Raw genomic sequence first — 56113 nt, 5'->3', positions numbered from 1 at the left:
GGTGGGCGTGGCGCTCTGCTTGATGCGCCAGTTGCGGCGCTTGGGCGTGAAGGTGGCGCTGATCGGGCTGCCCTGCCAGGCGTGGGTGGAGCTGTCGTAGGGATCGTAGGACGAGCCGGCCCCGACCGACACGGGCCCCGCCGAGGCGCCCGATTCACCCGAGACGGCCGAGCTCCAGGCATCGTTGAGCTCGGTTTCGTGCTGGCGCAGATTGTCGTGGATGGTGGTCTCGACATTGCGCGCCGCGCTCTCGAAGTCGGTCTTCATGGTGCGCAGCGCATCGAGTTCGATCTCGCGCGACACCTCCGCCTTCACGTCGTTGATATAGCGCTGGGCGCGCCCGAACAGCGCGCCGGCGGTGCGGGCCACGCGCGGCAGGCGCTCGGGACCGAGCACCACCAGCGCGACGACGCCGATCAGCGCCATCTTGGAAAGACCGAGATCGAGCATCGCGGCGTCCTGTCAGCGCGAGGCGATCACGCCTTGTTCGAATCGGAGGAACGCGTCGCTTCCTTCGCGTCGACGTTCACCGAGCCCGTGCGCGGCAGTTGCTGCTGCGCGTCGGCCGGCGTTTCGTCTTCCTGCTTCATGCCGTCCTTGAAACCCTTGACCGCGCCGCCGAGGTCGCTGCCGAGATTGCGCAGCTTCTTGGTGCCAAACACCATCACGACGATCACCAAAACGATCAGCCAGTGCCAAATACTCAATCCGCCCATGATGCCACTCTCCTCAACCTCGCCGCCGCGGCGGCGCTAACTGCCGGCGGCGCCGGCATCCGTTACGTTTCCCTTGCGCGGCACGGCGACATGCGACGCATGCCGCGCACCCCGTTCAACCCATCCGCTTCCACGGGCGCGGCCCGGCAAGCAGGTGCGCGTGCAGGTGGTAGACCTCCTGCCCGCCGCCCGGGCCCGTGTTCAGCACGGTCCGGAATCCCGTTTCGCCACCCGTGTAGGCGCAACCGAGCTGTTCGGCCAGGCGCGCGACGAGGACCAGCATTCTACCAAGCAGCGGCGCGTCTTCCGCGCCCGCCGAGGACAGCGTCGGCAGGTGCCGGCGCGGGATCACCAGCACGTGCGTCTCGGCCGCCGGGTTGATGTCGCGGAACGCGACGAACTCCTCGTCCTCGTGCACCTTGCTGCTCGGGATCTCGCCCGAGGCGATCCTGCAGAACAGGCAGTTCGGATCGTGACTCATCTCGCTCCCGGCGCGCCGCCCGCCCTCAGAACCATGCCTGCGGATCGAGCGGCTTGTTGTCGTTCAGGTACAGCCAGCCCTTGATGATACGGTACAGCGTCCAGACCCAGACCACGCCCAGGATGAAAAATCCGACCACCACGAAGATCAGCGCGAAGCCGATCAGGTAGAGGATCAGCGCGCGCCAGAAAGTGCGGATCTGCCACTCGAAATGCGCCTGGTAGCGGGTGCCGACCACGTCCGGGCGCTTCACGTAGTTGATGATGATCGCGATCAGCCCGGTGATGCCGCCCGTCAGCCAGTGGATCGCGTACAAACCGTACAACACGTGGGTGAGCGTGCGCAGCGACTGCTCGCGTTCGCTCGACAGGCCGCCGCCCGGATAATTGGCCGGAACCGCTGCGCCACCGGGCTGGATCGAAGGTTCGTCCATGATGCTACCTCCGTTTGATGACATGACCGACACAGGGCGCGCGAGCGCTCAACCGTCGCCTTCCTCGCGCTCGCGGCGCTTGCGCAGCGCCTTCTCCTCGAGGCCCGACAGGCCCTCGCGGCGTTCGAGCTCGGCCAGCACGTCGGCCGGGCTCAGGTCGTAATGCGACAGCATCACCAGGCAATGGAACCAGAGATCGGCCACTTCGCCGACCAGCGCCGTGGGCGCGCCGCCCTGGCGCACGTCCTTGGCGGCCAGCACCACCTCGGTGGCTTCCTCGCCGATCTTCTTGAGCACCGCGTCGTCGCCCTTGTGGAACAGGCGCGACACGTAGGACTGCTCGGGATCGCCGCCCTTGCGGCTGTCGATCACGGCCGCCAGGCGCAGCAGGGTGTCGTGGGTGGTCTGCGTCATTTGTAGATGTGCTCGGGATCTTTCAGCACCGGCTCGACCGCGACCCAGTCGCCGCCTTCCACGGTGCCCTCGAATTTCTGGAAAAAGCAGGAATGCCGGCCGGTATGGCAGGCGATACCCGATATCTGCTCGATCTTGAGCAGCACGACGTCCTCGTCACAATCGAGCCGGACCTCGTGCACATGCTGCACATGCCCCGATTCCTCGCCCTTGAACCACAGGCGCTGACGCGAACGCGAATAATAAACGGCCCGGCCGGTTTCGACAGTCTTGCTCAGAGCCTCGCGATTCATCCAGGCGAACATCAGCACGTCGTTGCTGCCGAGCTCCTGCGCGATCACCGGCACCAGGCCGTCATCGTCCCAGCGGACCTTGTCGAGCCAGGCCGGCTGCGGCGCCGCCTGGGTGCTTTGCGTGGTCATCAGAGCCTCACCGGAATGCCGCGACCGGCCATGAAGCGCTTCGCCTCGCCGACCGTGTGTTCGCCGTAGTGGAAGATGCTCGCGGCCAGCACCGCGTCGGCGCGGCCGTCGACGATGCCGTCGGCCAGGTGCTGTAGCGAGCCGACGCCGCCCGAGGCGATCACCGGCACCGGCACCGCGTCGGACACGCCGCGCGTGAGCGCCAGGTCGAAGCCGGACTTGGTGCCGTCGCGATCCATGCTGGTCAGCAGGATCTCGCCCGCGCCGAGCTCGGCCATCTTGCGGGCCCATTCGATCGCGTCGAGCCCGGTGCCCTTGCGCCCGCCGTGGGTGAAGACTTCCCAGCGCGGCGCCTCGCCCTCGCCCGACACGCGCTTGGCGTCGATCGCCACCACGATGCACTGCGAGCCGTACTTGCCGGCCGCGTCGGCCACCAGTTGCGGGTTGGCGACCGCCGAGGAGTTCATGCTGACCTTGTCGGCGCCGGCGTTGAGCAGGCGCCGCACGTCCTCGACGGCGCGCACGCCGCCGCCCACCGTCAGCGGGATGAAGACCTGCGAGGCGACCGCCTCGATGATCGGCAGGATCAGGTCGCGCTGGTCGGAGGTGGCGGTGATGTCGAGGAAGGTGAGTTCGTCGGCGCCCTGGTCGTCGTAGCGCCGCGCGATTTCGACGGGGTCGCCCGCGTCGCGCAGTTCGACGAAATTGACGCCCTTCACGACGCGCCCGGCGGTCACGTCGAGACAGGGAATGATGCGTTTAGCTAGAGCCATGATCTTGCACAAGTGCCGCAGGTAAGGCCGCCCGCGTCGGCGGGCGGCTCGGGCGAAGACGCGGGCGGTGATCCGCCGCGAGCGGATCAGGCGTCGTCGAGTTCGCCGTTCAGTTCGTCGGCGCGCCGTTGCGCGACCGAAAAGTCGAGATCGCCGGAGTAGATCGCGCGGCCGCAGATCACGCCCTCGATTCCCTCGCCTTCCACCTCGCAGAGCTGCTCGATGTCGTTGAGGTTCGACAGGCCGCCGCTGGCAATCACCGGAATGCCGACCGCCTGCGCGAGCTTGACGGTCGCCTCGATGTTGATGCCCTGGAGCATGCCGTCGCGGCCGATGTCGGTATAGACGATCGATTCGACGCCGTAGTCCTCGAACTTGCGGGCCAGGTCGATCACCTCGTGACCGGTCAGCTTGCTCCAGCCGTCGGTGGCGACCTTGCCGTCCTTCGCGTCGAGGCCGACGATGATGCTGCCGGCGAAGGCGGTGCAGGCATCCTGCAGGAAGCCCGGGTCCTTCACGGCGGCAGTGCCGATGATCACGTAGGACAGGCCCGCGTCGAGATACTTCTCGATGGTCTCCAGGCTGCGGATGCCGCCGCCCAGTTGCACCGGGATCTCGTCGCCGACCTCCTCGAGGATCGCCTCGATCGCCTCGAGGTTCTTCGGCTTGCCCGCGAACGCGCCGTTCAGGTCGACCAGATGAAGGCGCCGCGCGCCGAGATCGACCCATTTGCGAGCCATCGCCGCCGGGTCCTCGGAGAAAATCGTCGCCTGGTCCATATCGCCCTGTTTGAGGCGCACACATTGACCGTCTTTAAGATCGATGGCCGGAATCAGCAGCATAGCTATCGGAAGTCGTCTGGAAAAAGGAGGGGGGACGCGTCGTTGCCGGCCGAACCGGCACCGCGCCGTTTGCTAGTTTAGTACAAGTCTTTCAGGGTTTTGACGCGCGAGCCCCGCAGCACGGGCATTCTGGGCCCATCCGGCGTGGCGGCCGCGCGACGCTCAGGGCTGCCAGTGCACGAAATTGCGGTACAGCCGCAGCCCGACCTCGGCGCTTTTCTCCGGGTGAAATTGGGTCGCGAAGATATTGTCGCGCGCCACCGCCGACACGAAGGGCTCGCCGTAAGGGGTTTCGCCGGCCGCGTGGGCACGATCGGCGGGCTCCACGTAGTAGCTGTGCACGAAGTAGAAGAAGGCCTCGTCGGGCACGCCGTCCCACAACGGGTGGGCCAGGGTCTGGCGCACGCGGTTCCAGCCCATCTGGGGCACCTTGTAGCGCGAGCCGTCGTCCTGCAGCCGGCCTTCCAGGTCGAAGCGCAGCACCTTGCCCGGCAGCAGGCCCAGGCCCGGCGTATCGCCCTCGGCGCTCCAGTCGAACAGCATCTGCTCGCCCACGCACACGCCCAGCAGCGGCTTGCTGCGCGAGGCCTCGATCACCGCCTCCTGCAGCCCCGACTCGCCCAGGCAGCGCATGCAGTCGGGCATCGCGCCCTGGCCCGGCAGCACCACGCGGTCGGCCGCGCGGATCTGCTCGGGGCGATCGACGATCGCCACCTCGGCTTCCGGCCCCGCCTTCCTCAGCGCCTGGGCCACCGAACGCAGGTTGCCCATTCCATAATCCACAATCGCAATCGAAGTTTTCATTTCAGTGCAGGCAGTAACGCCTTCAGTCCGTCGACGATGAACTCCACCGCCAGCGCCGACAACATCAATCCCATCAGCCGCGTCGCAATATTAATGCCGGTGCGGCCGATCCAGTGCGCGATCGGCTCGGCCAGCCGCATCGCGACGAAACAGAGGCCCGCGATCACCGCGCCGATCGCGATCAGGCCCAGCCGGTCGTACCAGTGCGCGGCATTGGCCGAATAGACGATCACCGTGCTGATCGAGCCGGGGCCGGTCAGGAGCGGGATCGCGAGCGGCACCACCGCCACGCTGTTCTTCGACTCGGCCTCGTCGCGCTCCTCGGGCGTGGAGCGCGCGTTGCCCATCTGCGCGTTGAGCATGTTGATCGCCATCAGCAGCATGATGATGCCGCCGCCCACCTCCAGCGAGCCCACCGAGATCCCGAAGAAGCGGATGATCTGCTGGCCCAGCAGGGTCGTCACGACGATCACGAAGAACACCGAGACCGCCGCGATGCGCACCGTGCGGCGCCGCTCCTCGTCGCCCTGCGAGGCCGTCAGGCTCAGGAAGAACGGCACCGCGCCGAGCGGGTTGATCAGCGCGAGCAGCGAGATGAACGATTTGAGCAGGTCCATGGACGGGCCGCATGGCGAACGGGCGAATCGGAAGCCCGGCGAGGCCGTCTGCCGGCCCGCCGGGCGCGCATTCGATCAGAGGCTGCCCTTGGTCGACGGGATCTGGCCGGCGGCGCGCTCGTCGAGCTCGACCGCCATGCGCAGCGCGCGGCCGAAGGCCTTGAACACGGTCTCGAGCTGATGATGCGCGTTGATGCCGCGCAGATTGTCGATGTGCAGCGTGACGCCGGCATGGTTCACGAAGCCGCGGAAGAACTCGATCGACAGGTCCACGTCGAAGGTGCCGATCCGCGCGCGCGTGAACGGCACGTGGAATTCCAGGCCGGGACGGCCCGAGAAGTCGATCACCACGCGCGACAGCGCCTCGTCGAGCGGCACGTAGGAATGGCCGTAGCGGCGGATCCCCTTGCGCTCGCCGATCGCCTTCGCGACCGCCTGGCCGAGCGTGATGCCGACGTCCTCCACCGTGTGGTGGTCGTCGATATGGGTATCGCCATGCGCTTCGATGTCGAGATCGATGAGACCATGGCGCGCGATCTGGTCGAGCATATGGTCGAGGAACGGCACGCCGGTGGCCAGCTTCTGCTGGCCCGTGCCGTCGAGATTGATCTTCACACGGATCTGCGTTTCGCTGGTATTGCGAACGACTTCCGCCACACGCATGGTGATTCCTTGAAATGGCTGAGGTAAAGGGGGCGAGATGGTGCCGGCGCCAACCGAACGATGCCAGGCGCGCCGGCCCGGTTCAGTGCAGCACCCGCCGCAGCGCGGCGAGCAGCAGGTCGTTCTCGTCAGGAGAACCGACGGTCAAACGCACGCAATTCGCGAGCAATGGGTGCATTTTACTCACGTTTTTGATCAATACCCGCTCGGACAATAACGACTCGAACAGCGCGCCGGCGTCGGGCACGCGCACCAGCAGGAAATTGCCGGCGCTGGGGAACACCGTGGCACCCGGCAGCGCGGCCAGGGCCTGCGCCAGCCGTCCGCGCTCGGCGCGCAGCTCGGCGGCCTGCGCGTCGAGCACGCCGAGGTGGTCGAGCAGGTAGTCGACCGCCGCCTGGGTCAGCACGTTGACGTTGTAGGGCGGGCGCACCTTGTCGAATTCGGCCAGCCAGGCCGGTGCGCCGGCCAGGTAGCCGAGCCGTACGCCGGCCAGGCCCATCTTCGAGACCGTGCGCATCACCACCACGTTGTCGAACTCGGGCACGCGCGCGAGCCAACTGCGCTCGGCGAAGGGCTGGTAGGCCTCGTCGATCACCACCAGGCTGGTGCCGGCCGCCGCGATGATGCGGGCAACGTCCTCGTCGGCGTAGAGCGTGCCGGTGGGATTGTTCGGGTAGGCCAGGTGGATCAGCGCCGGGCGGTGCTCGGCGATCGCCGCAAGCATCGCCTCGATATCGAGGGACATATCCTCGCGCAGCGGCACGCCGACGAAGTCGAGCCCGGCGAAGCGCGCGTACTGCTCGACCATCACGAAACCCGGCACCGGCATCAGCACGCTCGCGCCGGGCCTGGCGCAGGCGATGCAGAGGATGCTGATCAGTTCGTCCGAACCGTTGCCGAGCATCACATCGAGCTCGGCCGGAATCCCCATCGCCGCGCGCAGCTTGTCGATCAACGCGAGCGGGCGCGGCGGCGGATAGCGGTTCAGCGCGACCTGCGCGAGCCGTTCGCCGAGCCCGGCGGCCAGCGGGGCCGGCAGCGTATACGGGTTCTCCATCGCGTCGAGCTTCACGAAGCCGGTCGCGTCGGGCACCGGGTAGCCCGTCATCGCGAGCACGTCGGGACGGATGATGTCTTGAGGCGTCGTCATGGTGTGCACGGCGTGCTTGGCGCCGTTCCTTGCCGCGGCCGGTCGAGGCGGGCCGCCTGTGGGGTACTGCGGGTCTCGTCGCGTGGGGTGGCGAGGCTTTGGCGCGAGCCGTCTCCTGGCGCGCCACGCTCGCGCCGGCTACACCGGCGCGAGCGTAGTCAGTGGTGGCCGTGGTGGCGCATCCGGTACTCGGCGCTGCGTGCATGCGCCTGCAGGCCTTCGCCGTAGGCCAGCTCGGAGGCGATCTCGCCGAGCGTCTGCGCGCCCTCGGCGCTGACCTCGATCACGCTGGAGCGCTTGATGAAATCGTAGACGCCCAGCGGCGAGGAGAAGCGCGCGGTGCGCGAGGTCGGCAGCACGTGGTTCGGGCCCGCGCAGTAGTCGCCCAGGCTCTCGCTGGTGTAGCGGCCGAGGAAGATCGCGCCGGCGTGGCGGATCTGCTTGCCCCACTGCTGCGGCTCGAGCGCGGAGATCTCCAGGTGCTCGGGCGCGATGTCGTTGGCGATCCGGCAGGCCTCGGCCATGTCGCGCACCTTGACCAGCGCGCCGCGCCCTTCCAGCGAGGCGCGGATCACGGCCTCGCGCGGCATGCTCGGCAGCAGCTCGTCGATCGCCTTCTCGACGCGCTCGATGAAGGCCGCGTCGGGGCACAGCAGGATCGACTGCGCGAGCTCGTCGTGCTCGGCCTGCGAGAACAGGTCCATCGCCACCCAGTGCGGATCGGTGGTGCCGTCGCAGATCACCAGGATCTCGGAAGGCCCGGCGATCATGTCGATGCCGACCGTGCCGAACACGCGGCGCTTGGCCGAGGCCACATAGGCATTGCCCGGGCCGCAGATCTTGTCGACCGCCGGCACGGTTTCGGTGCCGTAGGCGAGCGCGGCCACCGCCTGCGCGCCGCCGATGGTGAACACGCGATCGACGCCGCCCAGGTAGGCCGCGGCCAGCACCAGCTCGTTGCTCACGCCGTCGGGGGTGGGCACCACCATCACGATCTCGCCGACCCCGGCGACCCGCGCCGGAATCGCGTTCATCAGCACCGAGGAGGGATAGGCGGCCTTGCCGCCCGGCACGTAGAGACCGACGCGGTCGAGCGGCGTGACCTTCTGGCCCAGCACCGTGCCATCCGATTCGGTGTACTGCCAGCTATGGCTGCCGCACTCGAGCTTCTGCTTCTCGTGGTAGCCGCGCACGCGCGCGGCGGCCGCCTCCAGCGCCGCGCGGCGCTTGGGCTCGAGCCCTTCCAGGGCGGCTTCCAGCGCGTCCTGGCGCAGTTCCAGCGCGGCCACGCTGGCGGCCTGCAGGCGGTCGAAGCGGTTCGTGTAGTCGAGCACGGCCGCGTCGCCGCGCGCCTTCACGTCGGCCAGGATGGCCGCGACCGAGCGCTCGATCGCGTCGTCCTCGCTCGCCTCGAACGCGAGCACCGCACGCAGGTCGGCCGCGAACCCTTCGCGGCTGGAATCGAGTTTGCGAATCTTGATAGACATGATGCTTCCGTTCCGGTGATGCGCCGGGGCCTCGGGGCGGTCAGGCCCCGCCCTGCTTCGACGCGCGTTCGAACGCGTCGAGGATCGGCTTGAGCGCGGCGCGCTTCAACTTCAGCGCGGCCTGGTTCACGACGAGGCGCGAGGAGATCGGCATGATCTCCTCCACCTCGACCAGATGGTTCGCCTTGAGCGTATTGCCCGAGCTGACCAGGTCGACGATCGCGTCGGCCAGGCCGACCAGCGGCGCCAGCTCCATCGAGCCGTACAGCTTGATCAGGTCGACGTGCACGCCCTTGGCGGCGAAGTGCTCGCGCGCGGTGGCCACGTACTTGGTGGCCACCCGCAGCCGCGCGCCCTGGCGCACCGCGTTGGCGTAGTCGAAGCCGTCCTGCACCGCCACCGACATCCGGCAGCGCGCGATGCCCAGGTCGATCGGCTGGTAGAGCCCGCCGCCGCCGTGCTCGATCAGCACGTCCTTGCCGGCCACGCCGAAATCGGCCGCGCCGTATTCGACATAGGTGGGCACGTCGGTGGCGCGCACGATGATCACGCGCACGTTCGGGTCGTTGGTCGGCAGGATCAGCTTGCGCGACGATTCCGGATCCTCGGCGACCTGGATGCCCGCGGCCGCCAGCAGCGGCACGGTTTCCTCGAAGATACGCCCTTTCGAGAGCGCGAGGGTCAGGGGTGCGGTCATGCGGGACTCCCGGTGAGACGGCGCACGTCGGCGCCTACGGCGTTCAGCTTGGCTTCCATCCGATCATAGCCGCGATCGAGATGGTAAATACGGTCGATGACGGTCTCGCCGTCGGCGCACAGGCCCGCGATCACGAGGCTGGCCGAGGCGCGCAGGTCGGTGGCCATCACCGCGGCGCCCGACAGCCGCGCCACGCCGGTGACCAGCGCGGTATTGCCGTCCACCACGATGTCCGCGCCGAGCCGGTTGAGCTCCTGCACGTGCATGAAGCGGTTCTCGAAGATGGTCTCGACCACGTGCGCGCTGCCCTCGGCCACGGCGTTCAGGGTCATGAACTGCGCCTGCATGTCGGTCGGGAAGGCCGGGTATTCCGAGGTGCGGATCGCCACCGCGGCGGGCCGCCGGTCCATCCTCACGCGCAGCGTGTCGGCCTGCTCCTCGAGCACGGCGCCGGTCTCGCGCAGCTTGCCGAGCACCGCGTCGAGCAGGTTGGCGCGCATGCCGCGCAGCGTGACGTCGCCGCCCGCGGCCGCCACCGCGCACAGGAAGGTGCCGGCCTCGATGCGGTCGGGCACCACCGCGTGGCTCGCGCCGTGCAGGCGCTCGACGCCCTGGATCACCAGCCGGTCGGTGCCGATCCCATCGATCCGCGCACCCATCTTCACCAGCAGGTTGGCCAGGTCCGTCACCTCGGGCTCGCGCGCGGCGTTCTCGAGGATGGTTTCGCCCTCGGCAAGCACCGCGGCCATCAGCAGGTTCTCGGTGCCCGTCACGGTGATCATGTCGGTGACGATGCGCGCGCCCTTCAGGCGCGTGGCGCGGGCCTCGATGTAGCCGTGCTCGATGCTGATCTCGGCGCCCATCGCCTGCAGGCCCTTGATGTGCTGGTCGACCGGGCGCGCGCCGATCGCGCAGCCGCCCGGCAGCGACACCTTGGCGTAGCCGAAGCGCGCCACCAACGGGCCCAGCACCAGGATCGAGGCGCGCATGGTCTTGACCAGCTCGTAGGGCGCGACCGGCTCGCCCACGTTCGCCGCGTCGAGCACCACGCGCGCGCCGTCCACCTCGCTCGTCACGCCCATCCCGCCCAGCAGGGCCAGCATGGTGCGCACGTCCTGCAGGTCGGGCACGTTGTCGAGCCTCAACGGTTCGGCGCTCAAGAGGCTGGCGCAGAGGATCGGCAGGGCCGCGTTCTTCGCGCCCGACACCTGGATCTCGCCGGCCAGGCGGCGCCCGCCCGTCAATATCAGCCGCTCCCCCTGCCCGTGCGCAACCCGGCCGGCGGCCGGGTCGACAGCCGGGCTCGTCGCGACGCTCTGGACCGCGTCGCGTTCTTTTACTGAAACTTGCACGAAGTTCGTCCGTTCTTTATGCGTTCTGCCATTCGGCGGGCGTCAGCGTCTTCATGCTGAGCGCGTGGATTTCCTGCTTCATGCGGTCGCCGAGCGCCGCGTAGACCAGCTGATGGCGCTGGATCGGCCGCTTGCCCTCGAATTCGGCCGACACGATGGTCGCGAAGAAATGCTGGCCGTCGCCTTCGACTTCCAGATGCGTGCAGGCGAGACCGCCCGCGATGTATTGCTTGACCTGCTCGGGAGTCGGCAACATGAAAAAGGCTCCAGTCGATATCAGTGACGCAGCTTGTAGCCGGTGGCCAGGAGCCGCATCGCGACCAGCGCGAGCAGCACGAAGAAACCGGCGACGATAGCGAGGCTCCGCAGCGGATCGATGTCGGAGACACCGAAGAAGCCGTAGCGGAACCCGTCGATCATGTAGAAAAAGGGATTCAGGCGCGACACCTCGCGCCACACGGGCGGCAGCGAGTGGGTCGAATAGAACACGCCGGACAGGAAGGTCAGCGGCATGATCAGGAAGTTCTGGAAGGCGGCGAGCTGGTCGAATTTCTCGGCCAGGATCCCGGCGATCAGGCCGAGCGTGCCGAGGATGGCCGAGCCGAACAGCGCGAACAGCAGGATGAACAGCGGCGCGGCGAAACCGACCGGGATGAACCAGATGGTCACCACGAACACCCCCAGCCCGACCGCCAGCCCGCGCACCACGGCGGCCAGCACGTAGGCCGAGAAGATCTCGGCGTAGGACAGCGGCGGCAGCAGCATGAACACCAGGTTGCCGGTGATCTTCGACTGGATCAGTGAGGAGGAGCTGTTGGCGAAGGCGTTCTGCAGCACGCTCATCATCACCAGGCCCGGTACCAGGAAGCTCACGTACTCCACGCCGGGATAGACGTTGACGCGGCCCGACAGCGCGTGGCCGAAGATCGTCAGGTACAGCAACGCGGTCACCACCGGCGCGAGCACGGTCTGGAACGACACCTTCCAGAACCGCAGGAGTTCCTTGTAGAACAGCGTGCGAAAACCGCTCATGCCAGACCCTCGATCACGTCTGCCCCGTTCATCACCTGGACGAACACGTCCTCGAGGTCGGCCTTGCGCACCTCGATCTCGTCGAATGCACAGCCCGCCGCGCGGCAGGCCGACAGGATGCGCTCCACCTCGTCGTAGTTGGTGAGGCGCAACAGGTGCTCGCGCGCGCCGGTCGGCGCCGGCTCGCTGGCCAGCGTGCGCAGCTCGGCGGGCAGCTCGCCCTGCGACAGGCGCAGGTAGAGCTGCAGCCCGGCGAAGCGGCGCAGCAGCGCGTCGGTGCGATCGAGCGCCACCACCTCGCCGCGCCGCAGCATCGCGATGCGATCGCAGAGCGACTCGGCTTCCTCGAGATAGTGGGTGGTCAGCACGATGGTGTGGCCTTCGCGATTCAGGCGCGAGATGAACTTCCAGAGCGTCTGGCGCAGTTCGACGTCCACGCCCGCGGTCGGCTCGTCGAGCACGATCACCGGCGGGCGGTGCACCAGCGCCTGCGCGACCAGCACGCGGCGCTTCATGCCGCCCGACAGCGCGCGCATGTTGGCATCGGCCTTCTCGGTCAGGTCGAGGTTGGCCATCACCTCGTCGATCCAGTCGTCGTTGCGGCGCAGGCCGAAATAGCCGGACTGGATGCGCAGCGTCTCGCGCACCGAGAAGAACGGATCGAACACCAGTTCCTGCGGCACCACCCCGAGCGCGCGCCGCGCGCCGCGGAAGTCGTTCACCACGTCGTGGCCGCGCACCGAGATGCTGCCTTCGTCGGCGCGGGCGAGCCCGGCGAGGATGCTGATGAGCGTGGTCTTGCCGGCGCCGTTCGGCCCGAGCAGGCCGAAGAACTCGCCCTCCTCGACGGACAGGCTGACGCCCTTGAGCGCCTGAAGCGAGGCATAGCGCTTCTTGACGTTGCGGATTTCTATGGCTGACATGACTGAGCGCGGCACCTGAGCGCCGGGACGCCGGATTCTGGTCGTTGGAAACGAATGGGGAAAATGGGGGCCGATTGGACGCCCCGCAAAACGGTTGATTATAGGGCAAACCGGCGGGGCGGTCCGAGGCGGCAAACCCGCATCGGGAGGGGGCATCGCAGGCACGGGTTGGCGCGGGCCGGCCCGGGTGCGATTCTCAGGCGAGCGTCAATGTCGCTCGGCGAGGAGGGTGTCGATGCCGTAGGCGCGCGCCAGGCTGGCGAGCTTGTCCGGCAGGTTGAGGATGTCGAGCCGCGCGCCGCGCGCCTGGGCCGCGCGCTGCCAGGCGAGCAGCACCGCCAGCGCGGCCGAGTCGAACTGCGCGAGCGCCGCGCAGTCGACCGCGTTCGCGCCGGCGGCGATCCGGCCGAGGCCCTCGTCGAGCGCGGCCTTCGCGCTCGCGTGGGTCAGGGTGGCGCCGGTCGCGAACTGGCTCACGATGCCTTGCCGCTGGCCAGTTGCTGGTTGCGCTCGGTCAGGAACTTGATCAGGCCGTCCACGCCGCTTTGCTGGATCTTCTCGTTGAACTGCTGCTGGTAGGTCTGGATCAGCCAGGCGCCGAGCACGTTCAGGTCATACACGCGCCAGCCTTGCGGCGACTTGTACAGGCGATAGTCGATCTGGGCCGGCTGGCCGTTGGTCTGCGCCAGCGTGCGCACCACCACGTCGGTGGCGCCCGGGTCGGCGCGGAACGGCGGGTACTGGATCTGCTGATCCGGCTTGAGCTGGGCCAGCGCGCCGGCGTAGGTGCGGATCAGCAGCATCTTGAACTGCTCGATCACCTGCTGCTGCTGGTCGGGCGTGGCGGCGCGCCAGTTGCGGCCCATCACGATCTGCGTGGTGCGGCGGAAATCGACGTACGGGAGGATGTCGCGATTGACGATATCGGTCACGCGGCCGATGTCGTTCGGCTTGATCGACTGCGTGCGCACTTCGTTGAGCACCTGCTCGGTGGCGGTCTTGATCAGCGCCTGCGGGTTCGATTGGTCGACCTGCGCTTGGGCCGCGCTGCCGAACGAGAAGAAAGCGGCGGCGACGGGGATCAGAAACAGTTTTTTCATGGCTATGTCCTGCAGAGTGAGTCGGTGCGTCATTTTGAACCGACGACGGGGTGCAAGTTGCATCCGTCGCCGTCACAAACGTTTCCGGCTGTAACGAACCGGGGCCGGATCAGTGCAGCCGCAGGCTGGGCCAGTGCAGGCCGTTCGGCGAGGGCGGCACGACGTTCTGGGCCGGCACGTGGGTCGCGCTGGAGGGATCCGGCGCGGCGGCGGCCGACGACGCGGCATCCGCGCCCGAGGCCGGGGCGGCAGGCGCCGAGCCGTCCTCGGGCACGTCGTACTTCGGCAGCGCGTCGCTGCTGTAGTCGGGCACGCTGGCCGCCGCCTTGCGTCCGCCGGGGCCGCCCGAGGCGGCGATCAGCGATTGGCGGCGCTGCAGGTAGGCATTGCGCACGAAGGAATACTTGTCGATCGCGGCCGCGTCGAGCACGTCGCCGGCGCCGAGCAGGTTGGCGCGCGTATTGATCAGGTTCACGCCGAACAGGCTCCAGCTCAGCGCGTCCGGGCTCACGTAGGTGAGCGGGTTGCCGGCATAGTCGACCGCCAGGCCCGCCGTGTCGCGCACCGTGCTCGGTCCGAGGAAGGGCAGCACCACGTAGGGGCCCGAGGGCACGCCGTAGTGGCCCATGGTCAGGCCGAAGTCGGCCGTGTGCTTGGGCAGCTTGGCGACGGTCGCGACGTCGAACAGGCCGCCCACGCCGAACACCGTGTTGATCACCACGCGCATGATGTCGCCCACGCCGTCGGCGATGCGCAGCTGCACGAGGTTGTTGGCGGCGATGTAGACGTCGCCGATGTTCGAGAAGAAGTTCGTCACGCTGTCGCGCACCGGCTGCGGCACCGCCCACTGGTAGCCCTTGGCCACGGGCTTGAGCGCGTAGGTGTCGACGGTGTCGTTGAACTTGTACATGGTCCGGTTGAAGCCCTCGAACGGATCGCCCTTGGTGGGCGTCTGGACGGTGGCGCAACCGCTCATCGCGGCAACGGCCGCGACGGCCAGAACCGTGTTCCTGAGGCGCATGGTCTGCATGATGGTGTTCCCTCTTCTCTTTTCTCTTGTTTCGCCGTGGGGATGATGGCGCCGCCTAGTGCGCGCCGGCCCCCGATGCCGCGGCCGGTTTCGCACCGCCCGCATCCGCTGCCTTGCTGTACAGGAACTGCCCGATCAGATTCTCCAGCACGATCGCCGACTGCGTCATCGAGATCGTGTCGCCGGCCTTCAGCATCTCGGTGTCGCCGCCGGGCTCGAGCCCGATGTACTGCTCGCCGAGCAGGCCCGAGGTCAGGATCTTCGCGGAGGAATCCTTCGGAAACGGGTATTGCTTGTCCAGGTCGACGGTCACCACCGCCTGGTAGGTATTGGTGTCGAAGCCGATCGAGCCGACCCGGCCGACCACCACGCCGGCGCTCTTGACGGCCGCGCGCGGCTTGAGCCCGCCGATATTGTCGAACTTCATCTTGACGGGATAGGTCGGCTGGAACGACAGCGAGCTCATGTTGCCCACCTTCAGCGCGAGGAACAGCAGCGCCAGGAAACCCAGCACCACAAAGAGGCCGACCCAGAAGTCGAGAGCAGTCTTTTTCATCGTCATCTCTGTATTGGCTGACTAGCTGAACATCAGCGCGGTCAGCAGGAAATCGAGGCCGAGTACGGCGAGCGAGGCGTACACGACGGTCTTGGTGGTCGCGCGCGACACGCCCTCGGGCGTCGGCTTCGCCTCGTAACCCTGGTAGAGCGCGGTGAAGGTGACGGCAAAGCCGAACACCACGCTCTTGAGCACGCCGTTGCCGACATCCGACCAGACGTCGACGCCGCCCTGCATCTGCGACCAGAACGCGCCCGGATCGACGCCGATCAGCACCACGCCGACGAAGTAGCCGCCCAGCACGCCGACCGCGCAGAAGATCGCCGATAAGAGCGGCATGGTGATGATGCCGGCCCACATGCGCGGCGCGACCACCGTCTTGATCGGGTCCACCGCCATCATCTCGAGCGCGGTGAGCTGCTCGCCGGCCTTCATCAGGCCGATCTCGGCGGTCAGCGAGGTGCCGGCGCGGCCCGCGAACAGCAGCGCGGTGACCACCGGGCCGAGCTCGCGCACCAGCGAGAGCGCCACCAGCAGCCCGAGCGACTGCTCGGCGCCGTAGCGGTTCAGCGTGTAGTAGCCCTGCAGGCCCAGCACGAAGCCGACGAACAGCCCCGACACGGCAATGATCACGAAGGAGTAATTGCCGAGGAAGTGGATCTGCTTGGTGACCAGGCGCGGGCGGCGCAGCAGCGCGAAGCATTCGAGCACCAGCCGCACGAACAACCGCGAGGCATAACCCGTGCGTTCGAGGCCACCGACCACGTAACGACCGATTGCACTGATCATCGCCGCCCTCCGCCAAGGCCGAAGTCCGCGTCGAGCGGCGGGCTGGTGTAGTGGAACCGGAACGGGCCGTCGGGCACGCCGTCGATGAACTGGCGCACGCTCGGCTCGGTCGAGGCCCGCAGCTCGTCGGGCGTGCCCTGGGCGAGCACGCCGCCGTTGCCGAGGAAGTAGACGTAGTCGGCGATCGCGAACGATTCGGGCACGTCGTGGGTGACCAGGATCGAGGTCGCGCCGAGCGCCTGGTTCAGCGTGCGGATCAGGTTCGCGGTGATGCCCAGCGAGATCGGGTCGAGCCCGGCGAAGGGCTCGTCGTACATGATCAGCTGGGGGTCGAGCGCGATCGCGCGCGCCAGCGCGATGCGGCGCGCCATGCCGCCCGACACCTCGGAGGGCATCAGGTCGCGCGCGCCGCGCAGGCCGACCGCGTTGAGCTTCATCAGCACCAGGTCGCGGATCAGCGGCTCGGGCAGGTCGGTATGCTCGCGCAGCACGAAGGCGACATTGTCGAACACCGACATGTCGGTAAAGAGGGCGCCGAACTGGAACAGCATGCCCATCTTGCGGCGCAGCGCATAGAGGCCGTCGCGCGACTGCGCGCCGACATCGGCGCCGTCGAACAGCACCTGGCCGCGGCTGGCCCGCACCAGGCCGCCGATCAGTCGCAGCACCGTCGTCTTGCCACAGCCGGACCCGCCCATCACCGCCACCACCTGCCCGCGCCCGAAGCGCAGGTTCAGATTCGACAGGACGAGCCGGTCACCGCCATAGCCGAAATCGACGTCGCGAAGTTCCAGCAGGGACTCGGAAGGAGAGCTCACGGAGCTGACAATCCTGTTACGCAGAACGCCGAATTATAGGGCCTGCCTTGAATTGCTGTCGCGCACGTGTGCGGCGCGGCAATTTCGGCGTCGCGCCAATCGTTACACGATGTAACCGGGCGGCGCCCCGGCGGGCCCGCTCGACAAGGGCCGGAGCAGCCCGCGGAGCATGCTGCGGCGCGGTACGGCGGGGTTCGCGCCGGCCGGGCGGGAGGCCCGGCTGGGCGCTTCCGGCATCGGCCGGCGACGTGCCATGAAACGCTGCGTCACGGAAATCGCGACAATCGGCGCCGCCCGCCCGAGGCGGCGCGGCGCCGCCGGCTCAGGCCTCGAAGCAGGCGCCGAGCGAGGCGACGGCCGCGCGCGGATCGGCCGCCGCCGTCACCGCGCTGACCACGGCGACGCTGCCCACGCCGGTGGCGATCACCGCCGGCAGCGTGGCGGCGGTAACGCCGCCGATCGCGACCAGCGGCGCCCGCCGGCCGGCCAGCCGCGCGTAGCGGGCGATCCGCGCCAGCCCCTGGGGCGGCGCGGCGACCGCCTTGGTGGTGGTGGCGTAGACGGGGCCCAGCGCCAGGTAGCTCGGGCGCAAGCGCAGCGCCACCAGCATCTCGTAGTAGCCGTGGCTCGATAGCCCCAGGCGCAGCCCGGCCGCCGCGATCGCGCCCAGGTCGGCCGTCTGCAGGTCCTCCTGCCCGAGGTGCACGCCATAGGCGCCCGCCTCGATCGCCAGCCGCCAGTGATCGTTGATGAATACGCGCGCATCGGGATGGCGGCGCCCCGCCGCGACCGCGCGCGCCACCTCGTCGGCCAGTTGCCCGGCCGGCACGCCCTTCAGGCGCAGTTGCACGGTGCGCGCGCCGTAGTCGAGCACGCGCTCGACCCAGTCTGCCGACGGCACCACCGGGTACAGGCCGAGCCGCGCCGGGCACGGCGCGAAGGCCGGCTCGGGCGCGGCCGGCGCGCCGGCGATCGAGGGAAAGCGGGCCGGATCGACCGGCCAGGGATCGCCCGCGGCGGCCTCGTCGCCGTCGCGCCAGGCCAGCGCCAGCACCAGCGCGTCGTGCGGCTCGAACCCGCAGTCGAGGAAGGCGGCCAGCGCGGCGATCCAGTCGTCGGCGAGTTGCGCGGCGGCCGTCAGCGCGTGGCGCGCCGTGCCGCTCACCAAGGTGGCGTGACGCTCGTCGATCGCGATCACGGCGCCGCCCGCCGCGATCACGCCGGCGGCGCGCGCGGCCTCGGCTTCCGCGTCGCCGGCGGTGACGATCAACAGGTCGCCAGCGGCCGGATGTTCGGGTGCCGCGACGCAGATTCGCATCGGCGCGGCGCGGGCGGGCCAGTCGCCGAGCCGCGTGCGGATCCGCTCGGCGGCCGCCGCGAGCTCGTCGGCGGGCGGCCAGAACAGCTCGGCGAAATGCGCGGGGGTGGAGGCGCCGCGGCTCATGACGCGCTCCCGTCCTGGTGCCAGAACGGCATGCCGACCACCGGCGTGCTCGCGTGGGCGGTTTCGCGCGGGTCCATCGGCCCGCCCAGGAAGGCGGCGCGACCCGCCTCGACGGCCTGGGCGAAGGCGCGCGCCATGATTTCGGGATGCGTGGCCTGCGATACCGCCGTGTTCAGCAGCACGCCGTCGAAGCCCCATTCCATCACCTGGCAGGCATGCGAGGGCACGCCGAGCCCGGCGTCGACGATCAGCGGCACATCGGGCAGGCGCTCGCGCAGCACGCGCAGGCCATAGGGATTGACCACCCCCTTGCCGGTGCCGATCGGCGCCCCCCAGGGCATCAGCGCCTCGCAGCCGGCATCGAGCAGGCGGCGGCCGATCACCAGGTCCTCGGTGCAGTAAGGCAGCACCTTGAAGCCGTCCTTCACGAGCAGGCCGGCCGCCTCGATCAGGCCGACCGGATCGGGCTGCAGCGTGTAGTCATCGCCGATCAGCTCGAGCTTGATCCAGTCGGTCTCGAACACCTCGCGCGCCATTTGCGCGGTGTTGACCGCCTCGGCGACGCTCTGGCAGCCGGCCGTGTTCGGCAGCAGCGGCACCGCGTGGCGCTTGAGCAGGTCGAAGAAGCCTGCCTCGGCGGTGCCGGCGTTCATCTGCCGGCGCAGCGCGACGGTGACCATGCCGGGCAGCGAGGCGGCGATCGAGTCCGACAGCGATTGCAGCGACGGATAGCGCGAGGTGCCGAGCAGCACGCGGCTCTGGAACGGCGTGCCGTACAGCGTCAGCGCATCGGTGGTGGGAAGCGGCGTCATGGGAAAGTCCTGTAAGAATCGGTCGCGCGGGCCGGCGGGGCTCAGCCGCCCGCCACCGGGTGCACCACGTCGAGCCGGTCGCCGGCCGCGAGCGTGTGCGCGGCGTGCCGCGCGCGCGCCACGAAGGCGCCGTTGACGGCCACCGCGAACGGCGGCCTGGCCTGGTAGGCGGTGAGCGCGTCGGCCACGGTGGCACCGTCGGGGAGCGTCAGCGTCTGCTGGTTGATCTGGATGTCCATGGGGCAATCGTAGGGAGTGGGTCGGCGTCAGGCACGGGCCTGCGCCGTATCGGTCTCGGTCCGGAACAGCGCCGGCCAGCGCGCGACCGCGCGCCAGGCGGCCAGTGCCTCGGGCTCGGGCTGCCCGGCATTGCCGAGCGCGCCGCCGAACCAGGCCTGGACGAACTCGACGGCCGCCTGCGCGACCTCGGGCGCGATCATGAAGCCGTGCCGGTAGAGGCCGTTGACGGCCAGCGTGGCCTCGCCGCGCCAGGCGATCGCGGGCCGGTGGTCGGGCAGGGTCGGCCGGCACTGCGTGCCGAGCTCGAGGATGCGCGCCTCGCCGAAGCCGGGATGCACCGAGAAGGCCGCGCTCAGCAGTTCGAGCGCGGAACGCACGCTGACCGGCGACATGTCCTCGCCTTCGACCTCGGTCGCGCCGATCACGTAGAGATCGTCCTGCTTCGGCGCGATGTAGAGCGGATAACGTGGATGCAGCAGGCGCACCGGCCGCGTCAGATCGATGCCGGGCGCCCGCACGCGCGCCACCTCGCCGCGAATCCCGCGCAGCCCGGGCAGCACCGGCTTGGCGCCGAGCCCACGGCAATCGACGGTGAGCCGCGCGCGAGGTTCGGGCGCGTGCTTGACGGCGGTGTTCCAGTGGCATTGCACGCCGCGCTCGGCCAGGCCCGCGGCGAGCGCGGCGAGCGTCTGGCGGTTGTCGAGCTGGCCCTCGCGCGGCAGCAGCAGCCCGCGCGGGAAACGCCCGGCCAGCGCCGGTTCGGCCGCATCGAGCTGGGCTCCCGCGAGCGCGACGAAGCCGCCGTCGACGAGCTCGGCCGGCGCGTTGGCGCGCACGCGCCGCTCGAACAGCGGCGCCTCGGCGCGATCGGCCTGATGCCAGACCACCAGGGTGCCGTTGTGCTGGAAGAACACCGGCTCGGGCAACTCGGCCAGCCACTGCGGCCAGCGCGCCAGCGAGGCCGCGCCCAGCTCGGTGATCAACAGCTCGGCGCTGGCCGCCTCGGCCAGCGGCGCGAGCATCGCGGCGGCCACCCAGGCGGCAGCGCCCGTACCGGCCGCGTCGCCACGCTCGTAGAGCGCAACGCGCATGCCCAGCCCCGCCAGTCGCCAGGCGATCAGGCGACCGACCAGGCCGCCGCCCAGCACGGCGATATCGGGGCGCTCGCCGGCGGCGCGGCTCATCGCACGCGCTCCGCAGCGAGGTCGGCGCGAATGCCGTCGCCGGCAAGCACGCGAACGCAAGCCGGCCACGGCGGGCAGCACCGCGAAGCATCGGAATCAGGGGAAAACGGCTGGACGTGAAGAACGGGCATGGGCTCCTTCCGTGACGCGCGAGGGCGTGATCGAACGGACGAAACCGGCGGCCTGGGCCGACCGGGCGGCGCCCATGTCGAACCATCGCAATGGATGGCAAGAGCATGGCGACAGCGTGGAAACAGCGCGCGACCCGGTGGTATCGGAAACTTCCCGCGCCGGTATTACCCGGATCGGGTGCGAAGGGTCTCTCTCAGCCTTGCCGCCGCATCGCCCGAGGTCCGTTTCCGGCTCCGGCGGGCAGCAAAGCACCCCTGTTTCGTCAGGCGGCCATTAGACCACAGAAGCCCGGACGCTCGCAAACCGCGCCGCCGCATCGCGCGGCAGGCGGCGGCCGGTTCCGGCGAGGCCCCTGGCCGGGTACGGTGGTTCGGCGCCGATCTGCGCGCCGTCATGCGGTGCTGGCACAATGACCCCTGTTTCGGCCGGCCGCCGGATTCGCCCCGAGGGCGGCCCGGCGCGGTTAAGAGCCGTTTAAGCGAGGCGCCGCACAATCCGCGGCAAGCTGTCGCCAACTGGCACGATTTTGTTTGGATGCGCGGCCTGGCTCGCGCATCGCTTCGACAACCCGGCATCGCGCCCCCCAAACGCAGGAAACCCATGACGCCCTCGTCCCCCGCCGCCCGCGCCGCGAACGACGCGCCGCCCGACGACGCCCGCATCTCCGCGTGGAGCCTGATCAAGCCCTACTGGGTGTCCTCGGAATGGAAGCTGGCCTGGTCGCTGCTGATCGCGATCATCGCGATGAATCTCACGGTGGTCTGGATCAACGTCCGGCTCAATGCCTGGAACGGCGCCTTCTACAACGCGCTGCAGCAGAAGGACGCCGCCCAGGTGCCGCACCTGCTGATGATCTTCGCCGGCTACGCGTTCTCCTTCATCATCATCGCCGTCTACAGCCGCTACCTGCGACAGTTGCTGGGTTTCCGCTGGCGGCAATGGATCACCACCCAGGCGCTCGACGACTGGTTCGGCGACCGCGCCTTCTACCGCATCGAGCGCGACCGGCTGGCCGACAACCCCGACCAGCGGATCACCGACGACCTGAATTCGCTCGCCACCAGCACGCTGTCGCTGACGCTCGACCTGCTCTCGACGGTGGTCACGCTGTTCTCCTTCATCGTGATCCTCTGGTCGATCGCGGGCGCGGCGACCATCTCGCTGGGCGGCACCAGCTTCGTGATTCCCGGCTACATGGTCTGGGCCGCCGCGATCTACGCGCTGATCGGCTCCTACGTGACCTACAAGGCCGGCCATCCGCTGGTCTCGATCACCTACCAGCAGCAGCGCGTCGAGGCCGACCTGCGTTTCGGCCTGATCCGGATCCGCGAGAACGCCGAGCAGATCGCCTTCTACGACGGCATGTCGCGCGAGCGCCAGGGCGCGCTCGACCTGTTCGGCCATATCCGCGAGAACTGGCGGCGCGTGATGTCGATCACCAAGCGCATGACCTTCGTGATCAGCTTCTACGCCCAGCTCGCCAACATCTTCCCGATCGCCGTGGCCTCGCCGCGCTACTTCGCGGGCGCCTACTCGTTCGGCGTGCTGATGCAGATCGTCGGCGCCTTCGGCACCGTCAGCGACTCCTTCTCCTGGTTCGTGAACAGTTACGGCACCCTGGTGGACTGGCGCGCGACCGTCAATCGTCTGCGCGAATTCAAGCGCGTCACGCGCGCCTCGCACCTGAAGGAATCGATGTCGCCGGCCACCGAGCACGGCGGCATCAACCTGCATTACGTGGACGCGCAGAACCTCGCCACCCACGGCCTGCGTCTCGCCCTGCCCGACGGCAAGCCGCTGTCGCGCATCGAGGACATCAGCATCGAGCCGGGTTCGCGCTGGCTGGTACGCGGCCCCTCGGGCGCCGGCAAGAGCACGCTGATGCGCGCCATGGCGGGCCTCTGGCCGTTCGGCGAAGGCGCGATCGACGCGCCGGTCGGCGCCGCCATGATGTTCGTGCCGCAGCGCAGCTACCTGCCGATCGGCACGCTGAAGGGCGCGCTGGCCTATCCGTCGGCGGTGGAGCGCTTCAGCGACGAGGACTGCCGCGCGGCGCTGCGCGACAGCGGGCTGGAGGACTACGCCGGGCGCCTGGAGGAATCGGGCCACTGGACCCAGATCCTCTCGCCGGGCGAACAGCAGCGCCTGGCCGGCGCGCGCGTGCTGCTGCACAAGCCCGACTTCCTGTTCCTCGACGAGGCCACCAGCGCGCTCGACGCCGAGAACGAGGCGCATCTCTACGGCCTGCTGGCGGCGCGCCTGCCGGGCGCGGCGATCGTCAGCATCGCGCACCGCGAATCGCTGGCGCAGTTCCACGACCGCACGCTGGAGGTGCGGCGCGACGAGGCCGCCGCGTAAGCGCATTCGCAGCCGGCCCCGCAGCAAGCAAAAAGAGCACGCCGAAGCGTGCTCTTTTCACATCCGCGACGGGACGCCGGCTGGCGTCCCGCGCGTCGTCGCTCAGCGCGGCAGTTCCGAATGGCCCATCAGGAACGCGTCGACCGAGCGCGCGCACTGGCGGCCTTCGCGGATCGCCCAGACCACCAGCGACTGGCCGCGGCGCATGTCGCCGGCCGCGAACACCTTGTCGACCGAGGTCGTGTAGGCGCGCTCGCCCTCGGTGGCCGCGCGTGCGTTGCCGCGCGCGTCCTTGGCCACGCCGAAGGCATCCAGCACCGGCGCGGCCGGCTGCGTGAAGCCCATCGCCAGCAGCACCAGGTCGGCCTTCATCTCGAACTCCGAGCCCGGCACCTCGACCATCTTGCCGTCCTTCCACTCGACGCGCGCGGCGATCAGCTTCTCGACCTTGCCGTTCTTGCCTTCCAGGCGCTTGGTGGCGACCGCCCAATCGCGCTCGCAGCCCTCGTCGTGCGACGAGGAGGTGCGCAGCTTGATCGGCCAGTACGGCCAGACCATCGGCTTGTTTTCCTGCTCGGGCGGCTGCGGCAGCAGCTCGAACTGCGTGACCGACTTCGCGCCGTGGCGGTTCGAGGTGCCCACGCAATCCGAACCGGTATCGCCGCCGCCGATCACCACCACGTGCTTGCCCTTGGCGAGCAGTTGGTCGGCCACCTTGTCGCCGGCATTGACGCGGTTCTGCTGCGGCAGGAAGTCCATCGCGAAATGCACGCCCTCGAGCTCACGGCCCGGCACCGGCAGGTCGCGCGGCGTTTCCGAGCCGCCCGCGATCACGATCGCGTCGAACTCTTCCTTGAGCGTGTCCGGCGAGATGGTTTCCTTCGCCAGGCTGCCGATCTGCGGCGGCAGCGGGTCCTTGCCGATGAACACGCTGGTGCGGAAGGTCACGCCCTCGGCCTCCATCTGGCGCATGCGGCGGTCGATCAGCCACTTCTCCAGCTTGAAGTCGGGGATCCCATAGCGCAGCAGGCCGCCGACGCGATCGTTCTTCTCGAACACCGTCACCTCATGGCCGGCGCGCGCGAGCTGCTGCGCGGCCGCCAGGCCCGCCGGGCCGGAGCCGACCACGGCCACCTTCTTGCCGGTCTTGTGGGCGGCCGGCAGCGGCTTGACCCAGCCTTCGGCCCAGGCCTTGTCGATGATCGCGTGCTCGATCGACTTGATGCCGACCGGGTCGTTGTTGATGCCGAGCGTGCAGGCCGCCTCGCAGGGCGCCGGGCAGATGCGGCCCGTGAACTCGGGGAAGTTGTTGGTCGAGTGCAGCACCTCGATGGCCTGCTGCCAGTCCTGGCGATACACCAGGTCGTTGAAGTCCGGAATGATGTTGTTGACCGGGCAGCCGTTGTTGCAGAACGGGATGCCGCAGTCCATGCAGCGCGCGCCCTGGATCTTCGCGTCGTCGTCGGACAGCGCCGCGACGAATTCCTTGTAATGCTTCACACGGGTGAGCGGAGCCTCGTACGCCTCGTGGCGGCGTTCGAACTCGAGAAAACCGGTTGCCTTGCCCATAAGGTTCTCGTCTGAATCGGGGGTGGTTCGGGTGGGGACCCGCGCCCGCCGCATCGAGCGGCGGGCACGTTCGCTAGTTCGTTTCGATCGTCGGCTTCAGGCTGCGACGGCTTCCTTCGCGGCCTTGGCGGCCGCGATCTCGCCGAGCGCGCGCTTGTATTCGTGCGGGAACACCTTCACGAACTGGCGGCGCGCCGCATCCCAGTTTTCCAGCAGCGACTTCGCGCGCGGCGAGCCGGTGAACTGGAAGTGACGCTCGATCAGCCCCTTCAGGAGCGCTTCGTCGGTCTGGCCGGCGTGCCAGATCGCGCGGTCGACCGTGCGTTCCTGCTCGACCTGCTGCAGCACCGGATCGAGCGCGACCATCGCCTTGTTGCACTTGGCCGCGAAGCTGCCGTCCGGATCGTAGACATAGGCCAGGCCGCCCGACATGCCGGCCGCGAAGTTGCGCCCGGTCTCGCCGAGCACCACCACCGTGCCGCCCGTCATGTATTCGCAGCCGTGGTCGCCGGTGCCCTCGACCACCGCCGTGGCGCCCGAGTTGCGCACGCAGAAGCGCTCGCCGGCCACGCCGCGGAAGAAGGCCTCGCCTTCCAGCGCGCCGTACATCACCGTGTTGCCGCAGATGATGTTTTCCTCGGACTTGCCGCGGAAGTCGTTGGTCGGGCGGATGATGATGCGCCCGCCCGACAGGCCCTTGCCGACATAGTCGTTGCCGTCGCCGACCAGGTCGAGCGTGACGCCCTTCGCGAGGAAGGCACCGAAGCTCTGGCCCGCCGTGCCCTTCAGCTGGATGTGGATGGCATCGTCGGCCAGGCCGTCGCGGCCGTACTTCTTGGCGATCACGCCCGAGAGCATCGCGCCGACCGTGCGGTTCACGTTGCGCACCGGCTGGATGAAGGACACGTGCTCGCCGTTCTCGATCGCCGCCTTCGACTTCTCGATCAGCGTGTGGTCGAGCGCGCGCTCGAGGCCGTGGTCCTGCACGTCGACGTGGCGCGTCGAGGCGTTCTCGATTTGCGGCTGATAGAAGACGCGCGAGAAGTCGAGGCCCTTGGCCTTCCAGTGCTCGACGCCCTTGCGCGTGTCGAGCAGGTCGGCGCGGCCGATCAGCTCGTCGAACTTCGCGATGCCGAGCTGGGCCATGATCTCGCGCACTTCCTCGGCGACGAAGAAGAAGTAGTTCACCACGTGCTCGGGCTGGCCCGAGAACTTCGCGCGCAGCACCGGATCCTGCGTGGCGACGCCGACCGGGCAGGTGTTCAGGTGGCACTTGCGCATCATGATGCAGCCCTCGACCACCAGCGGCGCGGTGGCGAAGCCGAACTCGTCGGCGCCGAGCATCGCGCCGATCGCGACGTCGCGACCTGTCTTCATCTGGCCGTCGGCCTGCACGCGGATGCGCCCGCGCAGCCCGTTCAGCACCAGGGTCTGCTGGGTTTCGGCCAGGCCCAGCTCCCAGGGCGTGCCGGCATGCTTGAGCGAGGACAGCGGGGAGGCGCCGGTGCCGCCGTCATGCCCGGCCACCACCACGTGATCGGCCTTGGCCTTGGCGACACCCGCCGCCACCGTGCCCACGCCGACTTCCGAGACCAGCTTCACCGAGATGCTGGCCACCGGGTTGACGTTCTTCAGGTCGTGGATCAGTTGCGCCAGATCCTCGATCGAGTAGATGTCGTGGTGCGGCGGCGGCGAGATCAGGCCGACGCCCGGCACCGCGTAGCGCAGCTTGCCGATGTATTCCGAAACCTTGTGGCCGGGCAGCTGGCCGCCCTCGCCGGGCTTCGCGCCCTGCGCCATCTTGATCTGGATCTGGTCGGCCGAGGACAGGTACTCGGCCGTCACGCCGAAGCGGCCCGAGGCCACCTGCTTGATCTTCGAGCGCAGCGAATCGCCGTCCTTGAGCGGGATGTCGCGCACCACTTCCTCGCCGATCACCGAGCGCAGCGTCTCGCCGCTCTTGATCGGGATGCCGCGCAGCTCGTTCTTGTAGCGGTTGACGTCCTCGCCACCCTCGCCGGTGTTCGACTTGCCGCCGATGCGGTTCATCGCCACCGCCAGCGTGGCGTGCGCCTCGGTGCTGATCGAGCCCAGCGACATCGCGCCGGTGGCGAAGCGCTTGACGATCTCCTTGGCCGATTCGACATCGTCGATCGGGATCGCGCGGGACGGATCGACCTTGAACTCGAACAGGCCGCGGAAGGTCATGTGACGGCGCGTCTGGTCGTTGATCAGGTGCGCGTATTCCTTGTACGTCTGGTACGAGTTGCTGCGCGTGGCGTGCTGCAGCTTGGCGATCGAATCCGGGGTCCACATGTGGTCCTCGCCGCGGATCCGGAACGCGTACTCGCCGCCCGCGTCGAGCATGTCGCGCAGCAGCGGGTTGTCGCCGAAGGCGTCGCGATGCAGGCGCAGCGCCTCCTCGGCCACTTCGAACAGGCCGATGCCGCCGACCTTCGAGGCCGTGCCCTTGAAGTACTTGTTGACCAGCTCGCCGGCCAGGCCGACCGCCTCGAAGATCTGCGCGCCGGTGTAGGACATGTAGGTCGAGATGCCCATCTTCGACATCACCTTGTAGAGGCCCTTGCCGACCGCCTTGGTGAAGTTGTAGATCGCCTTCTCGGCCGACAGGTCGCCCGGCAGGCCTTCGGCCATCTTGGCGAGCGTTTCCATCGCCAGGTACGGGTGGACCGCTTCCGCGCCGTAGCCCGCCAGCAGCGCGAAGTGGTGCGTCTCGCGCGCCGAGCCGGTCTCGACCACCAGGCCGGTGCTGGTGCGCAGGCCCTGGTCGACCAGGTGCGAGTGGATCGCCGAGGTGGCCAGCAGCGCCGGGATCGCCACCGTGTCCGCGTCGGTCTTGCGATCCGAGACGATCAGGATGTTGTAGCCCGACTTGACCGCGTCGACGGCTTCCGCGCACAGCGACGCCAGGCGCGCCTCGATGCCTTCCTTGCCCCAGGCGGCCGGGTAGCAGATGCTCAGCTCGTAGGCGCTGAACTTGCCGCCGGTGTACTGGTCGATCGAGCGGATCTTGGCGATGTCCTTGAAGTCGAGCACGGGCTGCGAGACTTCGAGGCGCATCGGCGGGTTGACGTTCTGCGTGTCGAGCAGGTTCGGCTTCGGGCCGATGAAGGACACCAGCGACATCACCATGTTCTCGCGGATCGGGTCGATCGGCGGGTTGGTGACCTGCGCGAACAGCTGCTTGAAGTAGTGGTAGAGCGTCTTGTTCTTGTTGGACATGACCGCCAGCGGCGAGTCGTTGCCCATCGAGCCGACCGCTTCCTCGCCCTGCTGCGCCATCGGCGCCATCAGGAACTTGAGGTCTTCCTGGGTGTAGCCGAAGGCCTGCTGGCGGTCCAGCAGCGTGGCGGCCGCGCGGCGCTCGGCGGCGACGTCCTCGTCCTTCGGCTCGATCTCGTCGAGCTTGATGCGCACCGCGTCGATCCAGCTCTTGTAGGGCTTGGCGTTGGCGAGGTTGTCCTTCAGTTCCTTGTCGTCGATGATGCGGCCGTGCTCCATGTCGATCAGGAACATCTTGCCCGGCTGCAGGCGCCACTTCTTGACGATCTTCGACTCGGGGATCGGCAGCGTGCCGGCTTCCGAGGCCATGATCACCAGGTCGTCGTCGGTGACGATGTAGCGCGCCGGACGCAGGCCGTTACGGTCCAGCGTCGCGCCGATCTGGCGGCCGTCGGTGAAGGCGATCGCGGCGGGGCCGTCCCACGGCTCCATCATCGCGGCGTGGTACTCGTAGAAGGCTCGGCGGTTGTCGTCCATCAGCGTGTGCTGTTCCCAGGCTTCCGGGATCATCATCATCATCGCGTGGACCAGCGGGTAGCCCGCCATCACCAGCAGCTCGAGACAGTTGTCGAACGAGGCCGTGTCCGACTGGCCCGGGTAGATCAGCGGCCAGAGCTTGGGCAGGTCGTCGCCGAGCACGTGGCTGGCGATCGCGCCGGTACGCGCGTTGAGCCAGTTGACGTTGCCCTTGACGGTGTTGATCTCGCCGTTGTGGGCGATCATCCGGTACGGATGGGCCAGCTCCCAGGCCGGGAAGGTGTTGGTCGAGAAGCGCTGGTGCACCAGGGCCAGCGCCGAGACCACCCGCGCGTCCTGCAGGTCGCGGTAGTAGACGCCGACCTGGCCGGCCAGCAGCAGGCCCTTGTAGACGATGGTGCGCGCCGACATCGACGGCACGAAGTATTCCTTGCCGTGCTTGAGCTTGAGCGCCTGGATGCGGTGGCTGGCGGTCTTGCGGATCACGTACAGCTTGCGCTCGAGCGCGTCGGTGACGATCACGTCCTTGCCGCGGCCGATGAAGATCTGGCGGATCAGCGGCTCGGAAGCCTTCACCGTCGGCGAGATCGGCATGCTCGAATCGACCGGCACGTCGCGCCAGCCCAGCACCACCTGCCCTTCCGCCTTGACGGTGCGCTCCAGTTCCTGTTCGCAGGCGATCCGCGAGGCGTTCTCCTTCGGCAGGAAGATCATGCCGACCCCATATTCGCCGGCCGGCGGCAGCGTCACGCCCTGGCGCGCCATTTCCTCGCGATAGAACGCGTCCGGAATCTGGATCAGGATGCCGGCGCCGTCGCCCATCAGCGGATCGGCGCCGACCGCGCCGCGGTGATCGAGGTTCTCCAGGATCTTCAGACCCTGCTCGATGATCTCGTGGCTCTTCTTGCCCTTGATGTGAGCGACGAAGCCGACGCCGCAAGCGTCGTGCTCGTTCTGCGGGTCGTACAGACCTTGCGCGGCGGGGACCGCGCGCTGCGGCTCTTGGTGGTCGTTCATGGGGACACCGTCTGAGTAAGGGCCTCGCGGCCGTTGAAACATCTGCTTTTGGGCCCGCCGCTTCGGCGGCGGCGTGGCGGGCCAAAGCCGGACACAGTTGCGCCCGGCCTGCCGGAATTCGGAATATACGCGACGAATCAACGGAATAGCAAATAAAACCGCTTGCTCTGACACCAATTAAATGGATGTTTCGATTTGGTGCCTTTTTATTGGGGACGTATTAATTTGGTGCAAAAAAAGCGGCATCCGAAGATGCCGCCTTTCGATCCGCCGGCCCGGCTTACTGGTGCGCGGGCGGGTTGTGTGGACCGTTGTTTTCACGTACCTTACGCGGCCGACCGCGCGGCAGGGGCGAAACGCGCCGATTGGCGGTGCGCGCGGCCCACTCGCGATAGGTCTCGCCGCCCAGCACCCAGCCCTTCAGGGTGGCCTGCTGGAGCTGCTCGGTCTGGCGCTCGTCGAGCGGCTGCTCGCAGAGCTCCTTGTAGGCGCGCTGCCGTTCGAACGGCGTATTGCCGAGCGCCCAGTAGAGCGGGTGGTCGGTGATCAGGCTGTCGACGGTCAGGCCGATGTGGTGGCGGTAGCTCGACCAGCGATAGGCCTCGGCCGCCTGCACCAGCTGCGCGCGCACCGGACTCAGCTCCACCACGCGGCTGGCGAGCAGGAAATAGCGCTCGCCCTCGATCACGGTGGCACGGTAGCGGCCTTCCCACAACGTGCCGCGCCGCGAGTAGCGTCGGTTGAAGTGCGCAACGTAACGCCGGCCTACCGCCTGCATCGCCTTTGGCAGGCTCGCCTCGTCGCTCGGGGTGACGAGCAGCTGCACCTGCCGCGGCAGCAGCACGTAAGCATGCACCGCCAGTTGATGATCGCGCGCCGCCGCCTTCAGGCAATCGATGAACAGCTCGTAATCCTGATCGTCGACGAACGCCGGTTGCTGATCGAGGCCGCGCAGGATGACGTGCTGCGGCTGATCGGGAACATAGAGTCGTGCTAGCCGTGCCATGCTGAATGTCCGTTTGATCGCGTTAGGAAAAACCCGAAGGCCCGAATGACTGCATCCGCGCAGAGCCCCGCGCGGCAGGGAGGAATCGCACGTTCGTACGAAACCTAGGGAGATTGCTCTAGCTTACAAGCCTGTTCCGTTTGAAACGCCGTGGTCATAATGAGCACGCCTTAAATCGAGGAGGAGACACACCGATGAAACAAAAATTGGCCATTACGGGGGCCGTTGCGCTCGCATTCATGACTGCCGGCACCGCCGCGCAAGCGCAATCGGCAGGTAGCTTCTACGTCACCACGGGCTGGTTCCACCTCGCCCCGCAGGACTCGAGCGATCCGCTCAAGGTGATGTCCGTCGGCGGCACGCCCGTCAACCAGTCGGTGCCCAACACCGGCGCCGGCATCAGCGACTCCGACACGCTCGGCTTCACCGCCGGGTATTTCGTGACCGACCACATCGCTGCCGAGTTCGTCTACGGGATCCCGCCAAAGTTCAATCTGGACGGCAAGGGTTCGTTCGAACAGTTCGGCACGCTCGGCCGCGCCTACCAGTGGAGCCCGGCGGTCCTGCTCAAGTACTACTTCAACAGCGCCGAGGCCAAGTTCCGTCCCTACGTGGGCGTGGGCGCATCGTACATCTACTTCACCGGTGCCAAGCTGACCAACAACGCCTTCGAACGCGGCGTGCTGGGTGGCCCGACCAACGTCACCACCAGCAACCAGTGGGCGCCCGTGTTCAACGCCGGCTTCAACTACAACTTCAACAAGCACTGGTTCGCGGGCCTGTCGATCTCGTACATCCCGGTCAGCCTGACCGCCACCCTGACCACGCAGGCCGCTACCCAGGTCGGCACGCTGACGCGCACGTCTCAAGCTCACATCAAGCTCGACCCGATCGTCAGCTACGTCAACATCGGGTACCGCTTCTAAGCGTAGTCGAATATTTGGGGAATGGTTAATTTCGCTGCAATTTGTAGCGATTTTTTCCTGACGTTACGAAAGCGGGTTGCGAGTATGCCTTGCAGCCCGCTCTTCGGAGTAGATTCCTACCCCAAATAGCCAATCGGCGATATTTTCATTTTTTCCGGCTGGCGGCTCGGGCCAAAAAATCGTTCCGATTTCGAGGCAATGCTCGGCCCGGCGGATCATTCGCCGGCGATCTGGCCCGCTATCGTTAAGCGGTGATGGATAGGCGGGATCGACAAGCGGCCGTGCCGCTTGCCTTGGTTGAAATCGATCAGGCGAAATCGGGACCGATCAGGTCGATGCGATCGGTGCAGATCAGGTCGACGCCCCAGTCCATCAACTCGCGGGCACGCGCCGGCTCGTTGACCGTGTAGGCCAGCATGCGCAGGCCCGCGGCGCGGATCTCCGCCACGCGGGCCGCATCGAATTCGCGATGGTTGGCATGCAGCGCGACGCAGCCGAGTTCGGCCGTGAGCGCGCGCCAGTCGTCCGGCAGGGTCTCGACCAGCAGGCCGCGCGGCAAGTCCGGCACCGCGCGACGCGCCGCATCGAGCGCATCCACCGAGAACGAGGACAGCAGCGGCGGCACCGCCGCGCCGCGCCAGTAGCGCGCCGTGTCGAGCGCCACCCGCTCGCCCGTCTCGACCTCGCGGCCCGGGCAGGGCTTGATCTCGACGTTGGCCGCCAGGCCGAGCGCGAGGCAGCGCGCGGCGGCCGCCTCCAGCGTCGGCATCCGCTCGCCGGCGAAGCGCGCGTCGAACCAGGCGCCCGCGTCGAGCGCGGCCAGTTCCTGGTAGCGCATCGCGGCGGCCGGGCCCCGGCCGTTCGAGGTCCGCTCGACGCCGTCGTCGTGCAGCAGGAAGCTCACCGCGTCGGCGGACAGCTTGGCATCGAATTCCACCATGCGATGGCCGCGCCGCGCGCCCTCCTCGAGCGCCGCCAGGGTGTTCTCGGGCGCGAGCTTGCCGCCGCCGCGATGCGCGACGATGCGCGCGATACCTTCGTAGGGCCAGGATTTCGGATCCGTCATGGTCTAGTCCTCGCCTGTCAGTTGGCGCGCCGGCCCGTGACCGGATCGAAGAAGTGCAGCCGGTGGGCCGGCAGCGACACCGGCAGCGCCGTGCCGGGCGCGGGGCGATCCGCATGCGGCAACCGCACCACCACGTCGCCGGCGCCCCAGCGACCGTGGACGAGATTGTCGGCGCCCAGCAGCTCGCAGGAGTCGACCGTCAACGGCGCGACCGGCATGCCCGGCTGCGGCGTCATATGCTCGGGCCGCACGCCGAGCACCCACTCGGCGCCCGGCGCCACCTCGCGGCCAATGCCGGGAGCGCCGGCCACCGGCAGGCGCGGGCCGCCCTCGGCCACCTCGAACACGCTGCCATCGGCCGACAGCCGGCCGCGCAGCAGGTTCATCGCCGGCGAGCCGATGAAGCTCGCCACGAACAGCGTCGCCGGCTTCTCGTAGACCTCGACCGGCGCGCCGATCTGCTCGGCATGGCCGCGATTCATCACGATCACGCGTTGCGCCAGCGTCATCGCCTCGATCTGGTCGTGCGTGACATAGACGCTGGTGGTGCGCAGCCGTGCATGCAGGCGCTGGATCTCGAGCCGCATCTGCACGCGCAGCTTGGCGTCGAGGTTCGAGAGCGGCTCGTCGAACAGGAACACCGCCGGCTCGCGCACGATCGCGCGCCCCATCGCGACGCGCTGGCGCTGGCCGCCCGAGAGCTCGCGCGGGCGCCGCCCGAGCAGCGGCTCGAGCTCGAGGATCTTCGCCGCCGAGGCCACCCGCGCCTCGATGGTGGCGCGCTCGATGCCGCGGATCCTCAGGCCGTAGCCCATGTTCTGCGCCACCGTCATGTGCGGGTAGAGCGCGTAGTTCTGGAACACCATCGCGATGTCGCGATCCTTGGGCTCCAGCGTATTGACCACCCGCCCGCCGATCGCGATCTCGCCCTCGGAGACGCTCTCAAGGCCCGCGATCATCCGCAGCAGGGTCGACTTCCCGCAGCCGGACGGCCCGACCAGCACGATGAATTCGCCGTCCTCGATCTGGACATCGATCCCGTGCAGGACGACGTGCTTGCCGTCATAGGTCTTCCTGACGCCATTCAAGCTCAGTGCAGCCATGCTTCGAAACTCTCCGGATAAGCGGTTATTTTTCGGTGTCCACCAGGCCGCGCACGAACCAGCGCTGCATGGCCAGCACCACCACCAGCGGCGGCAGCATGGTCAGCATGGTGGCGGCCATCACCAGGTGCCATTCGGTGGCCGCGTCGCCGCTGGCGATCATCGACTTGATACCCACCACCGCGTTCGACATCGCGCCGTCGGTGGCGACCAGGATCGGCCACAGGTACTGGCTCCAGCCGTAGATGAAGGTGATCACGAACAGCGCGGCGATGCTGGTGCGCGACAGCGGCAGCACCACGTCCCAGAAGAAACGCAGCGGCCCGGCGCCGTCGATGCGCGCGGCCTCCATCAGCTCATCGGGCAGGGTCATGAAGAACTGCCGGAACAGGAAGGTGGCGGTGGCCGAGGCGATCAGCGGCAGCGTCAGGCCCGCGTAGCTGTTGGTCAGGTGCAGCGTCGAGACCACCTGCACGGTCGGGAAGATACGCACCTCGACCGGCAGCATCAGCGTGACGAAGATCAGCCAGAACGCGGTGTCGCGAAACGGGAAGCGGAAATAGACGATCGCGTAGGCGGACAGGATCGACACCGCGATCTTGCCGATCGAGATCACCAGCGCCATCACCAGGCTGTTCATCAGCAGGATGCCGAACGGCGTGGTGGTCGCGCCGCTGCCGCGACTCCAGATGGTGGCGATGTTCTCGAACAGGTGGGTGCTCGGGATCAGCGACATGGGCACCCGGAACACCTCCTGCGCGCTCATGGTGGCGGCGCAGAAGCCCACGTAGACGGGGAACAGCACCAGCACGGCGCCCACGATCAGCACCGCGTGGCAGAACAGGTCGAAACCCCTGCGATTCTCGATCATGAGTATTGCACCCTGCGTTCGACGAAACGGAACTGCACCACGGTGAGCGCCACCACGATCGCCATCAGCACCACCGATTGCGCGCCCGAGCTGCCGATGTCGAGCCCCTGGAAGCCTTCGGTGAAGATCTTGTAGATCAGCGTCTTGGTGCTCTGGCCGGGGCCGCCGGCGGTGGCCGCGTCGATCACCGGGAAGGTGTCGAAGAAGGCATAGACCAGGTTCACCACCAGCAGGAAGAAGCTGGTCGGCGAGAGCAGCGGCAGCGCGATGTTGAAGAAGCGTCGCACCGGGCCGGCGCCGTCGATCGCGGCCGCCTCGATCAACGAGCGCGGGATCGCCTGCAGGCCGGCGTAGAAGAACAGGAAGTTGTAGCTGACCTGCTTCCAGATCGAGGCCACCACCACCAGCGCCATTGCCTGGTTCGCGTCGAGCGCGTGATTCCAGACGATGCCGAGCCGGGCCAGCGCATAGGTGATCACGCCGATGCTCGGATTGAACAGGAAGGCCCACAGCACGGCCGCAATCGTTGGCGCGACCGCGTAAGGCCAGATCAGCAGGGTGCGATAGCTGCGCGCGCCGCGCACCACGCGATCGGCGCAGGCCGCCAGCAGCAACGACACCGCCAGCCCGCCGATGGTGACCAGCGCGCTGAACACCAGGGTGGTGCGGAACGAATCGAGGTAGAGCGGATCGCCGAACAGGTGCGCGAAGTTCGCCAGGCCGACGAATTCGCTGGTGGTGCCGAACGCGTCCTGGGTCTGGGTCGACTGCCAGAGCGCGACGCCGGCCGGCCACAGGAAGAAGATCGCCGTGATCGCGAGCTGCGGCGCGACCAGCAGGTAGGGCAGCACGCTCGTGCCGAAACGGGAGCGGGATGACATCGGAGGAATTCCGTCGAAGGAAACGAAACGCCGCCGCGCCGGGGCGCGGCGGCGGGCCGGGCTCAGGAGCCCTGCTTCTCGAAGCGGCGCAGCAGTTCGTTGCCGCGCGAGACAGCCGAGTCCAGCGCGGCCTGCGGCGTCTTCTTCTGCGCCCAGACCTGCTCGAGCTCCTCGTCGACCACGGTGCGGATCTGCGGCATGTTCCCCAGGCGCAGGCCCTTGGTGAACGGCAGCGGCGGCTTGTTCAGCATCTGCTTGGTGGCCGTGTCGGCGCCCGGGTTCTTCGCGTAGAAGCCCTGCTCGCGCGTCAGGTCGTAGGCGGCCGTGGTGACCGGCAGGTAGCCCGTGTCCTGGTGCCACTTGGCGGCCACCGGGGCCGAGCTCAGGTAGGCCAGGAACTTCGCCACGCCCTTGTAGGTGTTGGCGTCCTTGCCGCCCAGCACCCACAGGCTCGCGCCGCCGATGATGGCGTTCTGCGGCGCGCCCTTCACGTCCGCGTCGTAGGGCATCATGCCGGTGCCGAAATCGAACTTCGCGTACTTGCGGATGGTGGCCAGCGCGCCCGACGAGGTGGTCATGATCGCGCAGTCGCCGCTGTAGAACTTGCCGGTGGCCTCGTCCTTGCGGCCGGCATAGGTGAAGCTGCCTTCCTTGGCCATGTCCTGCAGGAACTGGATATGGGCGACCTGTCGCGGCTTGTTGAATTCGAGCACCGCGTCGGTGCCATCGAAGCCGTTGTTGCGCGTGGCGAACGGCAGGCCGTGCCAGGCGCTGTAGTTCTCGAGCTGGATCCAGCCCTGCCAGCCGGTGGTGTAGCCGCAGGTCGAGCCGGCCTTGCGCAGCTTCTCGGCATCGGTCTTCAGCTCGGCCCAGGTCTTGGGCGGCTGGTTCGGATCGAGCCCGGCCTTCTTGAACATATCCTTGTTGTAGTACAGCACCGGCGTCGAGCTGTTGAACGGCATCGACACCAGGTGGCCCGTCTTCGCGTCGCTGTAGTAGCTGGCCACGGTCGGCACGAAGGATTTCTCGTCGAGCGGCACGCCGGCCTGCTTGAACACCTCGGAGACCGGGATCACGGCTTTCTTGGCCTGGATCATGGTGGCGGTGCCGACTTCATACACCTGGAGGATGGCCGGCGCGTTGCCGCTGCGATAGGCCGAGATGCCGGCGGCCAGCGCCTGGTCGTAGGTGCCCTTGAACACCGGCACGATCTTGTAGTCGCTCTGCGAGGCGTTGAACTGATCGGCGATCGCGTTGACCTTGTCGCCGAGCGCCGCTTCCATCGCGTGCCAGAACTGGATCTCGGTGGCGGCGAAGGCGGCATTCTGCATTCCGAACCAGATCACGCTGCCGGCAGCCAGCGAGCGAACCAGTGTGTTGACTCTCATTGACCCATCTCCAAATGGTGTGCGGCCGGCTCGAATGTCCGACCGCTGTTGTTGGCCGCCGCGTTGTCCCGTCGAGCCCAAACGCGGCAGTCTAATTCTCGTCCATGACAAAAAGGCGTTGATATTCCTTCAGCGCGAAGCGGTCCGTCATGCCGGCGATGTAGTGCGCGACGAGCCGCGGCTGAGCGGCCGCGTCGTCGCTCTGGTAGGCCGGCGGCAGCAGGCGCGGATCCCCGGTGAAAGCCTCGTAGAGCCCCTTGACGACGCGCTGCGCCTTGTTGGCCATGCGCATCACCTTGTAGTGGCGATACAGGTTGCGGAACAGGAAGCGCTTGAGCTCGGCCGCCTCCTCGGCGATCACCTCGCTATGCGCGACCAGCTGCGGGCAGCGCCGCACGTCGTCGAGCGAGGCCGGCGCGTGCTCGGCCAGGTTGCGCGTGGTCGCGTCGATCAGGTCGACGATCAGCGTGTTGATGATGCGCCGCACCGTCTCGTGCACCAGCCGGCGGCCTTCCAGCGAGGGGAAATCGGCCAGCGCGGCATCGTGGTGGCGGCGCCAGAGCGCCACGCCCGCCAGTTGCTCGATCGAGATCAGGCCCGAGCGCAGGCCGTCGTCGACGTCGTGGTTGTTGTAGGCGATCTCGTCGGCGATGTTGGCGATCTGCGCCTCCAGCGAGGGCCGCCGACCGTCGAGGAAGCGCTCGCCGAGCTCGCCGAGCCGGCGCGCGTTCTCCCTCGAGCAATGCTTGAGTATGCCCTCGCGGGTCTCGAAGCAGAGATTCAGGCCGTCGAAGGCGCCGTAATGCTCCTCCAGCTCGTCGACCACTGCGAGGCTCTGCAGGTTGTGCTCGAAACCGCCGTGCTCGCGCATGCACTCGTTCAGCGCGTCCTGCCCGGCATGGCCGAAGGGCGTATGGCCGAGGTCGTGCGCCAGCGAGATCGCCTCCACCAGGTCCTCGTTCAGGCGCAGGTTGCGCGCCACCGAGCGCGCGATCTGCGCGACCTCGAGGCTGTGCGTCAGGCGCGTGCGAAACAGGTCGCCCTCGTGGTTCACGAACACCTGGGTCTTGTATTCGAGGCGGCGGAAGGCCGTCGAATGGACGATGCGGTCGCGGTCGCGCTGGAATTCGGTGCGCGCGGCGGGCGCTGTCTCGGGATGGCGGCGGCCGCGCGTGTTCGCGGAATGGGCTGCGTAGGGGGCGAGGTGCGCTTCGAGCGCGGCGACGGTGGGCGCCGCGACGGGACCGGCCGAGCTACCGGAGCGGCCTTGGCGGGAAGCGTCGGTGGGGTGTGGCAACTCGCGGGGTGTTTCGCTCACTGTCTCCTCCACTGCGGGGGCGCCGGCCGATCCGGCACCCGGTACATGGCCGGCTCGAGGTGGAAACCACACCGGCCCTGGCAAGGCGCCGGGGCCGGATCGTGCCGGGATGCGACCGATGTTAGCCGATGGCGGCCGCGAGCGTGGCCTCGACGATCTCGTCGGGCGCCGCGGTGATGGCCGCCGTGCCGAGCCCGTCGAGCACGATGAACTTGATCGCGCCGGCTTCGGCCTTCTTGTCGACCTGCATCAGCTCGACATAGCGCGCGGCGCCCAGGTCGGGCGCGCGCACCGGCAGGTGGGCAGCCGCGATCACGCGGTCCAGGCGCCGACGGGCGGCGTCGTCGAGCCGGCCCAGGCGCACCGAGAGATCGGCCGCCATCACCATCCCGCAGCCGACCGCCTCGCCGTGCAGCCACTCGCCGTAGCCCAGGCCGGCCTCGATCGCGTGGCCGAAGGTATGGCCGAAATTGAGGATCGCGCGCAGCCCGCCCTCGCGCTCGTCGGCGGCCACCACGCTGGCCTTGATCTCGCACGAGCGCTTGACCGCCTCGGTCAGCGCGGCGGGCTCGCGACGGTTTAGCGCCTCGATATCGGCCTCGATCCAGTCGAAGAAGGCGGCATCGGCAATCGCGCCGGTCTTGATCACCTCGGCGATGCCGGCCGCCAGCTCGCGTTCCGGCAGCGTGCGCAGCGCGCCGATGTCGGCGATCACGGCCTGCGGCTGGTAGAACGCGCCGATCATGTTCTTGCCGAGCGGGTGATTGATGCCGGTCTTGCCACCGACCGAGGAATCGACCTGCGAGAGCAGCGTGGTGGGCACCTGGATGAAGGGCACGCCGCGCATGTAGCAGGCCGCCGCGAAGCCGGTCATGTCGCCCACCACGCCGCCGCCCAGCGCGATCAGGGTGGTCTTGCGGTCGGCGCGCGAGCCGAGCAGCCCGTCGAAGATCAGGTTCAGCGTTTCCCAGTGCTTGTAGGATTCGCCGTCGGGCAGCACCACCGTGTTGACCTGCTTGCCGAGCGGCGCGAGCGCGGCGCGCAGCACCTCGCCATAGAGCGGCTCGACGGTGGTATTGGTCACGATGGTGACGGACGTGCCCTTGATATGCGGGGCAAACAGCTCGGTGCGGCCGATCAGGCCGTCGCCGATATGGATCGGGTAGGCGCGATCGCCCAGGTCGACATTGACGGTAATCATGCTTGTAGCGGCTTGGCGACGATGCCGGCCAGCTCGAGCTGCATCAGCACCATGTTGACGAGCCCGTTGACGGACGGCCGGCCGGTTTCGATCACGAAATGCGCGCATTCGCGATAGAGCGGATCGCGCGTCTCGTAGAGCGCCTCGAGCCGGGCCTTGGGATCTTCCGTCTGCAGCAGCGGGCGGTTCTTGTCCTTGCGGGTACGCAGCCAGAGATCGTGAGGATTGGCGCGCAGATAGACGACGATGCCGCGCGATCGCAGGGCGTCGCGATTCTCGGGACGGATCACCGCGCCGCCGCCGGTGGCCAGCACGACATTGCCGCGCTGCGTCAGCTCGTCGATCATCTTTCCCTCGCGATCGCGGAAACCCGCCTCGCCCTCGAGTTCGAAGATAACCGGGATGCGCGTGCCGGTGCGGGCCTCGATCTCGTGGTCAGAATCGAAGAACGGCCTGTCGAGACGGCGCGCGACCGCACGACCCACGGTGGTTTTACCCGCTCCCATGAGTCCGACGAAAAATACGCTTGCGTGTGGGTCCCGCGCTTGCAACGGCTTCCTCTGCTTCAATCTTGCTGGTGTGTGCGGCAGCTTACTGGCAAAGCGCCGGCCTTGTCGAGCGCGGCCGGCCGCCGCTCAATGCGGCTGCGCCGGCGCCTCCGTCGCTTCCGGGGCGCCGGGCGGGCCCGCGGCCGGATCGGGGGGAGGATCGCCCGGTTCGCCGTCCTCGTGCTCGGCGGTGCCGAGCACGCGCGGGGTGATGTAGACCACCAGCTCGCTCGACCGCTCGCGCCGCGCCTTATGGCGGAACAGCGCCCCCAGGATCGGTATTTTGCCCAAGACCGGCACCCGAGTCACATCGTCCCATTCATTGCGCTCGTAAATACCGCCGATCGAGACCGTGCCCCCATTTTCGACCTCGACCCGCGTGCGCACGTGCTTGGTGTGGATCGCAGGCCCCGCGTCGGTCTGCTCGCCCACGCTGTCCTTGGCGATGTCCAGGTCGAGCACCACGTGGCCGTCGGGTGTGATCTGCGGCTCCACCTCGAGCTTGAGCGTGGCACGCCGGAACTGCACGCCAGACACGCCGCGCCCCACCTTGGCCTGGTACGGCAGTTCGGTACCCTGCTCGATCAGGGCCGGCGCGCGATCGGCCGTCACCACGCGCGGGCGCGAGACGATCTGGCCCCGGCCCTGCGATTCGAGCGCGCTCAGTTCCAGGTCGAGCAGGCGGCTGGCGCCGGCCACGAACAGCGTGAGCCCGGCGGTGGCGGCCTCGAAGCCGCCGATTGGGCGCGCCGCCAGGTCCGCCAGGCGCCCTTCGGGACCACCCACCAGGCCGGTGGCCGGCGGCTTGCCGCTGCCGGCCGGCGCGCCCTCCCCGGCCGCCGGCTGCGCCGGGCCCGGCGCGCCGCCGCTGCCCGCCCCCTCGCCGCGCGCCAGCGAGCGCGTGGTGCGCAAGGCGATCCGCGCGCCCAGTTCGCTCGAGAAACCGCGCTCGCCCTCGACCACGCGCGCCTCGATCAACACCTGGCGCGAGGGCCGGTCGAGCTGCGCGACGAGGGCCGCGATCTGCGCGAGCCGGCCGTCCAGGTCGGTGACAAACAGCAGGTTGGTGCGCGCATCGGCCAGCACCGAGCCGCGCCGCGACAGCACGCGCTGGTTGGCCGCCGCGCCGGTCAGCAGGCGCGCGACATCGTTGGCGCGCGGGTAGCGCAGCAGGAAGGTGCGGCTCGCCAGCGGTTCGAGGTCGGCCATCCGCGCATGGGCCTCGAAGCGCGCACGCTCGCGCGCCGTCAGTTCGGCCGCCGGCGCCACCCAGATCACGTCGCCGCGCATCGCCATCGCCAGGCCGTTGGCGTCCAGCAGCGCATCGAACGCGTCACGCCAGGGAACGTCGTGGATGCGCAGCGTGGCGCTGCCCTGCACGCGGCCGCTCAACACCACGCTTTGGCCCGTGAAACGCGCGAAGGCGTCGAACACGGCCGCGAGCGGCGCCTGCCGCAGGTCGAGCGAGATCCTGCGCCGGTCGGCAGCCGCGCGCGGGACGACGACGGGACCGGACAGCCGCTCGGGCGGGGGCAACGGAATCGGCGGGCCCTCGAGGGCGGGCGGCGGGAGGTCCGGCCGGGTGGCTTCAGACGGTTTGTCGTCGGCACGCGTGGCTGACGTAGGCGCCTCGCCCGTCACCTGTCTCGCCCCGGTCGCGAGCGGGAGACCGCCCTGCGGTCCCGGCTCCTTCGGTTCGCCGGCCGGCAAGGGCGCAATGCCGGCGGCCGAGGCAGCCATGCCCTCACCGCCGTATCGCTCGGCGGCGGCCGGAGCCATGCCCGCGTCCTCCGGGTCCGTCAGCGCGCTGCCGCCGCCCACGCGTCCCGCCTCGGGATCGAACCAGCCGATGCCGTCCAGCGCCGCGGCCGGCATCACCATCGGCAAGGGCGGCCGCGGCATCGCCCGGGCCGGCGACGAATGGCCGATCGCCAACCAGAACGCACACGGCGCAACAAGCAGGCGCGCAAACCTTCCTCGATCGTGTGTCATCGCTCCGACTCCCCGCGCAAAACCATGCGATGCCGCACACCGCCGCCATCGTCGAGACCCAGCCAGACCCCATCAGCATCGATGCGCGTGATGCGTTCGGCACCGACGCGCTCGCCCACCGAAGCGGACCAGGCCCCCGCCTCGGCGTCGAACAGCACGAGTCCGCGACGCGCATCGCGCACGATGCCGGCCACGCGCGGCATCGCCGCCGGCTCGCGGCCGCCGAAATCGGCGCCGGCCTCGGCTGCGCCCGGGCCGGGAGCAGCCATCGCCACCGGTCCAGGCGCGACATCCGGCGCGTCCGGCCCGGACGGCGACACGGCCAGACGCGCCGAGAAACTCGCCCCGTCTCCCTGCCGCTGCACCTCGATGCCGACCGGCACCACGGCCATCGGCAACGCGGCGAGCGAGCGGACCCAGGCGCCGATTGCCCCGAAGCGGCCATCGCCGGCGACGTCGTAGTACCGCATGCCGCCGGCGGCTGCCTCGGCTCCAGCCTGCTGCGCGGGACCGAGCCGGCGAATCCGCAAGCCGCTGTCGTGGGCGCTGGCGATCAACTGCCAACCGGGATCGAGCAGCGCCTCCCCCTCGTTGCGCCGGTTTTCGGGCAAGGCCGGGGATCGGCCCGCGCGATCGTCGAGCGAGGATTGCCCCGGCACTTCCTCCTGGCGCGATGGTTCCGGTTCGATCGATCGCGGGTCTTGCCGCGAGTCTGGCTGCAAATCCAGCCGCCGTTCGGCCAGTTCCCGCTGCGCCAGCACTTCACCGTGCCGGGCGCGAGCCCCGGCGATACCGCTCCAGTCGCGCTCGCCGGACACGGCCCACAACCCGCCGAACACGGCCGACGCGACGCCGGCCAAGGCCAGCAGCCGGCGCCCCCCCGCATGCGGGCAGACCCGCGCGACGATCGCCTTCATCATCGCCGCCCTCCCCGCGCTACGGAGAAATCGGCACGAGCCGCGCGAGGCAGCGGCACCGCGTCGGGCCAGCGGATCCGCACCGCGAAGCGGATCGTGCCCGTCGTGCCCTGGCCCGGCTCCCCCTCGACGCCCGACATCTCGACCTGCCAGTCGGAGCGCGCCTCGCGCAAGCGCGCCAGCCAGCGCGACGCGGCCAGCGAATCACGGGCACGCGCATCGATCCTCACCCCGCCCTCGGCCTGCCGCAGCGCGATCAGCATCACCGCGCGATAGTCGAGCCGGTGCAGCACCTCGAACAGGGTGATGGCGCGCAGCAACGGCCGCGTCAGCTCGGCCGCCGCCGCGGCCCGGGCCCGCCGCGTCTCGCGCTCGCGCCCGGCGGCCTCGGCCGCCTGCAGGCGCGGCGCCCAGGCCACCAGTTGCTGCTCGAGCACCAGCCGCCGCGCGTCGATACGCTTGCGCTCCAGGCCCTGCATCGCGCAGGCCAACGCGACGCCCGCCACGCCCAGGCCGACGGCGCCCGCCAGCTCGAGCAGCCGCCGGCGCCGCTCGCGGCGCGCATCGCGGCGCCGGTAGGGCAGCAGGTTGAAACCGCCGAGCCAGGCGCGGCGCCTGACCGGATCGCGCAGCACCGCGCGCGACGGCAAGAGCGGCGCCCGCCGCCGCGCGCTCATTCGTACACCCCGCGCAAGGCGAGGCCGAACGCGACCGCGAGCACCGGCGAATGACGCGCGGCGGCGTCGATGTGCGGATTACGGCAGTAGGGAGCGCATTCGAAGGGCAGCACCAGGCAGCCGAGCGGATCGGCGATCTCGGCGAACATCGCGGGCGGCATGTCGCCCGCCATCGCGAAATTGCCGCCGACGAAGGCGCACTCGGCCAGGCCGCGCCCGGCCAGATCGCGCATCAGCTCGGCGAGATTCGCATGCGAGGCGGAAGGCGCGCTCAGGTGCGTGGCCACTGTCATGCCCTCGACGCGCCAGGCATCGACGCTACCCTCGCCGATCCAGATCGCCACGTAGGGCTCGTCGGGCTCGGTCTCGGCCACGGCGACCTGCCGGATCGCGCGCAGCGCCGCATGCGGCTCGCCGTCGATGCCCGTCAGCATGAAACCGGCGGCGGCCACCGCGTCGACGCGCAGGTCGATGCGTGCCTGGTCGGTGGAGGCGATCACCAGGCGGCCCGGGTAGAGGATGTCGTTGACGCACCAGTCGATCGCCAGCGAATCGCGGGGCATGCCCGTGCTGCGCTCGGCCTCGGCATACACCGCCTGCTCGAGCGCCCCGTGGCGCGCGACCACCGGATCGAGCGTGCTCATCACCACCTCGCGGTACGACAGCGCCATCGCCGCCGCCATGCCGCGCACCGGCAGCCGGCCGCGCACCCGCTGCGAAATCGTCTCCAGCGCGCGCGTGACCTCGGACCAATCGGCGCTCGTCACGTCGTAGGGCGCCGTGAACGGCTCCACCTCGAGCGCCTCGATCCCCAGCGCGTTGCCGCAGCGGCTCACGAACGCGACACGCACCGCGTCACGCCCCACGTCGATCCCGGCGGCCACGCGCCGCCCCCTCATGCTCCATCCTCGCCGACTCCTCATCCCGGTCCTCCCGTGCCGCGCGACACGGGCGCGGCCTGCCAAGCATTCTCGGGATACGCGGCCGGCTCGGGCAGTCGTCCGGATGGCCGATGCGCGGTGCCGAGCGACGCAGATCGACACCGATCGACCTGCATTGGCCGCACCGCCGACGCGCCTCGCGGCGCACACGCCATGACGGAGGAAGCAGGGCGCCGCGAAGGCCGCGCGAGGCGATCGCGAGGCGATCACAACTCGCACCGCGCTGCACCAGGAAGGCGCATAGCGGGCGTTTATAATCGCGGGACTGTTTTCCGGTATGCCTATGCAACCCACCAATCCAACGTCCCCGCCGCCGTCGGCCGCCGAACCTCCGTCGCCCCCGCCGCCGGCCGCCGAACCGCCGCCGCCTCCTCCGCCCCCGCCGCCGCGCAAGCGACCGCTGTGGCTCAAGCTGCTGCTCGGCCTGGTCGGACTGTGCGCCGCGCTGGCGCTGAGCGCGGCCCTGGTGCTCGGCTACGCGCTGGTGGTGGCGTGGCCGAACATGCCCTCGCTCGACGCGCTGACCGACTACCGGCCGAAGGTGCCGCTGCGCATCTACACGGCCGATCACGTGCTGATCGGCGAGTTCGGCGAGGAACGGCGCGACATCGTCCATATCCAGGACGTGCCCGACTCGCTGAAGAACGCGATCCTCGCGATCGAGGACGCGCGCTTCTACGAACACGGCGGCGTCGACCTGACCGGCATCGTGCGCGCCGGCGTGGTGGCGCTGACCAACGGCCACGCGACCCAGGGCGCCAGCACCATCACCATGCAGGTGGCGCGCAACTTCTTCCTGTCGAGCGAGAAGACCTACACGCGCAAGATCTACGAGATGCTGCTGGCCTACCGCATCGAGCGCGCGCTGAGCAAGGATCAGATTCTCGAGGTCTACATGAATCAGATCTATCTCGGCCAGCGCGCCTATGGCTTCGCGAGCGCGGCGCGCGTGTATTTCGGCAAGGACCTCAAGGACCTGACGCTGGCCGAGGCGGCGATGCTGGCCGGGCTGCCCAAGGCGCCCTCGGCCTACAACCCGGTGGTCAATCCCAAGCGCGCCAAGGTGCGCCAGCAGTACATCCTGGAGCGCATGCTGGAGCTGAACTTCATCACGCGCGAGCAGTACGACGAGGCGGTGGCGCAGCCGCTGGTGGTGAAGAGCGCGACGCGCGAGTACAGCGTGCACGCCGAGTACATCGCCGAGATGGTGCGCCAGATGATGTACGCGCAGTACAAGGACGAAACCTATACGCGCGGCTTCAACGTGGTGACCACGGTCGATTCGGCCGACCAGACGCTGGCCTACCAGGCGCTGCGTCGCGGCCTGATGGACTACGAGCGCCGCCACGGCTATCGCGGCCCGGAAGCCTTCATCGAACTGCCGGCCGACGCCACCGAGCGCGAGCAGGCGATCGACGACGCGCTGCTCGACCATCCCGACAATGGCGAGCTGATCGCCGCGGTGGTCACCGACGCGAATCCGAAGCAGGTCCAGGTCAGCTTCGTCGACGGCAGCAGCGCCACGCTCGCCGGCACCAACCTGCGCTTCGCCGCGGCCTCGCTGGCGGCCAACGCGCAGCCGAACCGGCGCATCCGCCCCGGCGCGATCGTGCGGGTGGTCAAGACCGACAATGGCGAATGGGCCATCACCCAGTTGCCGCAGATCGAGGGCGCCTTCATCTCGATCGTGCCGCAGGACGGCGCGATCCGTTCGCTGGTAGGCGGCTTCGACTTCAACAAGAACAAGTTCAACCACGTCACGCAGGCCTGGCGGCAGCCCGGCTCGAGCTTCAAGCCCTTCATCTACTCGGCCTCGCTCGACAAGGGCCTGGGGCCGGCCACCATCATCAACGACGGCCCGCTGTTCTTCAGCGCCGCCGAGACGGGCGGCCAGCCATGGGAGCCGAAGAACTACGGCGGCGGCTTCGACGGCCCCGAGCCGATGCGCACCGCGCTGATGCGCTCGCGCAACCTGGTGTCGATCCGGATCCTGAACTACATCGGCACCAAGTACGCGCAGCAGTACATCACGCGCTTCGGCTTCGACGCGGAACGCCACCCGGCCTACCTGCCGATGGCGCTCGGCGCGGGCCTGGTCACGCCGCTGCAGATGGCGGGCGCCTACGCGGTGTTCGCCAACGGCGGCTATCGCGTCAATCCCTACCTGATCGCCGAGGTGACCGACTCGAGCGGCAACGTGGTGGCGCGCGCCCAGCCGCTGGTGGCCGAGCAGAACGCGCCGCGCGCGATCGACGCGCGCAACGCCTACGTGATGAACAGCCTGCTGCAGAGCGTGGCGCAGCGCGGCACCGGCGCCAAGACCAACGTGCTCAAGCGCACCGACCTGGGCGGCAAGACCGGCACCACCAACGATTCGCGCGACGCCTGGTTCGCCGGCTACCAGCACACGCTGGCCGCGATCGCCTGGATCGGCTACGACAACCCGCGCAGCCTCGGCGACCGCGAGACCGGCGGCGGCCTGGCCCTGCCGGTCTGGATCGACTACATGGGGCCCTCGCTGAAGAACGTGCCGGCCTATCGCATGCCGATGCCGGACGACGTGACCACCATCGGCGACGAGCTGTACTTCTCCGAGTTCACGCCGGGCCACGGCTTCGTCTCGACGGTCGGCGTCGCGCAGGCCGCCTCGCCGCTGGACGCGTCGGTCCCGCACGTGGACGAGCAGGAACGGCAGGACATCATGAACCTGTTCCAGGGCGGCAACTGAGCGAGCGGCCAGCCGCCCGCAAGCAAAAGAGCGACCCGCGGGTCGCTCTTTTTAAGTCAGGGGCGGCATCGGGAGATAGCGGAAGGCAGCCGCCCCGCCGCTGCGTTCAGGCGCTGAACTTCACCGGCTCGCCGGCCTGCTCGCTGGCGTAGCGCGTGAGCGCCTCGAAGAATTCGTCGCCCGAGCGCGTGTCGCGCCAGGCGCCGTCGAGGTAGCGGTAATGGAAGCCGCCCGACTTGGCCGCGATCCAGACCTCCTTCATCGGCGGCTGCAGGTTCACGATGATCTTCGTGCCGTTCTCGAAACTCAGCGTGACCACGCTGCCGTTACGGCCGAGATCGATGTCGAGATCGCCCTCGTTGGCCTCGTCCACGCAGCGCTCGACGGCCGCCAGGACGGCCTCGGCGCGGGTCAGGTATTCGGTGTCGCTCATGCTAAACTCTGTCGATTCAATTGTTTAGGGACGATCATGCGTGTCGTTTTCCAGATGAGCGCGATTGTAGCGGCTTTGGCGCTGGCCGGCTGCGGTCAACGCGGCGCGCTTTATCTGCCAGTCGTGCCGCCCTTGCCCGCGAAACCGACCGTCGAGACCGTGCCCGCCCCCGAGGATGCCGCCTCGGACGCCAGCGCCGCGTCCGGCGCCGAGCCGATCTCCGCCTCCGCCGGCACCACGCTGCAGCTTTCGCCGTCGCTCGCCGCGCCGGCCCCGGCCTCCGCCGCCACCCCCACTCGATGATTCCGGATGACTCACCCCGTTTTTGATTACGTCAACGGCACGCTGCATGCCGAGGGCATTCCGACCGACAAGCTCGCCGAACACTTCGACACGCCGCTCTACGTCTATTCGCGCGCCGCGCTGACGGCCGCCTACCAGGCCTATGCGCAGGCCTGCGAGGGCCGCCGCGCCGCGATCCACGTGGCCGTCAAGGCGAACAGCAACCTCGGCGTGCTGAACGTGTTCGCGCGCCTGGGCGCCGGCTTCGACATCGTCTCGGGCGGCGAGCTCGCGCGCGTGCTGGCGGCCGGCGGCAAGGCGGAAAACGTGGTGTTCTCGGGCGTCGGCAAGAGCGCCGAGGAAATGCGCGTGGCGCTGCAGGCCGGCGTGAAGTGCTTCAACGTCGAGTCGATCCCCGAGCTCGACCGCCTCAACGAGGTGGCCGGCTCGCTCGGCAAGCGCGCGCCGGTCTCGCTGCGCGTGAATCCCGACGTCGACCCGAAGACGCATCCCTACATCTCAACCGGCCTGAAGGCCAACAAGTTCGGGGTGGCCTTCGCCGAGGCGTGCGCCAGCTACCGCGCCGCGGCCGCGCTGCCGAACCTGCAGGTGGTCGGCATCGACTGCCACATCGGCTCGCAGATCACCGAGCTGAGCCCCTATCTCGACGCGCTCGACAAGGTGCTCGACCTGGTCGAGCAGATCGAGGCCGACGGCATCCCGATCCATCACGTCGATATCGGCGGCGGCCTGGGCATCACCTATGCCGACGAGACGCCGCCCGCGATCGGCGAGTTCGTGGCGGCGCTGTTCGCCAGGCTCGATGCGCGCGGCCACGGCCAGCGCGAGGTCTATTTCGAGCCGGGCCGCTCGCTGACCGGCAATGCCGGCATCCTGCTCACGCGCGTCGAATTCCTCAAGCCGGGCGAGGAGAAGAACTTCGCGATTGTCGACGCGGCCATGAACGACCTGGCGCGCCCCGCCATGTACGAGGCCTATCACGCCATCGTGCCGGTCAAGGAGCAAAGCGGGCATGCCAGCGCCGTCTACGACGTGGTCGGCCCGGTCTGCGAGAGCGGCGACTGGCTCGGCCGCGAGCGCACGCTGGCGATCGCCCCGGGCGAACTGCTGGCGATTCGCTCGGCCGGCGCCTACGGCTTCGTAATGAGCTCGAACTACAATACGCGAGCGCGCGCGGCCGAGGTGCTGGTCGACGGCGTCAACGCCTACCTGGTGCGCCCGCGCGAAACCATCGAAAGCCTGTTCGGCGACGAGGCGATCCTGCCCGACACGGAATGAGCGGCCGCGACGCCGCCTGAAAAAAAAGCGATGCGAACCGTGAGGCGCATCGCTTTTTTCTTGTCTGCAGCCGGCAGCGCCGGGCGCTGGGCACCGGCGCTGCCGGCACGCCGATCTCAGGCGCCGCGCCGCCTCGCGCGCAGCGCGGCCACCACCCGCCAGCCCAGCAGCACCAGCACGATCGCGCCATACAGCTTGGGCAGCGCGAGGTCGTGCTTGCCGGCCCGCATCCACCAGAAGTGCAGGATCGCCAGCACCGCGATCGCGTAGATCAGCCGATGCAGGCGCTGCCAGTGGCGCCCCAGCCGGCGCACCGCGGCGCGCGGCGAGCTGAGCGCCAGCGGGATCAGCAGCAGGAAGGCCGCGAAGCCGACGGTGATGAAGGGCCGCTGGAACACGTCCTTCAGGATCGCCGGCAGGTCGAACCACTTGTCGAACCAGAAGTAGGTGGTGAAGTGCAGCAGCGCGTAGAAGAACGCGAACAGCCCGATCATGCGCCGCAGCCGCAGCAGCGCGTTGATACCGGTGAGCCGCCGCAGCGGCGTGATGGCCAGCGTCACGCACAGGATCACCAGGGTCCAGAGCCCGGTCGAGCGCGTGACGAACTCGATCGGATTGGCGCCGAGCCCGCCGGTGAAGCCCAGCACGACGAGCCGCGCGAGCGGGAACAAACCGGCCAGGAACACCACCGGTTTCGCGATGCGCAGCCAGCCAGGCGTGGCCGACGCACGCGCGGCGCGGCCCGCGCTGGCCGCCAGGCGAAGATTTTCGTCCACCGCGTGCCGCCTAGAAGTTCTTGCGCAGATCCATGCCGCGATACATCGATGCGACCAGATCGCCGTAGCCGTTGAACATCAGCGTCTTGCGCTTGGGCGTGAAGAAACCGTCCTCGCCGATGCGCCGCTCGGTCGCCTGGCTCCAGCGCGGGTGGTCGACCTCGGGGTTCACGTTCGAATAGAAGCCGTATTCGTTCGAGGCGTAGCTGTTCCAGCTGGTCTTCGGCTGCTGCTCGACGAAGCGGATCTTGACGATCGACTTCGCGCTCTTGAAGCCGTATTTCCAGGGCACCACGATCCGCACCGGCGCGCCGTTCTGGTTCGGCAGCACCTGGCCGTAGACGCCCATCGTCAGCAGCGTCAGCGGGTTCATCGCCTCGTCCATGCGCAAGCCTTCCGAATAGGGCCAGTCGAGGATCGGCTCGGCCAGCCCGGGCATCTGCGAGGGATCGGCCAGCGTGACGAACTGCACGTACTTGGCGTTCGCGTTCGGCTGCACGCGGCGGATCAGCTCCGCGAGCGGGATGCCGATCCAGGGAATCACCATCGACCAGCCTTCCACGCAGCGATGCCGGTAGACGCGCTCCTCCAGCGGCGCCAGCTTGAGCAGTTCGTCGATGTCGTAGACCTTGGGCGCCTTCACCTCACCCTCCACGCTCACGCGCCAGGGCCGCGGCCGCAGCGAGCCGGCGTTCTGCGCGGGGTCGCCCTTGCCGGTACCGAACTCGTAGAAGTTGTTGTAGGTCGTCAGGTCCTTGTAGGGCGTGACCTTGTCGGGCACCACGAACTTCGCGTTGGTGGTGGCAGCCAGCGCATGCGCGGCCGGGTTCGGCGAGCGGTAGTTCGCCAGCGCGCTGGCCGGCAGGCCGCACAGGCCGCCGGCGGCCATCGCGCCGGCCGCGCGCAGCACGCCGCGGCGCGCGGCGAAGACGGCGGGCGAGGTGATCTCGTCGCGTGGAATGTCGTCGCCGGCAAGCAGGCGCCGGCGCGTGGTCCTGATCAACATGAGCGGTCTCCACGCCGGCTACCAAAGCCGGCGGCGATACGGTGAATCCTCCGCCGCGCGAACGGCGCGAGCGGCATGGCAAGAAAAAACCGCCGCGTCCAGGCAGGGGCGGCGGCGGTTTTTCGAATCGGTTCGAGGTGACACGCGGGCGAAGCTTACAGCTTGCCGTAGCTATGCAGCCCGGACAGGAACATGTTCACGCCGAGGAAGGCGAAGGTCGTGACCAGCAGGCCCGTCAGCGCCCACCAGGCGGCCACGCCACCGCGCAAGCCCTTCATCAGGCGCATGTGCAGCCAGGCCGCGTAGTTGAGCCAGACGATCAGCGCCCAGGTCTCCTTCGGGTCCCAGCTCCAGTAGCCGCCCCAGGCTTCGGCGGCCCACAACGCGCCGAGGATGGTGGCGATCGTGAAGAACGCGAAGCCGACCGCGATCGACTTGTACATCACGTCGTCGAGCACCTCGAGCGTCGGCAGGCGATCGGCGAGCACGCCGCGTTCCTTGAGCAGGTAGGCGACGCTGACCATCGCCGACAGCGCGAAGCTGCCGTAGCCGATGAAGTTGGCCGGCACGTGGATCTTCATCCACCAGCTCTGCAGCGCCGGCACCAGCGGCTGGATCTGCTGCGCGTCGCGCGCGATCGAGTACCACATCAGGAAGCCGACCGCCGCGCTGATCACCAGCAGCACGAAGGCACCCAGCGCGCGCGTGCCGTAATGGCCTTCGTAGTAGAGGTAGAGCAGGGCCGTGATCAGGCTGAACAGCACGAACACTTCGTAGAGGTTCGAGACCGGGATATGGCCGACGTCGGCGCCGATCAGGTAGGACTCGTACCAGCGCACCATCAGCCCGGTGAAGCCCATCAGCACCGCGGCCCAGGTCATCTTCTGGCCGATCGCGGCACCCGTCGGCGAGCGGCTCAGCAGGCCGATCCAGTAGAACACGGTGGCGAACACGAACAGCGCGCTCATCCACAGGATGGCGGACTGGCTCGACAGGAAGTACTTGAGGAAGAAGGTCGAATCGGCCCGGGACAGGTCGCCGTGATAGAGATTCAGCGACAGCAGCGAGAGCACCGCGATCAGGGCCATCAGCAGCCGGGCCGGCTTCCAGCGCCAGCCGAGCCCGACCAGCGCGACGGTCGCGCCCGTCATCACCGCCTGGTCGTAGTAGTCCATGTGCGCCTGGTAATGCACCAGGGCAAAGCCGGCGCCCACCACCATCGCCAGCGCGAACAACCAGTCGACGAGGGACAGGCGGCGGTAGAAGGGACGATCGTCGAACAACGCGGCAAGCGAAGCCGTGGCGGGAGCGGCGGCGGGCGCCGCTTCGGCGCGGCCGCGCGGCGCCGGTGACGAGGAAGCCTGGGTCAGATCCATGACGTTACCGTGGGGAGTCGTGGAGATCGGTATCGCGCCCGGCAGGCACCGCGGCGACGGGTTCGGTGCCGAGCACCTTGCCCACCGCGTCGCGCGTCTGCGCGAACTCCTTCTCGAAATCGAATGTCCGGCGGGCCGTCGACATCGCCATCACGACGCCCACGCCTGCCGGCGTGTCCTTGAGCCAGAGCCAGAGCCGGCGTTCGCGCACGTAGAACATGGAGAAGATGCCGAACACCAGCAGCAGGCTGCCAAGATACACCAGATTTTTACCAGGCGCGCGTGTCAACTGGAATACCGAAGCTTGCACCTGCTTATATGAATCGAGCCGCAAATAGACCGGCGCGCCATACAGGAAGCTGTCCGACAGCGCGTTGATGGCGTTCTGCACGAAGCGCGCCGTCTCGGCCGTCTGCTTGACCGGCGCCACGCCCGCCTGCTCGCGCGCGACCTCCCAGACCTGCCACATCGCGCCTTCCAGCATGCGCAGCAGCAGGCCGGCGGCCTTCTCCTGCTCGGCCTTGGGCACCGACTGGTCGATGAAGCCCGCCACCGCCTGGAAGCCGCCGGTGGTGCTGCCGTCGGGCTGGCGGCCCGCGCTCGGGTCGGCGCCGGCGAACAGGGTCAGGACACGCAGCGCGCTGTCGTCGAGCCGCGTGCGCAGGCCCGCGTCGGCGTTCGGCAGCGAGGCCTGCGCGAAGCGCGCGGCCGCCTCGCTGCGCACCGCCGGGTCCTCGAGCGCGGCGCGCATGCGCATCCATTCGTTGACCGAATCGTCGGCGTCGGCGGGGATGCGCAGGTAGCGGAACGGGTCATTCGGGCTCAGCCGCACGCCCGCCAGGAACAGCCGGTCGCCGCCGATCTCGACGGGCAGCATGTAGTTGTTGAACTCGCGCGCCTGGCCGTCCTGGCCGCGTACCTTGTACTGGACCGAGGGGCCGACGTTGTGCAGGTTCACCGGCGTCGAGGTCTTGGCGCCCGAGCCGAGCCGCTCGTCGAGCGCTTCCTTGAGCGAATGCGTGGTGCCCACGCCGCGCACGTCGGTCTTGCCGCTCGCGTCGGTGACGTTCTCCACGTTGATGGCGCGGAAGTCGGCGAACTCGATGGTGTCGCCGGCATGGCCGGCCAGCGGCACCGCATTGCCGATCACGCCGTTGACGGGGAAGGTCTTGCCGCTCGCACCCGACATCGGGAAGGCGGTCATCTGCATCTGCGAGCCGCCGTCCTGGAAGCTCGACTGGTAGATCGACACGCCCTTGTAGGTGAAGGGCTTGTTGACCTCGACGCGCGCCGGGATGCGCTTGCCGGTCTCGCGGTCGATCACCACGATGTCGCTGGCAAACAGCTTGGGCATGCCGGTCGAGTAGTAGTCGACGATGAACTTGTCGAGCTGGATCGAGAACGGCAGGTCCTGGATCAGCGAGCCGTTCGGCTGGTTCAGGATCGCGGTCGAGACATACTGGCCCTCGGGCACCCAGGCATAGCCGCGGAAGGTCGGGTTGGAGGCCGACAGCCGGTGCTCGGGCCCGATCTCGCTGATCGGCGCGCTGGTGTTGACGGGCGACTTGCCGAACAGCCACATCTGGAAATGGATCGGCAGGTTGCTGTCGAGCAGGCCGCCGATGCAGATCACCACGATCGCCAGGTGGGCGGCGATATAGCCGTACTTGGTCATCGCGCCGCGCTTGGCGGCGATCAGGGTGGCGCCCTCGGATTCGCGGATCACCTGCTTGTAGCCGGCCTTGGCGACGAAGCCGGCGAGCGCCTGGGCCACCTGCGCGCGCTCGCCGGGCACGGCGAACTCGGCCTTGTGGTGGAAGGCGCGCAGGCTGCCCTCGCGCACCTTGTCCTTCCAGCTGCGCACGTCGGCCAGCATCTTCGGGCCGTTGCGCAGCACGCAGAGCGACAGCGACACCACCAGGAACAGCAGGATCAGCATGAACCACCAGGCGCTGTAGACCGTGTAGAGGCCGATCGCGCGGAAGATGTCGGCCCAGAACGGGCCGAACTGGTTCACGTAGTTCGGATAGGGATCGTCCTGCGTGAGCACGGTGCCGATGATGCTCGCGATCGCCAGCACGACCAGCAGCGCGATCGCGAAGCGCATCGAGCTGATCAGCTCGATCGCGGTGTTCAGCGCGCGGCGACGCGTCCGGGTCTCGATGCCTTGCGTGGTAACGCTCATTCACACTCCGACTGACAACAAAAAAGGGCAAGGCGCCCGCCTGGCGGCAGCGCCCCACCCTTTCTCTCTTCGTTCCCGCGCTCGCCATTCATGACGTGCGCCCGATACCCGTTGCCGGGCGCTCAGTGCAGGCCGGCGATGTAATCGGCGACCGCCTTCACTTCGCTGTCCGACAGGCGCGATGCGATCTGATGCATCGGCTCGTTGTTGTTGCGTGCGCCCGCGCCCTGCTGGAAGGCGGTGAGCTGCGCGACCGTGTAATCGGCCCACTGCCCCGACAGGCGCGGATACTGTACAGGAATTCCCTGTCCGGTCGGACCGTGGCAGCTCGCGCAAGCCGGCACGCCCTTCTCGGCGATCCCGCCGCGGTAGATCTTCTGCCCCAGTGCGACCGTCGCGGCATTGCGCGCGGCACCGGGTTTTGGCGCCTGGGCACCGTAGTAGGCCGCCACGTTGCGTGCATCGGCGTCGCTCAGCGCGCCGGCGAAACCGGCCATCACCGAGCTGTTGCGCGCCGGGCCCTTCGCGCCCGGCTGCGTCTTGAAATCGTGCAACTGCTTGACCAGATACTCGGGATGCTGGCCGGCCAGCTTCGGGAACGCGCCCGTGGCGCTGTTTCCATCGGCACCGTGGCACGATGCGCAGACCGCCGTCGCGATCGCCTTGCCGCGGTCCAGATCCGGCTTGGCCGCATCCGCCGCGTGTGCCTGAACCACGAAACTCACGAACCCTGCGGCCACCTGAAGCGTTATCAGAGACTTGCACAGTCGATTCATTCGCACACCCTGTTTCGTCTTGTGGGAATTTGAGGTTCTGCAAACGACGGCACTCAGTCTACCGCAGAAAGCGCCTGCAACAGGCCCGCAGGGCTTCGGGAAAACCGCCGTATTGTACAATATGGCGTTTAAAGCCCCGTTCCGGCTATCAGGGTTACTGCGCGGATTACCGCGTGCAATGACCGTCCGGATCGTTGCGGGGCTTCCCGCCTCCACGCGCGGTCGCACCGCGCTCTCGCCCCGTCCGCACTCATGGCCTTCCTGCTCCATCAAGCCCGTTTCTACACGACCGTCAACCATCTGCGCGACCTGCCGCCCACCGTGGTCCCGGAAATCGCGTTCGCCGGCCGGTCCAATGCGGGCAAATCGACGGCGATCAACATTCTCTGCAACCAGAAGCGGCTCGCCTTCGCCTCGAAGACGCCGGGCCGCACCCAGCACATCAACTACTTCTCGGTCGGCCCTGCCGACGAGCCGGTCGCCAACCTGGTCGACCTGCCCGGCTACGGCTACGCGGAAGTGCCCGGCGCGGCCAAGGCGCACTGGGAAGCCCTGCTGTCGGCCTACCTGAAGACCCGGCCCCAATTGTGCGGGATGATCCTGATGATGGATTCGCGCCGGCCGCTGACCGAGCTCGACTGCCGCATGATCGAGTGGTTCGCGCCGACCGGCAAGCCGATCCACACCTTGCTGACGAAGTGCGACAAATTGACCCGCCAGGAAAGCGTCAATGCGCTGCGCAACACCAAGAAGGCGCTCCAGGCCTATCGCGACGCGGG

55 protein-coding genes and 1 riboswitch (2 of these 56 cut by a window edge) are annotated in these 56113 nt (G+C 68.5%); of the genes, 6 read left to right on the top strand and 49 right to left on the bottom strand.

Features of this window, described 5'->3' with window-relative positions; all coding sequences use genetic code 11:
• The 28 genes from tatB to BM43_RS25470 form a co-directional block, all read right to left on the bottom strand.
• A protein-coding gene (gene tatB, locus BM43_RS25605) for a Sec-independent protein translocase protein TatB (protein ID WP_013696443.1) crosses the window boundary here: on the bottom strand, positions 1–450 show its 5' portion. The gene continues 105 nt to the left of window position 1, outside the view; the window shows 450 of its 555 coding nt (coding positions 1–450); the start codon lies at positions 448–450; the stop codon falls past the left edge of the window.
• Between the two features lie 26 nt (positions 451–476).
• On the bottom strand, positions 477–716 hold the full coding sequence (gene tatA, locus BM43_RS25600) for a Sec-independent protein translocase subunit TatA (RefSeq protein WP_013696442.1): 240 nt from the start codon (positions 714–716) through the stop codon (positions 477–479).
• A 115-nt stretch (positions 717–831) separates the two neighbouring features.
• The gene (locus BM43_RS25595) at positions 832–1197 is read right to left on the bottom strand and encodes a histidine triad nucleotide-binding protein (protein ID WP_013696441.1); all 366 of its coding nucleotides are present in this window, start codon (positions 1195–1197) and stop codon (positions 832–834) included.
• Positions 1198–1222: 25 nt separating this feature from the next.
• Positions 1223–1630, bottom strand: coding sequence for a DUF4870 family protein (locus BM43_RS25590; protein WP_013696440.1), 408 nt, complete (start codon positions 1628–1630; stop codon positions 1223–1225).
• Positions 1631–1678: 48 nt separating this feature from the next.
• Complete coding sequence (locus BM43_RS25585) at positions 1679–2044, bottom strand: phosphoribosyl-ATP diphosphatase (protein WP_017918336.1); 366 nt, start codon at positions 2042–2044, stop codon at positions 1679–1681.
• A complete protein-coding gene (gene hisI, locus BM43_RS25580; RefSeq protein ID WP_036048472.1) occupies positions 2041–2466 on the bottom strand; it encodes a phosphoribosyl-AMP cyclohydrolase in 426 nt (141 codons plus the stop codon). Before hisI ends, BM43_RS25585 begins: the two co-directional genes overlap by 4 nt.
• The gene (gene hisF, locus BM43_RS25575; protein WP_013696437.1) at positions 2466–3239 is read right to left on the bottom strand and encodes an imidazole glycerol phosphate synthase subunit HisF; all 774 of its coding nucleotides are present in this window, start codon (positions 3237–3239) and stop codon (positions 2466–2468) included. Before hisF ends, hisI begins: the two co-directional genes overlap by 1 nt.
• Positions 3240–3325: 86 nt before the next feature.
• Positions 3326–4081, bottom strand: a complete 756-nt coding sequence (hisA, locus tag BM43_RS25570) for a 1-(5-phosphoribosyl)-5-[(5-phosphoribosylamino)methylideneamino]imidazole-4-carboxamide isomerase (protein ID WP_013696436.1) — start codon at positions 4079–4081, stop codon at positions 3326–3328.
• Between the two features lie 162 nt (positions 4082–4243).
• Entirely contained in the window at positions 4244–4885 is a 642-nt protein-coding gene (hisH, locus tag BM43_RS25565; RefSeq protein WP_013696435.1) for an imidazole glycerol phosphate synthase subunit HisH, read from the bottom strand.
• A complete protein-coding gene (locus BM43_RS25560) occupies positions 4882–5502 on the bottom strand; it encodes a MarC family protein (protein WP_013696434.1) in 621 nt (206 codons plus the stop codon). The genes hisH and BM43_RS25560 overlap by 4 nt, the downstream gene beginning before the upstream one ends.
• A gap of 75 nt (positions 5503–5577) precedes the next feature.
• Positions 5578–6165, bottom strand: a complete 588-nt coding sequence (gene hisB / locus BM43_RS25555; RefSeq protein WP_017918339.1) for an imidazoleglycerol-phosphate dehydratase HisB — start codon at positions 6163–6165, stop codon at positions 5578–5580.
• A gap of 82 nt (positions 6166–6247) precedes the next feature.
• Positions 6248–7318 (bottom strand): histidinol-phosphate transaminase, encoded by a 1071-nt coding sequence (hisC, locus tag BM43_RS25550; protein WP_036048474.1) that lies wholly within the window; start codon positions 7316–7318, stop codon positions 6248–6250.
• A gap of 158 nt (positions 7319–7476) precedes the next feature.
• Positions 7477–8805, bottom strand: a complete 1329-nt coding sequence (gene hisD / locus BM43_RS25545) for a histidinol dehydrogenase (protein ID WP_013696431.1) — start codon at positions 8803–8805, stop codon at positions 7477–7479.
• Between the two features lie 40 nt (positions 8806–8845).
• A complete protein-coding gene (gene hisG / locus BM43_RS25540; RefSeq protein WP_017918341.1) occupies positions 8846–9502 on the bottom strand; it encodes an ATP phosphoribosyltransferase in 657 nt (218 codons plus the stop codon).
• On the bottom strand, positions 9499–10854 hold the full coding sequence (murA, locus tag BM43_RS25535; protein ID WP_036048475.1) for a UDP-N-acetylglucosamine 1-carboxyvinyltransferase: 1356 nt from the start codon (positions 10852–10854) through the stop codon (positions 9499–9501). Before murA ends, hisG begins: the two co-directional genes overlap by 4 nt.
• Positions 10855–10870: 16 nt before the next feature.
• Complete coding sequence (locus BM43_RS25530) at positions 10871–11110, bottom strand: BolA family protein (RefSeq protein ID WP_013696428.1); 240 nt, start codon at positions 11108–11110, stop codon at positions 10871–10873.
• Between the two features lie 20 nt (positions 11111–11130).
• Positions 11131–11886, bottom strand: a complete 756-nt coding sequence (locus BM43_RS25525; RefSeq protein ID WP_013696427.1) for an ABC transporter permease — start codon at positions 11884–11886, stop codon at positions 11131–11133.
• Complete coding sequence (locus tag BM43_RS25520) at positions 11883–12809, bottom strand: ABC transporter ATP-binding protein (protein ID WP_013696426.1); 927 nt, start codon at positions 12807–12809, stop codon at positions 11883–11885. Before BM43_RS25520 ends, BM43_RS25525 begins: the two co-directional genes overlap by 4 nt.
• A 207-nt stretch (positions 12810–13016) precedes the next feature.
• A complete protein-coding gene (locus BM43_RS25515) occupies positions 13017–13286 on the bottom strand; it encodes an STAS domain-containing protein (protein WP_025101319.1) in 270 nt (89 codons plus the stop codon).
• A complete protein-coding gene (locus tag BM43_RS25510) occupies positions 13283–13909 on the bottom strand; it encodes an MlaC/ttg2D family ABC transporter substrate-binding protein (protein WP_013696424.1) in 627 nt (208 codons plus the stop codon). Before BM43_RS25510 ends, BM43_RS25515 begins: the two co-directional genes overlap by 4 nt.
• A 109-nt stretch (positions 13910–14018) precedes the next feature.
• Positions 14019–14939, bottom strand: a complete 921-nt coding sequence (locus tag BM43_RS25505) for an MlaA family lipoprotein (protein WP_036048476.1) — start codon at positions 14937–14939, stop codon at positions 14019–14021.
• 55 nt (positions 14940–14994) lie between these two features.
• Positions 14995–15501, bottom strand: a complete 507-nt coding sequence (gene mlaD / locus BM43_RS25500; protein ID WP_013696422.1) for an outer membrane lipid asymmetry maintenance protein MlaD — start codon at positions 15499–15501, stop codon at positions 14995–14997.
• Positions 15502–15516: 15 nt separating this feature from the next.
• Complete coding sequence (mlaE, locus tag BM43_RS25495; protein ID WP_013696421.1) at positions 15517–16284, bottom strand: lipid asymmetry maintenance ABC transporter permease subunit MlaE; 768 nt, start codon at positions 16282–16284, stop codon at positions 15517–15519.
• Entirely contained in the window at positions 16281–17102 is an 822-nt protein-coding gene (locus BM43_RS25490) for an ABC transporter ATP-binding protein (protein ID WP_013696420.1), read from the bottom strand. Before BM43_RS25490 ends, mlaE begins: the two co-directional genes overlap by 4 nt.
• 322 nt (positions 17103–17424) lie before the next feature.
• A complete protein-coding gene (gene thiE, locus BM43_RS37865; protein ID WP_042284870.1) occupies positions 17425–18546 on the bottom strand; it encodes a thiamine phosphate synthase in 1122 nt (373 codons plus the stop codon).
• Positions 18543–19358: a thiazole synthase gene (locus BM43_RS25480; RefSeq protein WP_013696418.1), complete on the bottom strand. Its 816-nt coding sequence runs from the start codon at positions 19356–19358 to the stop codon at positions 18543–18545. Before BM43_RS25480 ends, thiE begins: the two co-directional genes overlap by 4 nt.
• 41 nt (positions 19359–19399) lie before the next feature.
• Complete coding sequence (thiS, locus tag BM43_RS25475) at positions 19400–19597, bottom strand: sulfur carrier protein ThiS (RefSeq protein ID WP_013696417.1); 198 nt, start codon at positions 19595–19597, stop codon at positions 19400–19402.
• A gap of 27 nt (positions 19598–19624) precedes the next feature.
• Positions 19625–20782, bottom strand: a complete 1158-nt coding sequence (locus BM43_RS25470; protein ID WP_036048477.1) for an FAD-dependent oxidoreductase — start codon at positions 20780–20782, stop codon at positions 19625–19627.
• Between the two features lie 265 nt (positions 20783–21047).
• A riboswitch (TPP riboswitch) is annotated at positions 21048–21180 on the bottom strand.
• A gap of 334 nt (positions 21181–21514) precedes the next feature.
• Between BM43_RS25470 and BM43_RS25465 the strand changes: the two genes are divergently transcribed.
• Positions 21515–23272, top strand: coding sequence for an ABC transporter ATP-binding protein/permease (locus BM43_RS25465; protein WP_036048478.1), 1758 nt, complete (start codon positions 21515–21517; stop codon positions 23270–23272).
• A 102-nt stretch (positions 23273–23374) separates the two neighbouring features.
• On the opposite strand, the gene BM43_RS25460 is transcribed toward BM43_RS25465, so the two are convergent.
• The 3 genes from BM43_RS25460 to BM43_RS25450 form a co-directional block, all read right to left on the bottom strand.
• A complete protein-coding gene (locus tag BM43_RS25460; RefSeq protein ID WP_036033510.1) occupies positions 23375–24841 on the bottom strand; it encodes a glutamate synthase subunit beta in 1467 nt (488 codons plus the stop codon).
• A 96-nt stretch (positions 24842–24937) separates the two neighbouring features.
• Positions 24938–29638: a glutamate synthase-related protein gene (locus tag BM43_RS25455; RefSeq protein WP_036033506.1), complete on the bottom strand. Its 4701-nt coding sequence runs from the start codon at positions 29636–29638 to the stop codon at positions 24938–24940.
• Positions 29639–29918: 280 nt separating this feature from the next.
• Complete coding sequence (locus tag BM43_RS25450; protein WP_013696412.1) at positions 29919–30644, bottom strand: transposase; 726 nt, start codon at positions 30642–30644, stop codon at positions 29919–29921.
• A gap of 194 nt (positions 30645–30838) precedes the next feature.
• Here BM43_RS25450 and BM43_RS25445 point away from each other — a divergent pair, with 194 nt between their 5' ends.
• Positions 30839–31570 carry an OmpW/AlkL family protein gene (locus BM43_RS25445; protein ID WP_017920407.1) on the top strand — a complete coding sequence of 244 codons (732 nt, stop codon included), beginning with the start codon at positions 30839–30841 and terminating at the stop codon, positions 31568–31570.
• 307 nt (positions 31571–31877) lie between these two features.
• Here the strand turns inward: BM43_RS25445 and ugpQ are convergent, their stop codons facing one another.
• The 12 genes from ugpQ to pilM all read right to left on the bottom strand — a co-directional run bounded on the left by ugpQ (position 31878) and on the right by pilM (position 44431).
• Positions 31878–32636, bottom strand: coding sequence for a glycerophosphodiester phosphodiesterase (gene ugpQ / locus BM43_RS25440; protein WP_017920406.1), 759 nt, complete (start codon positions 32634–32636; stop codon positions 31878–31880).
• A gap of 17 nt (positions 32637–32653) precedes the next feature.
• Positions 32654–33739 (bottom strand): sn-glycerol-3-phosphate import ATP-binding protein UgpC, encoded by a 1086-nt coding sequence (locus BM43_RS25435; protein ID WP_025099442.1) that lies wholly within the window; start codon positions 33737–33739, stop codon positions 32654–32656.
• 25 nt (positions 33740–33764) lie between these two features.
• Positions 33765–34610, bottom strand: coding sequence for a sn-glycerol-3-phosphate ABC transporter permease UgpE (gene ugpE, locus BM43_RS25430; protein ID WP_036048480.1), 846 nt, complete (start codon positions 34608–34610; stop codon positions 33765–33767).
• Positions 34607–35491 carry a sn-glycerol-3-phosphate ABC transporter permease UgpA gene (ugpA, locus tag BM43_RS25425; RefSeq protein WP_025099444.1) on the bottom strand — a complete coding sequence of 295 codons (885 nt, stop codon included), beginning with the start codon at positions 35489–35491 and terminating at the stop codon, positions 34607–34609. Before ugpA ends, ugpE begins: the two co-directional genes overlap by 4 nt.
• Before the next feature lie 62 nt (positions 35492–35553).
• Positions 35554–36879, bottom strand: a complete 1326-nt coding sequence (gene ugpB, locus BM43_RS25420; RefSeq protein WP_013696406.1) for a sn-glycerol-3-phosphate ABC transporter substrate-binding protein UgpB — start codon at positions 36877–36879, stop codon at positions 35554–35556.
• A gap of 91 nt (positions 36880–36970) precedes the next feature.
• Positions 36971–38197: a deoxyguanosinetriphosphate triphosphohydrolase gene (locus BM43_RS25415; protein WP_036033497.1), complete on the bottom strand. Its 1227-nt coding sequence runs from the start codon at positions 38195–38197 to the stop codon at positions 36971–36973.
• A 121-nt stretch (positions 38198–38318) separates the two neighbouring features.
• Positions 38319–39398, bottom strand: coding sequence for a 3-dehydroquinate synthase (gene aroB, locus BM43_RS25410; protein ID WP_017921100.1), 1080 nt, complete (start codon positions 39396–39398; stop codon positions 38319–38321).
• Positions 39395–39949, bottom strand: coding sequence for a shikimate kinase (locus BM43_RS25405; protein ID WP_047837134.1), 555 nt, complete (start codon positions 39947–39949; stop codon positions 39395–39397). Before BM43_RS25405 ends, aroB begins: the two co-directional genes overlap by 4 nt.
• A gap of 84 nt (positions 39950–40033) precedes the next feature.
• Complete coding sequence (locus BM43_RS25400; RefSeq protein WP_045577491.1) at positions 40034–41938, bottom strand: type IV pilus secretin PilQ; 1905 nt, start codon at positions 41936–41938, stop codon at positions 40034–40036.
• On the bottom strand, positions 41935–42858 hold the full coding sequence (locus tag BM43_RS25395) for a hypothetical protein (RefSeq protein ID WP_045577490.1): 924 nt from the start codon (positions 42856–42858) through the stop codon (positions 41935–41937). Before BM43_RS25395 ends, BM43_RS25400 begins: the two co-directional genes overlap by 4 nt.
• Positions 42855–43505: a pilus assembly protein PilN gene (locus BM43_RS25390; RefSeq protein WP_226285332.1), complete on the bottom strand. Its 651-nt coding sequence runs from the start codon at positions 43503–43505 to the stop codon at positions 42855–42857. The genes BM43_RS25395 and BM43_RS25390 overlap by 4 nt, the downstream gene beginning before the upstream one ends.
• A gap of 23 nt (positions 43506–43528) precedes the next feature.
• Entirely contained in the window at positions 43529–44431 is a 903-nt protein-coding gene (gene pilM, locus BM43_RS25385) for a pilus assembly protein PilM (RefSeq protein WP_013696399.1), read from the bottom strand.
• Positions 44432–44750: 319 nt separating this feature from the next.
• Between pilM and BM43_RS25380 the strand changes: the two genes are divergently transcribed.
• On the top strand, positions 44751–47201 hold the full coding sequence (locus BM43_RS25380; RefSeq protein ID WP_036033486.1) for a penicillin-binding protein 1A: 2451 nt from the start codon (positions 44751–44753) through the stop codon (positions 47199–47201).
• Positions 47202–47307: 106 nt separating this feature from the next.
• Here the strand turns inward: BM43_RS25380 and cyaY are convergent, their stop codons facing one another.
• Positions 47308–47634, bottom strand: coding sequence for an iron donor protein CyaY (gene cyaY, locus BM43_RS25375; protein ID WP_013696397.1), 327 nt, complete (start codon positions 47632–47634; stop codon positions 47308–47310).
• 36 nt (positions 47635–47670) lie between these two features.
• Between cyaY and lptM the strand changes: the two genes are divergently transcribed.
• Both lptM and lysA read left to right on the top strand, forming a co-directional pair.
• Positions 47671–47937 (top strand): LPS translocon maturation chaperone LptM, encoded by a 267-nt coding sequence (gene lptM, locus BM43_RS39410; protein ID WP_013696396.1) that lies wholly within the window; start codon positions 47671–47673, stop codon positions 47935–47937.
• Positions 47938–47943: 6 nt separating this feature from the next.
• Positions 47944–49215, top strand: a complete 1272-nt coding sequence (lysA, locus tag BM43_RS25365) for a diaminopimelate decarboxylase (RefSeq protein WP_036048487.1) — start codon at positions 47944–47946, stop codon at positions 49213–49215.
• A gap of 116 nt (positions 49216–49331) precedes the next feature.
• Here lysA and msrQ read toward each other — a convergent pair whose 3' ends face one another.
• The 5 genes from msrQ to BM43_RS25340 form a co-directional block, all read right to left on the bottom strand.
• Positions 49332–49991: a protein-methionine-sulfoxide reductase heme-binding subunit MsrQ gene (gene msrQ, locus BM43_RS25360; protein WP_036048489.1), complete on the bottom strand. Its 660-nt coding sequence runs from the start codon at positions 49989–49991 to the stop codon at positions 49332–49334.
• 10 nt (positions 49992–50001) lie between these two features.
• On the bottom strand, positions 50002–50997 hold the full coding sequence (msrP, locus tag BM43_RS25355) for a protein-methionine-sulfoxide reductase catalytic subunit MsrP (RefSeq protein WP_036048491.1): 996 nt from the start codon (positions 50995–50997) through the stop codon (positions 50002–50004).
• Positions 50998–51152: 155 nt separating this feature from the next.
• Complete coding sequence (gene ccsB / locus BM43_RS25350) at positions 51153–52373, bottom strand: c-type cytochrome biogenesis protein CcsB (RefSeq protein WP_013696392.1); 1221 nt, start codon at positions 52371–52373, stop codon at positions 51153–51155.
• A 4-nt stretch (positions 52374–52377) separates the two neighbouring features.
• Positions 52378–54558: a cytochrome c biogenesis protein ResB gene (locus BM43_RS25345; RefSeq protein ID WP_036048494.1), complete on the bottom strand. Its 2181-nt coding sequence runs from the start codon at positions 54556–54558 to the stop codon at positions 52378–52380.
• A gap of 122 nt (positions 54559–54680) precedes the next feature.
• The gene (locus BM43_RS25340) at positions 54681–55334 is read right to left on the bottom strand and encodes a c-type cytochrome (RefSeq protein WP_025099461.1); all 654 of its coding nucleotides are present in this window, start codon (positions 55332–55334) and stop codon (positions 54681–54683) included.
• Positions 55335–55586: 252 nt separating this feature from the next.
• Between BM43_RS25340 and yihA the strand changes: the two genes are divergently transcribed.
• Positions 55587–56113, top strand: the 5' portion of a protein-coding gene (gene yihA, locus BM43_RS25335; protein WP_013696389.1) for a ribosome biogenesis GTP-binding protein YihA/YsxC. Its footprint extends 133 nt past the window's final position; 527 of the gene's 660 nt are visible here — the first part of the coding sequence; the start codon lies at positions 55587–55589; its stop codon lies off the right edge, out of view.

Source organism: Burkholderia gladioli (assembly GCF_000959725.1).
Lineage (GTDB): Bacteria > Pseudomonadota > Gammaproteobacteria > Burkholderiales > Burkholderiaceae > Burkholderia > Burkholderia gladioli.
The sequence above is the reverse complement of the archived record's forward strand: the minus strand, read 5'-3'. Positions and strand labels throughout refer to the sequence as shown.

What these genes read in the sequence shown, in the direction of transcription:
- BM43_RS25445 (WP_017920407.1), top strand. Translation starts at nt 30,839, where the DNA reads ATGAAACAAAAATTGGCCATTACGGGGGCCGTTGCGCTCGCATTCATG.
- BM43_RS25470 (WP_036048477.1), bottom strand. Translation starts at nt 20,782, where the DNA reads ATGAGCCGCGCCGCCGGCGAGCGCCCCGATATCGCCGTGCTGGGCGGC.
- BM43_RS25380 (WP_036033486.1), top strand. Translation starts at nt 44,751, where the DNA reads ATGCCTATGCAACCCACCAATCCAACGTCCCCGCCGCCGTCGGCCGCC.
- BM43_RS25455 (WP_036033506.1), bottom strand. Translation starts at nt 29,638, where the DNA reads ATGAACGACCACCAAGAGCCGCAGCGCGCGGTCCCCGCCGCGCAAGGT.
- hisA (WP_013696436.1), bottom strand. Translation starts at nt 4,081, where the DNA reads ATGCTGCTGATTCCGGCCATCGATCTTAAAGACGGTCAATGTGTGCGC.
- msrP (WP_036048491.1), bottom strand. Translation starts at nt 50,997, where the DNA reads ATGTTGATCAGGACCACGCGCCGGCGCCTGCTTGCCGGCGACGACATT.
- hisF (WP_013696437.1), bottom strand. Translation starts at nt 3,239, where the DNA reads ATGGCTCTAGCTAAACGCATCATTCCCTGTCTCGACGTGACCGCCGGG.
- hisD (WP_013696431.1), bottom strand. Translation starts at nt 8,805, where the DNA reads ATGTCTATCAAGATTCGCAAACTCGATTCCAGCCGCGAAGGGTTCGCG.
- BM43_RS25480 (WP_013696418.1), bottom strand. Translation starts at nt 19,358, where the DNA reads ATGACGCCGCTTCCCACCACCGATGCGCTGACGCTGTACGGCACGCCG.
- BM43_RS25505 (WP_036048476.1), bottom strand. Translation starts at nt 14,939, where the DNA reads ATGCAGACCATGCGCCTCAGGAACACGGTTCTGGCCGTCGCGGCCGTT.
- hisC (WP_036048474.1), bottom strand. Translation starts at nt 7,318, where the DNA reads ATGACGACGCCTCAAGACATCATCCGTCCCGACGTGCTCGCGATGACG.
- thiS (WP_013696417.1), bottom strand. Translation starts at nt 19,597, where the DNA reads ATGGACATCCAGATCAACCAGCAGACGCTGACGCTCCCCGACGGTGCC.
- ccsB (WP_013696392.1), bottom strand. Translation starts at nt 52,373, where the DNA reads ATGGATCTGACCCAGGCTTCCTCGTCACCGGCGCCGCGCGGCCGCGCC.
- cyaY (WP_013696397.1), bottom strand. Translation starts at nt 47,634, where the DNA reads ATGAGCGACACCGAATACCTGACCCGCGCCGAGGCCGTCCTGGCGGCC.
- BM43_RS25525 (WP_013696427.1), bottom strand. Translation starts at nt 11,886, where the DNA reads ATGAGCGGTTTTCGCACGCTGTTCTACAAGGAACTCCTGCGGTTCTGG.
- BM43_RS25465 (WP_036048478.1), top strand. Translation starts at nt 21,515, where the DNA reads ATGACGCCCTCGTCCCCCGCCGCCCGCGCCGCGAACGACGCGCCGCCC.
- ugpE (WP_036048480.1), bottom strand. Translation starts at nt 34,610, where the DNA reads ATGATCGAGAATCGCAGGGGTTTCGACCTGTTCTGCCACGCGGTGCTG.
- aroB (WP_017921100.1), bottom strand. Translation starts at nt 39,398, where the DNA reads ATGATTACCGTCAATGTCGACCTGGGCGATCGCGCCTACCCGATCCAT.
- BM43_RS25530 (WP_013696428.1), bottom strand. Translation starts at nt 11,110, where the DNA reads ATGTTGCCGACTCCCGAGCAGGTCAAGCAATACATCGCGGGCGGTCTC.
- BM43_RS25510 (WP_013696424.1), bottom strand. Translation starts at nt 13,909, where the DNA reads ATGAAAAAACTGTTTCTGATCCCCGTCGCCGCCGCTTTCTTCTCGTTC.
- BM43_RS25435 (WP_025099442.1), bottom strand. Translation starts at nt 33,739, where the DNA reads ATGGCTGCACTGAGCTTGAATGGCGTCAGGAAGACCTATGACGGCAAG.
- hisI (WP_036048472.1), bottom strand. Translation starts at nt 2,466, where the DNA reads ATGACCACGCAAAGCACCCAGGCGGCGCCGCAGCCGGCCTGGCTCGAC.
- BM43_RS25450 (WP_013696412.1), bottom strand. Translation starts at nt 30,644, where the DNA reads ATGGCACGGCTAGCACGACTCTATGTTCCCGATCAGCCGCAGCACGTC.
- BM43_RS25520 (WP_013696426.1), bottom strand. Translation starts at nt 12,809, where the DNA reads ATGTCAGCCATAGAAATCCGCAACGTCAAGAAGCGCTATGCCTCGCTT.
- ugpA (WP_025099444.1), bottom strand. Translation starts at nt 35,491, where the DNA reads ATGTCATCCCGCTCCCGTTTCGGCACGAGCGTGCTGCCCTACCTGCTG.
- pilM (WP_013696399.1), bottom strand. Translation starts at nt 44,431, where the DNA reads ATGAGGGGGCGGCGCGTGGCCGCCGGGATCGACGTGGGGCGTGACGCG.
- BM43_RS25590 (WP_013696440.1), bottom strand. Translation starts at nt 1,630, where the DNA reads ATGGACGAACCTTCGATCCAGCCCGGTGGCGCAGCGGTTCCGGCCAAT.
- BM43_RS25345 (WP_036048494.1), bottom strand. Translation starts at nt 54,558, where the DNA reads ATGAGCGTTACCACGCAAGGCATCGAGACCCGGACGCGTCGCCGCGCG.
- BM43_RS25340 (WP_025099461.1), bottom strand. Translation starts at nt 55,334, where the DNA reads ATGAATCGACTGTGCAAGTCTCTGATAACGCTTCAGGTGGCCGCAGGG.
- lptM (WP_013696396.1), top strand. Translation starts at nt 47,671, where the DNA reads ATGCGTGTCGTTTTCCAGATGAGCGCGATTGTAGCGGCTTTGGCGCTG.
- mlaD (WP_013696422.1), bottom strand. Translation starts at nt 15,501, where the DNA reads ATGACGATGAAAAAGACTGCTCTCGACTTCTGGGTCGGCCTCTTTGTG.
- BM43_RS25585 (WP_017918336.1), bottom strand. Translation starts at nt 2,044, where the DNA reads ATGACGCAGACCACCCACGACACCCTGCTGCGCCTGGCGGCCGTGATC.
- lysA (WP_036048487.1), top strand. Translation starts at nt 47,944, where the DNA reads ATGACTCACCCCGTTTTTGATTACGTCAACGGCACGCTGCATGCCGAG.
- thiE (WP_042284870.1), bottom strand. Translation starts at nt 18,546, where the DNA reads ATGAGCCGCGGCGCCTCCACCCCCGCGCATTTCGCCGAGCTGTTCTGG.
- BM43_RS25595 (WP_013696441.1), bottom strand. Translation starts at nt 1,197, where the DNA reads ATGAGTCACGATCCGAACTGCCTGTTCTGCAGGATCGCCTCGGGCGAG.
- tatA (WP_013696442.1), bottom strand. Translation starts at nt 716, where the DNA reads ATGGGCGGATTGAGTATTTGGCACTGGCTGATCGTTTTGGTGATCGTC.
- BM43_RS25460 (WP_036033510.1), bottom strand. Translation starts at nt 24,841, where the DNA reads ATGGGCAAGGCAACCGGTTTTCTCGAGTTCGAACGCCGCCACGAGGCG.
- BM43_RS25560 (WP_013696434.1), bottom strand. Translation starts at nt 5,502, where the DNA reads ATGGACCTGCTCAAATCGTTCATCTCGCTGCTCGCGCTGATCAACCCG.
- mlaE (WP_013696421.1), bottom strand. Translation starts at nt 16,284, where the DNA reads ATGATCAGTGCAATCGGTCGTTACGTGGTCGGTGGCCTCGAACGCACG.
- hisH (WP_013696435.1), bottom strand. Translation starts at nt 4,885, where the DNA reads ATGAAAACTTCGATTGCGATTGTGGATTATGGAATGGGCAACCTGCGT.
- ugpQ (WP_017920406.1), bottom strand. Translation starts at nt 32,636, where the DNA reads ATGACGGATCCGAAATCCTGGCCCTACGAAGGTATCGCGCGCATCGTC.
- ugpB (WP_013696406.1), bottom strand. Translation starts at nt 36,879, where the DNA reads ATGAGAGTCAACACACTGGTTCGCTCGCTGGCTGCCGGCAGCGTGATC.
- BM43_RS25395 (WP_045577490.1), bottom strand. Translation starts at nt 42,858, where the DNA reads ATGATGAAGGCGATCGTCGCGCGGGTCTGCCCGCATGCGGGGGGGCGC.
- hisB (WP_017918339.1), bottom strand. Translation starts at nt 6,165, where the DNA reads ATGCGTGTGGCGGAAGTCGTTCGCAATACCAGCGAAACGCAGATCCGT.
- hisG (WP_017918341.1), bottom strand. Translation starts at nt 9,502, where the DNA reads ATGACCGCACCCCTGACCCTCGCGCTCTCGAAAGGGCGTATCTTCGAG.
- BM43_RS25400 (WP_045577491.1), bottom strand. Translation starts at nt 41,938, where the DNA reads ATGACACACGATCGAGGAAGGTTTGCGCGCCTGCTTGTTGCGCCGTGT.